The organism is Polynucleobacter sp. CS-Odin-A6 (assembly GCF_018882095.1).
Lineage (GTDB): Bacteria > Pseudomonadota > Gammaproteobacteria > Burkholderiales > Burkholderiaceae > Polynucleobacter.
On the sequence record NZ_JACVPD010000001.1, the window covers coordinates 397,236 to 454,906 of the forward strand.

Below are 57,671 nucleotides of genomic sequence, written 5' to 3' on the forward strand. Positions count from 1 at the left end.
CTCCAGTGAGTTATGGATCTACAGGTAATGGTGCAACAAGCAATCTAGTGATGTCGGTCTTGGCTAAGCGTGCTGGTGTCGACATGACCCAAATACCATACAAGGGGAGTAGTCAAGCTCAAGCCGATGTTATCGGCGGACAATTGCCAGTAACCTTTGATACTCTCTCTTCTAGTATTGCTATGGTCAGGGCTGGTAAGTTAAAGCCCTTGGCGGTATCCACTCTGAAGAGAACAGAGCTTGCGCCAGAAATACCAACGGTAGCTGAGCAAGGTTTTGCTGGTTTTGAGATTGGTGCATGGTTGGGTCTCTTTGGCCCACTAGGTTTGCCTCCTGCAATTCAAAAAACCTTATTGAACGAAATCAACTCAATCTTGCAGGAGCCTGAAACACGTGCAAAATTAGCAAAGAGCGGAGCAGAGGTGCGCATGTCTACCAATGCTGGTGAATTTGCTCTGTTTATTAAAAATGATAACGAAAATACGGGTAAGCTGATTCGTGAGTTCAATATCAAACCGATGGAGTAATGGGGTAATGTCTAGGAGTAACTATGTTGTCACGGCTGAAGAACGACAGGCTCGAATTGATTTAGCTGCTTGTTACAGGCTTGTGGCTCATTTTGGCATGAGTGATCTAATCTATAACCATATCACTGCCAGAATTCCCGATAGTAAAGATGACTTGATTTTAATTAATCCATATGGATTGATGTACAACGAAGTGACCGCCTCTAATTTAGTTACCATTAATTTGGAAGGTGAAATAATCTATAACCCGAATCCTGATTTTGGTATTAATCAGGCTGGCTATGTGATTCATAGTGCGGTGCACCGTGCAAGAGGGGATGTCAGCTGCGTCATCCATACTCATACCCGAGCTGGAATGGCAGTCTCTGCAATGGAGTGTGGCCTTTTACCAATGACTCAGACTTCAATGCGTTTCTATGGCATTCCTTATCATGACTACGAAAGCGTTGCGATTGATCTAGATGAGCAATCTCGTTTAGTAGCGGACTTAGGCGATCAAACGGCGATGATCTTACGAAATCATGGCTTACTAGCGGTTGGACCTAGCATAGCTCAAGCATTCAACACCCTATATTGGTTAGAGATGGCTTGCAAAGCCCAGGTTGATGCACTCTCTGCTGGGGTAAAACTCACTATGCCACCAATAGAAGTCATTGAGAAAACTCACCATCTTTATCAGCCTCATGTCAGAAGACCTTTTGGTGAAATGGAGTGGCCGGCAATGCTACGTATTGTCGAAAAACTGGATCCTAGCTATAAGGTGTAGGTCAATACCTCAATCATTCTAAAACCGCTAGTAAACAATTTCTAATAGCGGTTTTTTATTGATAAAGTTTTGGATATTTTTTGTGAGCGATTCGATCCGTCTTCTATCGAGATCATCCGTCCAGCTGGCAGTATGAGGTGTCATGATGACGTTATCGAGCTCATGAAATGGCAAGACAGATGGCTGCATCTCAAGATTGTCAGTACTAGCGTATTGGTACCAGACATCCAAAACCGCTCCACCGATCTGATGGTTTTTCAGGGCTTGATAAATCGCCTCTTCATTGATGATCGGACCCCGGGCTACATTAATAATGACACCAGTTGATTTCATTTTTCTGAGTGTGCGTGCATTAATCATGTCTCTAGTACTATCGCTTAGAGGGGAGGTTATTAATATGTAGTCACTCTCAGAAAGCAATTGATCAAGATGTGAGCTGTCTTTCCACCACTCCAACCTGGGATCTTCTTTGGGAGTGCGACTAATGGCTAGAAATTTCATGCCAAAAGGGGTTGCTAATTCGGTGACACGCTTTGCTATGTGACCGAAGCCTATAAAGCCAATGGTTTTATTTTGAATTTCACTATGTTTTTTGCCTCGCACAATTGATCCGCCGAAAGTCCAGCGGCCTTGGCGCAACTCACGATCCATAAGGCGCATGTGAATTGCAAACTCTAGAATACCAAGCATGACGTATTCAGCGATAGGCTCAGAGTGTTGATTGGTATTGCATACCCTGCAACCATCTGTAAGCCAGTCTTTATCCAGCCATTCCATTCCCGAAAACGGCACCTGAATCAATTGAAGCTGTCTACCAGCTTTAATAAGGCTCTCAATCAGTTGGGTATCTTTGAGATAGACTAGCTCAGCTGTTACGACCAGAATCCTCGCTTTTGATGCTAAGTCTAGTAGATTTGACTTAGATTGCCCAATCGTCCAGTGTTGAACAGTCCAGCTATCCCCGAGCGCTTTGCTTAATGGATCTAGGAAGATCTTTCCATAATCTCCAACAATCAGAATATTTTGATTCATGGTTTAGGCAGGCCCAAGTCTTGCAATGTGTTTAAGCGTGTTCCCGTTTTTTCTGCAGCCCCAGTTACTAGCTTTACCTGAGTAATTTTCTGGCCCATGTTTTTCCTTCTGAAGTCTGCCTCAAACAAATTTATTTTTTTACTTGATTTATTTCAAGTTAATGTTAAATCATCTAAAGTCTTTCATGGTTAATCCTTACACATTGATGAATTTTTTGTAGAAGAGATCCAACCTTGATTTTACCCAAAGAATAAATCATTAGATTTCTAGTTCACAGTCAGTTAACTACATCAGAATTAAGGCGCTCACTTTCGAGTCGATGCATTTTTTTCGCTCTACTTTTAGTAATATTCAATTGTTGATATATATTACAAATAACTGGTTTAAGTAAGTGCATGAATCACAATTTAATCTCTGGGGGTTAGTCATGGATCATAAAAGAAGAAAATTACTGCAATACTCCATTGGAGTGGCATCACTTCCCATTATTGGTGCTGTAGGTCCCAGTCTTGCGCAACAAGGATTATCAGCCCCGGGTGGGTATGATTTATTGGTGACTGGCGCCCGGGTAATAGATCCATCCCAAAATCTAGATTCCATTATGGATATTGGCATCCGTAATGGACGTATTGTTGATATCCAAAAAGATTTGCCTAGAGATAAGGCAGCTCAGCAAATTAATGCCAGTGGAAAAATTATTACTCCAGGTCTAGTTGATTTGCATGCGCACACCTATCCTCAGGGTTCCGCAATTGGTTTGCCTGCAGATGAGTTAGCGCCTTTTACTGCTACCACTACTTACGTTAGCGCTGGCGATGCTGGTGGCAATAACTTTTCTGCCTTTAAGCACTTCATTCAGGCTCAGGCCAGAAGTCGTATGTTCGCGTTTGTACATATTTCTTCTATTGGATTGGCTGGATATCCAATAGGTGAAATGAAAAATATTGATTATGCCAATATTGATCTTGCTGCAAGAGTGGTGAATGAGAACCCAGATATTGTACTTGGAGTGAAGGTGAGGGAAACGCTTGATGTGGTGGGTGAGAATGGTATCGAGCCTCTCCGGAGGGCGAGGATGGCTGCCGAGCGCTCAGGCGTAAAGGGTGCGCGTGTGATGTGTCATATCGGAAATGCCCCAGGAGATCTTGGCGCTTTATTAGATCTTCTGAGGCCAGGTGACATCCTTACGCATGCGTACAGTGGTGCAGGAAATAATACCGTTCAAAATGGAAAGTTAATCTTAGCGGCTCTAGAGGCTAAAAAGCGTGGGGTCATTATTGATGTTGGTCACGGCGGGGGTAGTTTTGATTTCACGATCGCTGAGCCTGCTATTCAGCAGGGTTTAATACCGGATACGATTTCTAGTGACATACATGCGTTTAGTGGTAATTCTCCTAGCGTTCCCTACCTTCCTAACGTGATGAGTAAGTTTTTAACTTTAGGATTTAGCTTAAATGAAGTCATTGCCATGACAACAAATAGGCCTGGAGTCATTATCAATCGCGATCCTTTGTTGGGCACATTGAAGAAAAATGCCGCCGCCGATATTTCAATTTTAGATTTGGTAGAAAAGCCAGTTGAATGGTTAGATACCCGAGGTAATAAACGACCAGGTATGTACAGCCTCGTGCCTGTCCAAACTATTCGTGCTGGTCGACCATTTGGGCGCCCTTATGTATCGCCATTTGGTTATTAGCCAAAATGGATAAATTCAAGTCCGCAGCGCCCTACTGATAACTGGCGATCACTCAAAAGCCAATTCGCATCAGAAATGCCGGGAATTTGTCATTTGAGGGTCGCTAGTTACTTTAAGTAATGCTCCAAGTTACCTAAACTGGAGCTGGAAAGGGGCTAGGGAGTTAGGGCAAAAGAGCCTTTTTTGAGCATTAATTTGGTGTCAAAGAGAGCGGCTTGAAAACGCAATTCATCGAATCCCCATTTAAAGCTAAAAATAAGCATCTTTATTAAAAATGCTGCACAGCAAAAAAATCGTTATCCCTATTTAACCCTTATACTGCTTACGCCTACCAGGCCCATCTTTACTTTCTCAGTGACCTGAAGTCACCAAAAAGTATGTGGCAGTTTGTTGATCATGGCTTGCTCCAAAAGAGTTGCTAAGCGCCTTCAAGCAGAAACCACTAAATGAATTGATTGCGTATGCTTGATTAAGCTTGCGTTGAAAATGCGTATTACAGAATGAAGCATTAAAAGTTTATTAAAAAGTAAAAATCTATATTAAAAAAATATTAAGGAGATAGTAATGGCTGGTCGTAATTTTGTATTTGTTCCTGGTCCAACTAATGTGCCAGATCGTGTTTTGCGTTCAATGATGGTTCCGATGGAAGATCATCGTTCGCCAAAATTTCCACAACTCTTAAAAGAAATCATGCCTGGCCTCAAAAAGCTCTATCGCACTGAGCATGGCACACCATTTATTTTCCCTTCTTCTGGGACAGGTTGTTGGGAAGCAGCGATTACTAATACCTTAAGCCCGGGCGATAAAGTACTGGCTTCTACTTTTGGTCAATTTAGCTACTTGTGGATCGATATGTGCCAGCGTTTTGGTTTAAACGTTCAGGCAGTGGATGTTGAATGGGGAACAGGTGTGCCCGTTGAGCAATATGCTGAGATCTTGCGCAAAGATACTGGCCATGAAATTAAGGCTGTATTAGTTTGTCAGAATGAGACTGCGACTGGTGTTGCTTCTGATGTAGCGGCAGTGCGCAAAGCTTTAGATGATGCAAAGCACCCTGCTTTGTTATTTGTCGACTGCGTTTCATCATTGGGCTCACTCGATTTCCGTTTTGATGACTGGAAAGTAGATATGGCTGTTTCTGGCTCACAAAAAGGCCTCATGTTACCTCCTGGTTTAGGTCTTCTGTGCGCTAGCCCTAAGGCATTGGCAATGCAAAGTTCTGCAAAGCTACCAAGATGCTATTTTGATTTAAAAGATATGTTGGCTACCAATCCAAGTGGCTATTTCCCATATACACCTGCTATTCCATTGATGTACGGAGCGATAGAGGCACTCAAGTTGATTGAAGAAGAAGGCTTGGATAACATCATTGCACGCCACCACTATTTGGCTGAGGGTGTTCGTGCAGCGGTTCACCAAGGCTGGGAGCTCAAGCTTTGCGCTAAGGAGCCAAAATGGTATTCCGATACCGTTTCTGCGGTGTTAGTGCCTGAAGGCTTTAATGGTGCTGAAGTGATTGCTCAAGCTTATAAGCGCTACAACTTGTCATTGGGCGCCGGCTTATCAAAAGTAGCAGGTAAGTTATTCCGTATTGGTCATCTCGGAGATATGAATGAACTCCACTTGATGGCTGCTATCAATGGCGCAGAAATGGCGATGTTAGATTGCGGAATCAAGGTCAAGCCTGGTAGTGGTGCGGCTGCAGCTAGTGAATACTGGCGCAAGAACACCCCTCCATCTGGTTTGTTGATTCGCTAATCTAGGATTACGTTGCTAACCAGTTAATAAGTCAATTTCTAATTTAATCAAAATAGGAGATGAATGATGCAAAGTGATATCGAGATTGCTCAGCTTGCAAAAATGCAAAGAATTTCTGAGATAGCAAAGAATACCTTGGGCATTCCAGAGGAGGAGCTTGAGCCATTTGGTCATTACAAGGCAAAGGTATCTCTGGCCTATCTAGATAAATTAAAGGGCAAAAAAGACGGTAAGTTAATTTTGGTTACGGCTATTAGCCCAACACCTGCTGGTGAAGGTAAAACGACGACGACTGTAGGTTTGGGTGATGGCTTAAATCATATTGGCAAGAAAGCCATGATCTGCTTGCGTGAGCCTTCGCTTGGCCCTGTCTTTGGTGTTAAGGGTGGAGCGGCTGGTGGTGGTTGGGCCCAAATCGTACCGATGGAAGATATTAATCTGCATTTCACGGGTGACTTCTCGGCCATTGCTTTAGCCAATAACTTATTGGCAGCGATGATTGATAACCATGTTCACCACGGTAATGCCTTGAACATCGATGTACGTCGAATTCAGTGGAAGCGTGTTGTGGACATGAATGATCGTGCCCTGCGTGATGTCACTGTTGGTCTGGGAGGCACTCCAAATGGCTTCCCGCGTCAAGATGGTTTCGACATTGTGGTGGCATCTGAGGTGATGGCGATTTTCTGCCTTGCAACTTCCATTGAAGATCTCAAAAAGCGTCTCGGTGAGATCGTGGTTGCATATACCTATGACCAAAAGCCAGTTCTCGCAAAAGATCTGAAGGCACATGGTGCCATGACTGTCCTGCTCAAGGATGCCTTGGCTCCCAATTTGGTTCAGACTCTAGAAAACAATCCAGCGTTTGTTCATGGCGGACCTTTTGCCAATATTGCGCATGGCTGTAATTCAGTGATTGCAACCCAAGCAGCATTAAAGTTGGCTGACTATGTCGTTACTGAAGCTGGCTTTGGTGCGGATTTAGGCGCGGAGAAGTTTATTGACATCAAATGCCGCAAGTCTGGATTAAGACCATCAGCGGTGGTCATTGTTGTTACTGTCCGTGCGATGAAATACCATGGCGGCGCAGATTTAACCAGTCTGACAACAGAAGATTTGGCAGCCCTTGATAAAGGCCTAGTTAATTTAGAGCGTCACGTTGAGAACATCACTAAGGTCTACAACATGCCTTGTGTCGTCTCGATTAATAAATTTACTAGCGACACTCCTGCTGAAATTGAGATGGTCGAGCAAAGAATGAAAAAGCTGGGTGTCAACATCGTTCTAGCCTCTCATTGGGGTGAAGGCGGTAAAGGCGCTGCAGAATTAGCTCATATGGTGGTTGATTTATGTGAATCCGACACTCAGAAGATGCAGTATGTCTATGAAGATGAGGATACTCTCTGGGAAAAGATCAACAAGATTGCCAAGAAAGTCTATCGCGCCAGTGAAGTGACTGCAGATGCCAAGGTCAAAGCGCAGATTGAGAATCTGCAAAAGAGTGGCTATGGTCATTACCCAGTATGTGTAGCTAAGACCCAAAGCTCATTCTCTACCGATGCAAAATTGCGTGGCGCTCCAGAAAATCATACGATTGCCATTCGTGAAGTGCGTTTAGCAGCAGGTGCAGAGTTTGTTGTGATGGTCTGTGGCGACATCATGACGATGCCTGGCTTGCCAAAGGTGCCGTCAGCTGAAAAAATCGATTACATCGACGGTAAAGTAGTCGGCTTGTTTTAAATAAGCTGCTAGAAAAAACCTTAAGTAAGTAAATGCCAACTAAAGTGAGTTAATCATTGAGGTTGGCATTTTTTTAACCCACTTACCTTAAGGCTTTACCAGATCTCCGGCCTATTTATCGGCTTTTGGGTTAGGTAACTTATTAGAAGCTGTGTGTAAAGAAAGAATTACAGAATATAATTATTCACTTAGTTTAAAAACTAAGCGTCTATTTATCTTATATGTGATTTTTTATGACAACTATCAAACAATTCATTAGCCAAAAATCTAGCACCATTTTTTCCGTACGATCATCCGACTCTGTTGAAAAAGCCTTGATCATCATGCGCGATCATCGGGTGAGGGCTGTTTTAGTAATCGATGATGATAGATTGACGGGAATCGTCTCGCAGGGAGATTGCGCTATTAAAGTGCTATTGCCACATCACGATCCAAAGCAAGTTGTCGTTTCAAAAATCATGACGGCGAACCCGCTTAGTGTGACACTTTCCAACTCTTTAGAAGAGTGTATGGCAATTATGGTGCACAAGCATATTAGGCACTTACCGGTAGTCGAAAATAATAAAGTAGTTGGCGTGATTTCTATTGGAGATATGGTAAAAAATGTGATTGAGCTTCAGGGTAATCAGATCAAGTTTCTTGAAACTTATATCAATGGTCATGGCGCTTAACTTTTCTTAAAAGAGGGCGCTCAACTCTTGAGGACTTTTATTTTCACCGCTAGTAATTACTAGCCCCTTTGCCAGAGGCAAAAACCCAATGTCAAATCTGGGAATGGTAAGCCCTGCTGTTTTTCTAAATTGTCATTTCTGTGCCGCAGGCCATCCTCCAATGGATGCTGGTGAGCGCGATGAACCTGTTGCTCCCGTTCTGATTTCAGCCCTATCCATCAAGAGATTGTGCTTGTGCTGTCTTTTTAAGCGATCGTCAAATAAATAACCACAGGGGATGTAGGTATTGGGGTTATCCCTTGGTCTGATGGGACGCAAAAAGCACTATAGTTGCAAGATTACAAATTTATTAAATATGTAAAAAATCGGAATGTTTAAGGAGACAAAATGTTTCATTTATTAGATAAAGAAAGAACGATTGCAGGCCCGGGCTTTAATCGTTGGCTAGTACCACCGGCGGCATTGGCAATCCATTTATGTATTGGTATGGCTTATGGCTTCTCTGTTTTCTGGTTGCCATTATCCAAATCCTTGGGTGTATCTCAAGGTTTAACTGAGGCAATTAAATGCCCGCCAGATGTTGGATTCTTCGGTCAATTGTTCACAACTACTTGTGACTGGCAAATTTCAACCTTGGGTTGGATGTACACATTATTTTTCGTCTTCCTTGGCGGCGCTGCTGCTATTTGGGGTGGTTGGTTAGAGCGTGCTGGTCCACGTAAAGCGGGTGTGGTTTCCGCTTTCTGCTGGTGCGGCGGTATACTCTTTTCAGCTCTGGGTATTTACCTTCACCAGTTCTGGATGATGATTTTAGGTTCAGGTGTGATCGGTGGTATTGGTCTGGGTCTGGGCTATATCTCTCCAGTTTCCACATTGATTAAGTGGTTCCCAGATCGCCGTGGTATGGCTACGGGTATGGCCATTATGGGCTTTGGTGGTGGCGCGATGATTGGTTCGCCATTGGCAGCAATGCTCATGAAAAATTTCGCAGACTCTACTAGCGTTGGTGTAGCGCAAACTTTCGTTGTGATGGCCTTAGGTTATTTTGTTTATATGATGGCGGGTGCATTTGGCTATCGCATTCCTGCGAGTGATTGGAAGCCTGCTGGCTGGACTCCACCGGTTGCACAAACAAACAACGTCATGATTACTAAGCGTAGCGTGAATGTGAAAAAAGTTTGGGGCATTCCACAGTTCTGGTTAGTGTGGATGGTTCTTTGTATGAACGTTTCTGCTGGTATTGGCGTGATTGGTATGGCCTCACCAATGCTGCAAGAAGTGTTTGCTGGTAGCTTGATTGGTGTCCAACAAACGTTCACAGAATTAGATAAAGCACAGCTGACCGCCATTGCAGGTGTAGCTGCAGGCTTTACTGCTCTATTAAGCCTCTTCAACATTGGTGGCCGTTTCTTCTGGGCTAGTCTGTCGGATAAGTTAGGACGTAAGGTGACTTATGCGGTGTTCTTCATTCTTGGCGCCTTAATGTATTACAGCGTTCCAAGTAGTGCGCAATCAGGTAGCCTGGCTTTGTTCGTAGGCGCTTTCTGCATCATCTTGAGTATGTATGGTGGTGGTTTCGCCACTATTCCAGCTTACCTCGCCGATTTATTTGGCACGCAGATGGTTGGTGCGATCCATGGTCGCTTATTAACTGCATGGGCTACCGCAGGTATTTTGGGCCCAGTCGTGGTGAACTATATGCGTGACTATCAATTAAGTCTTGGCTTGCCAAGAGCTCAGGTTTACAACCAAACCATGTATATCTTGACCGGTATGTTGGTGGTTGGATTAATTTGTAACTTATTGATTCGTCCGCTAGCAGACAAGTGGTTTATGACTGATGCTGAACTGGCTGAAGAGAAGAAGTTGGCTCATGAGAAGGCGCTGAGTTCTGTTGTTACAGGCCCTGGCGGTAATGAACACACTTCTAGCTTTACGGTCTTCTTAGCTTGGGCCTTAGTGGGAATACCTCTAGCTTGGGGTGTTTACAAAACTGCTTTAAGTGCAACTAAGTTATTTTGATAACAATGCTTTGGTAATTTAAACCACCCTCCGGGGTGGTTTTTTATTGCCTCAATATTCACCCAAAGTCATATTTGAGTCATTTTGGAGGAGTATCTTCCGATTTTAGAAAATTGCGTTATGCTCAATTGCTTAAACTAATTTGAGAAAAACAATGAATACATTCGACGCCATTCGTGAGCGCAGAGCGATTAAGCATTTTGATCCTCATCACCAATTTACCGCGCAAGAAACCGAGCAATTGCTTGATCTTGCTATGCAGGCCCCATCCTCTTTTAATATTCAGCATTGCCGTTTGGTCAATGTGACCGATAAGGCTTTAAGAGTGAAGTTACGTGAAGCGGCCCATGATCAAGCTCAGGTTACCGAGGGATCCTTATTGTTTGTGGTGACGGTAGATATCAAGGCTTGGGAAAAAGATCCTGCAAGATATTGGGTAAACGCCCCAAAAGAAGCTCAAGATATTCTCGTTCCCTGGATTAATCCTTTTTATTCTGGAAAAGAGCAGCTTCAGCGTGATGAAGCGATGCGCTCTGCTGGCATCATGCTGCAAACCCTGATGCTTGCTGCAAAAGGAATGGGTTACGATTCCTGCCCAATGGTAGGTTTTGATTTTGATAAGGTGGCTGAGTTGATTCATCTGCCGAAAGACTATGCGATTGCAGCCATGCTAGTTATAGGTAAGGGTATTCAACCGGCTTGGCCAAAACCAGGGTTTATTCCTAAATCAGAAATGATGATTGAAAATCATTTCTAAAATAGTTTTTAATAAGATCTACACCGCATTACATTCTCAGTTTGAAGGGGCCTGCTTATGAACATAAAAAATATCATTGGTGCAATCGAAAAAATCTTTCTGATGATTATTGCGATCTTTACCATTATCGCGATGGGTCAAGAAGTTTTATCGCTTATTAAAAATCCCCGTGTACAACTGCAAGACCTCTTACTCATGTTCATTTATGCAGAGGTACTGGGGATGCTTGGGGCTTTCTACTCTAGCCGTCGGATTCCGATTACGATCCCGTTATTTATTGCAATGACGGCATTGAGTCGATTAATTATCCTTCAGGGTAAAGAGGGGGATCCCTCGATCTTGCTCTATGAGAGTGGGGCTATTATCTTGATTGCAGGAGCTTGCTGGATCATTAATAGCGTCAGCACAGATAAAAGTCGTCCCAACGTAGATAAAGAGACGCATTAGATGCTAGCAATAGATTGGAATAGCCAGCTGAGGTGTTTAGCTACACTTTTATATCGCTAGACATCCCGAAGTAATACATGAATATCAATGCTGATTTCACTCAGAAAGTCGTGCTGAATCATCATGATTTGCCCTGGGTTTCAAGCCCTCAAATGGGGGTAGACAGGCGAATGCTTGAGCGGCAGGGTGATGAACTAGCAAAGGCGACCTCTATTGTTCGCTATCAAGCAGGATCTAGCTTTCCTGCCCATACCCATGAATTTGGTGAAGAGATATTGGTGTTGGATGGTGTGTTTAGTGATGAGCTTGGGGATTATCCCGAGGGTAGCTACATCATGAATCCCCCCGGTTCCTCTCATGCCCCTTATAGTAAAACGGGCTGCACTCTTTTCGTGAAATTGCGACATCTTGGCTCGGATCAAGTGGAGCGAGAGGTCATCGATACCAAAACAGCTCCCTGGTTTCAGGGCATGGTGCCAGGACTCAATGTCATGCCTTTGATGCGTCAAGGTATGGGATCGACGCTAGTGCGGTGGGCGCCTCAGACTTACTTTAGTCCCCATAAACATTATGGTGGCGAAGAAATCTTTGTAGTCGAGGGAGTATTTGAAGATGAGCATGGCCGTTTTCCTGCTGGATCATGGATCAGAAGTCCCCATCTAAGCTTGCATCAGCCCTTCAGTAAAGAAGGCTGTACCATCTTTGTAAAGACAGGGCACCTGCTTGCCTAAATAAGTGGGCGGTATTCAGTAGATCAATAAACCAGTGCGAGGGACATTAGTGAAATTTTTTTTGGTGGCAATAACCCTTTTGATTTCATCAAATACTGTCTTAGCCGCTTATCCTGAAAAATCCATTCGACTGGTTGTTCCATTTGCTACTGGCGGCACCTCTGAAATCATTGCGCGGTCTATTGCAGGTAGCCTTACCAATAGCCTAGGTCAATTAGTGTATGTTGAAAACAAGCCTGGTGGCGCCGGAAATATTGCCATGGAAGAAGTTAAGCGTGCCAATCCAGATGGCTATACCTTGATCTTGGGACATGTTGGAACCTTGGCGGTCAATCCGGCCTTATTTGGTAAAAAGTTGCCCTACAACCCCAGCAAGGATTTTGCACCTGTGACGCTGATCGCAAAAGTGCCTAATGTCATCGCTGTGAGTGAGAAGAGTCCCTACAAGACACTGAATAATTTGGTTGTAGATGCCAAGAAAAATCCTGGCAAGATTAATTACGGCTCAGCAGGCAATGGTAGTGCTGGACACTTAGCAATGGAATACTTTTCATCGGAAGCGGGTATTGATTTAGTGCATGTCCCCTATAAGGGATCTGGCCCGATGTTGACCGATCTGATTGGTGGGCAGATCCAAGTCACCTTTAATGGCCTCCCTTCTTTAATGGGGCAGATTCAGGGGGGTGCTTTGCGACCCTTGGCCATTGGTTCTGCCCAGAGATCAACAGTGTTACCGAATGTCCCCACTCTTGCGGAGTCAGGATACAAAGGATTTGAGACGTCTCAGTGGTATGGAATTATGGTGCCAGCTGGCACCCCTCAAGCAGTGATTGATCGCCTACAAAAAGCGATTGTTAAGTCCTTACAGTCTAAAGAGGACTCTAAAAAAATGCTGGAAGATGGGGCGGTGCTGGTAGGAGATACTCCCGCTCAATTTGCTGCCTTTATTAAATCAGAGCAGAGTCGCTGGTCTAAGGTTGTTGAAAAATCAGGAATCACGATCGATTAAGCATTCATCCATGCCGGAGTTTTTATAGGGAGCTCTTAAGGGGAATCACCTAAATACACCGAGATGTGTCTGAAGTAGACTGAGTCGATAATTAAGGGGTCAGTCAATGAATCGCTCTACTATCAACCAGGTTTTACTCGCATGTTTTGTCAGTCTAATGGGCTGCTCTAGCGGCCTAATGGCCCAAGTGGGATTTCCACCACCACCGCCAAAAGTGAGTCCTGCCGCTGGGGTGATTGATATGCATGTACACCCCGATCCTGACGTCTTTGGTAGGTCACTGACGGATATTGAGCTTGCGATGATCGCTAAGCGTAAGGGGATGCGTGGATTTGTAATTAAGAATCACGTGGTTACTACTGCTGATAGAGCTGCTTTGGTTATGCAGCAAGTACCCGGTATTGAAGTTTGGGGCGGAATTGTCCTGAATAAATCAGTTGGGGGTGTAAATCCATCTGCAGTTGAGTGGATGCACCGCATGTCTGGCGGACGCGGAAAAGTAGTTTGGCTGCCTACCTTTGATTCTGATAAGCACATCAAAACTTTGGTTGATAAAAATAAATCGGGTCTGGTTGTGGCTGCGAATGGAAGCGTCACACCAGAGATGGATGAAGTCTTAAAGATTATTGCAAGAGAGAATTTAATTTTGGCAACCGGTCACGTTTCCGCCGATGAAATCATGACAGTGGTTAAGCGTGCGAAAGAGTTGGGAGTAAATAATATTTTAATTACCCATGGCTTAACCAATATTCCTGGTCTAAGTATGGAACAGGCGAGACAAGTAGCGGCAATGGGTGCAAAAATCGAGATCTGTTATTTGCAATTTATGACTGGTCCAGACGCCCAATATAAATGGATGACGCATTGGGAAAAAGTGGATGCAAATGCTGTGGCAAAAGCAGTGAAAGAGATTGGCGCAGAGCACTTAGTATTATCGACTGACCTAGGTCAGCAAGGGATGATGACTCCGCCTGATGGCATTGAAAATGAGATTGCTGCTGTTAAGGCTGCAGGTGTTTCTCAGTCGGATATCGATACCATGATGAAAAAGAACCCTGCCAAACTATTGGGATTATAAGACTAGTCCTGATGCTTATTTGAAGACATTAGCGGGAGGCTTAGGGCCTTCTGTAGCACGAAATTCTTTTTTGTCTTAAGATAGCTAATTATTAAAAACATCATTCTTAGGAATCATCATGTTTGCTAAAACACTACTCAGCGTTCTTTCCCTTGGCATAACGATAGTGGGACTACTAATTTTTTTCAATACCGGTGAATATTTGACTTTTGCTATCGGTTTTGCGCTCTATTTTATCGCTGCTGTTTCAAACTCTTTTTGCAAAAAGATGAGCGATTAATTTTCTGCTTTAACTTTGGCCGGAGACTACACTGGGTTATTGGTCAGTAAATTGTAGTTTCGCTAAGCGGGCATAAAGACCACTGTGTTGAATTAAGTCAGCATGGGTGCCGGTCTCAATAATCCGACCATTTTCTAGCACAATAATCTTATCGGCTTGTTTCACTGTGGACAGTCGATGGGCAATCACAATAGTCGTCCGGTGATCCATTGCCGCCTCCAAGGCGCGCTGAACGAGTAATTCAGACTCGGCATCTAAAGCGCTGGTGGCTTCATCTAGGAGTAATAAGGCCGGATTTTTCAACAGTACTCTGGCAATCGCAATTCGCTGTTTTTGTCCTCCAGATAAGCGGATACCCCGATCACCTAAGAAGGTTTGATAACCCTCTGGTAGCTTAGCAATGAATTCATCAGCAATTGCGAGACGGGCGGCAGCCAAGACCTCCTCATCAGTTGCATCCATTCTGCCAAAACGAATATTTTCCATTGCATTGTCAGAAAAAATCACAATATCTTGGGGAACAACCCCAATTAATTTTCTAAGTGCTTCCAGTTCAAGGGTGCGAATGTTAATTCCATTAAACAGAATTTCCCCACTGGTGGGGTCATAGAAGCGTTGTAAGAGTTGAAAGAGTGTAGTCTTACCGGCGCCTGAGGGCCCAACAATCGCAATTCTCTCACCCGGTTTAATCTCTAGAGAGACATCGGATAAAACAGGATTATGATTTGATGGATAGTGAAAGTTGAGATGATCTATTTTGACTTCAATACCCGCTGCATTGACTTGCGGGATTGCCTTCACATTGGCCAGAGCTTGGACAGAGGATTGAACGCTTAAGAGCTCAAGCAAGCGATCACTTGCGCCAATGGCCCTTTGGGTATCGCCTATCACTTCGGAGATGCCGGCAATCGCACCTGCAACAATGACGGCATACAAAATAAACTGTGACAATTCTCCTGCGGTAATTTGCTTGTCCATGACCGCATAAGCACCAAGCCAAAGTACCAAAATAATGCTGGTAAAACCAAATAAGATAGCCACAAATGTCAGTAGTGCTCTTGCTCGTGTCCGAGTAATCGCTGCATCAAGAGCCGTATGAATCGCTTGATTAAACCGATTAATCTCAATTTTTTCATTGGTAAATGATTGAATCGTCGGGATTGCATTTAATTTTTCTCCCGCTAAAGCAGAAGCATTCGCGATCTTATCTTGTGAATTTCGAGAGAGTTTTCTCACTCTTCTACCCATGATCACGGTTGGAATGATTGTGAGTAAGAGCGTAGCAAAAATCAATACTGATAATTTGGGGCTAGTGATAAACATCATCACTAAACCTCCGGCCAGTAGAAGAATATTTCTGATGGCCATTGAGACGCTAGTTCCAATGAGCGTCTGTATCAGCACGGTATCGGTGTTGAGGCGCGACAGAATTTCACCGCTGTGCGTGGATTCAAAAAACTCGGGACTTTGTTTAATGACATGGCTGTAGACTGCCGACCGAATATCCGTAGTAATTTTTTCACCCAGCCAAGACACCATGTAAAAACGGAGTGATGTTCCTAATGCGACTAAGCCAGCAACAACAAATAAGGTTAAAAAAGTGGTATTGATTTGGCTGCCACTATTTGTGTTAAATCCTAAATCGATGATTTGCCTGAAGGAGAATGGAACAGCTAAGGTTGCGCTGGCAGCGAGCACTAAACTAAAGATGGCCAATATGAATTGCTTCTGATATGGCTTTAAAAAAGGAAGTAGCGCTGCTAAGGTGCGAAAGCCGCTGGGATTGGTCTTATTGCTCTGCTTGGTCATTGAATAATCCCTAATAATTATCTATGATAGTTTACTTAGATTGGACGTGTTTATTTAGTGATATCAAGAAGATGACAGGCGATAGCTCCACAAGTAATAAAGAACCCCTCTATACAAGAAGTCCCTGGCTACCCCGAGGTCAAGTGCGCAGGCTCATTTTTCTGGGGCTAATCCTATTGAGTGGCTATGGGTCTACTAGACATTGGTCTTTTTTCATCTTACTACTCCTAACGATAATCACGCTGTCACCCAAGGTCCTGTTAGCCACTGCTTATTACTATGGTCGATCTGCCTTATTTCTTGGCCAGCTGTTTAGTAAATGAAAATCTTTTTGACTGGCGCGAGCGGTTTTGTAGGCAGTCATTTGGCCAAGTCTTTGATTGCAGCAGGGCATGAGATCGTGTGTCACTTTCGTACACCGCAAGCTGTCAATATTGAACCCAACCCCAATCTGGCGATTTGGTCGGGAAATCTGAATGATGTGGAAGGTTTATCAAAGAGACTGCAGGACTTAGACACCGTGATTCATTGTGCGGCAGAGATGAAGCTCTGGAATTCAGAAAACGCGCTACTAGAGACTAATGTGCTGATGACGAAAAATATTCTAGAGTCAGCAAAGCAAGCTGGGATTAAGCAATTCATTTTCATGAGCGATGCTTCGATAGCTAAAAATCCATTAGATCAAAATCTGAATGTTTCGGAATCTCGATCGCTACCCATGCTACAAAATTTTCCCTACAGTCATAGCAAGTCCCAGGCAGAACAGTTAGTCCTTCAGGCTGGCAATGAAAGATTCCGAACCATTAGCCTGAGGCCCGCCTCCATCTGGGGTAAGGGGGATGTCGTTGATCAGATGCTGGGAAGAGCTGCTGATTTGAACAAGTTTGGCTGGTTTGACCAAGGTAACTACCCGTTTTCAACTTGCTATATTCAAAATCTGTGTGAGGCGGTTAAAAAAGCGCTGTTGTCAGATGCAAACCAAGAAAGCTTTTTTATTAGTGATGGGCCAGTAATGCAATTTAGGGAGTGGATGGGCATGAGACTAAAGGCAGGCCATTACAAGGTGCCAACCCTATCCATTCCACGTTTCTTTGCTCTGCCTTTAGCCCGCTTTACAGAAAATGGCTGGAAATACCTGCCACTGCGTGGCGAGCCCCCCTTAATTAGAGAAATGGTCCATTTAATAGCGCACCCATTTTCTGTTTCTATTCAGAAAGCTAGAGAGCAATTGGCTTATGAACCCCTCTTTACAATTGATGCGGGCATGATTGAAATAGAGAAAACAGCTGGTTGATAAGGGGTTTACCCTAGCTAACTTGACTCTGACAAAGACGAGGTTTACATTTCCGAAGTAAGCAATCATTCGTTAATGTCTTTATCAGAATTAGATGTAAACCTTGAAAGGATGCAGAGCATGTTTAAATTTCATAATGTGAGAGACCAGATTTCTAAAATAGCCGGATTTTGCGGCATGGTGATCAGCATTACCGTTGCCTTCTATCTGATCTTCCCCGTGGGCCAGGCCCAATCTAAATTTGCCATGTTTTTAGTCTCACTTGGAATTGGCATTGCTCTGAGTGTTCTGACCTTCAAGGCATTATTGAAGTCACAGAGATAGAGGGTCACTCTTCAGTAGTAAAAAGACCCAAATGCTAGAGTATTTGGGTCTTTTTACCTTAGCCCTTAAATAGGGCACTTCTTGATCTAGATGGATTGATGGGTATAAACACTAATATCTGATAGCCCCTGAGAGGCCTTTACTGCTAGATAATAATAAATAGTCTAAATGAATAACCATTTTTTGCCGTTCTATCTCTTGTGAAATTGATTTAATGATTCAACAATTCCATCTCCAATTTACTTCGTGCGTCAAAGTTAGGGGTCAGAATTGAATTCAGCAGTTCAAGAAGTCAAGATGGAGTTCCAGCCTCTAAAAGAGCGCGGTCAAAGAGAGGTCTTCTGTGGCCTCACTGGAATCATCTGGCTGCATCGAAAAATTCAAGATGCATTTTTTCTAGTCGTGGGTTCTCGGACCTGTGCGCACTTAATTCAGTCTGCCGCAGGAGTGATGATTTTTGCGGAGCCACGCTTTGCAACTGCCATTATTGATGACCGCGATTTAGCGGGCCTCGCAGATGCGAATGATGAGCTAGATAAAGTCGTCAAGCAATTGCTAGAACGCCGTCCTGATATCAAATTACTCTTTTTAGTGGGCTCTTGCCCTTCAGAGGTCATTAAGTTGGATTTATCAAGGGCAGCACAGCGCTTGAGTAAAACATTTACGCCGAATGTGCGCATTCTGAATTACTCTGGCAGCGGAATTGAAACGACATTTACCCAGGGCGAAGATGCGTGCCTCGCTGCTCTAGCCCAAGATCTACCCCAATCTAAAGAATCTGATGCAGTAGAGCTATTAGTAGTGGGTTGTTTGGCTGATGTTGTCGAAGACCAATTTAGTCGCATCTTTAAAGAGCTGGGGTTGAAGTCAGTTGCTTTCTTCCCACCACGTGAATCGACTCAAAGAACCGTCGTCGGTCCGAAGACTCAATACTTGTTGGCTCAGCCCTTTCTAACGGATACTGCCCGGTTCTTAGACGATATAGGCGCTCGCAGAATTACTGCGCCTTTTCCACTGGGAGTGGATGGGACTGAAAAATGGTTCTTAGCCGCAGCTAATGCCTTAAATGTATCTCCCGACGTATTTGAAAAAGTAATTGCCCCACAAAGAGATCGCGCCAATCAATCGCTTGAGCCTCATCGAGAGGTGTTGCAAGGTAAATCGATTTTCTTCTTCCCCGACTCTCAGCTAGAAATCCCGTTAGCGCGTTTCTTAAATCGAGAGCTGGGAATGCGTCTGATGGAGGTTGGTGTTCCTTATTTGCATCGCCAGCATATGGCAGAAGAATTGGCGATGTTAGATCCGAAGACGCAATTGTCTGAAGGGCAGAATGTAGAGAATCAATTAGATCGCTGTCGTGCTCAACAACCAGACATGGTGGTGTGCGGCCTGGGTTTAGCTAATCCATTAGAGGCAGAGGGATTTACTACAAAGTGGTCTATCGAGTTGGTCTTCACGCCTATCCAAGGATTTAATCAGGCAGCTGATCTTGCAGAATTATTTGCTCGCCCCTTAACGAGAAAACAAAAGCTCATGATGCTGGAGACGGTATGAAGTTAACGCTCTGGACTTATGAGGGGCCACCCCATGTGGGCGCAATGCGGATTGCTACGGCAATGGAGAAGGTCCATTACGTGCTCCATGCACCGCAAGGCGATACCTATGCTGATCTCCTGTTCACCATGATTGAGCGGATGAAAAAGCGGCCGCCGGTAACCTACACCACTTTTCAGGCGCGTGATTTAGGTAGCGATACAGCAGAGTTATTTAAAGATGCTGCGAGAACCGCTTATGAGCGTTTTAAACCTGATTTATTAATGGTGGGTGCTTCCTGTACTGCAGAGCTGATTCAGGATGATCCTGGAGGATTAGCGGCAGCCTTAGATCTGCCAGTTCCAGTGTTACCTTTGGAGCTACCGGCTTATCAAAAAAAGGAAAATTGGGGCGCGGCTGAAACTTTTTATCAGATGGTTCGGCTTCTAGGGCAGTCGTTTATTTTGGCTCCAGGCCAACAACGTCCAGCCCGAGCAGCAGGTGTAAAACCCAGTTGTAATATTTTGGGGCCAACAGCGCTCGGTTTTCGTCATCGTGATGATGTTGAAGAAATTTCCCGCTTGTTGAGTGACTTGGGTATTGAAGTCAGGGTAGTTGCGCCACTCGGTGCTAATCCAGCCGATATTGCCCGTTTGCATGAAGCAGACTTTAATGTGAATTTATATCCAGAGACTGCCAATACGGCAGCTACTTGGATGACTCGCAGCTTTGGTCAGCCCTCTACTAAAGCAATTCCGATTGGCTTTAAAGGAACGCAAGCGTTTATTACTGAAGTATGTCAGCTGGCTGGTATTGAATGTGATGTCCAGAAACTCAGTCAATCCTCTAAAGCGCGTTGGTATGCCTTGTCAGTGGATTCCACTTACCTCACTAACAAAAGAGTATTTATCTTTGGCGATGCGACCCACGCCATCGCCGCAGCAAAAGTGGCCGCCCATGAGATGGGTTTCAAAGTCGTTGGCTTAGGAACTTACAGCCGTGAACTAGCCCGCGAAGTACGTGAGGCTGCCGCAGAGCTCGGTCTTGAGGCCATCATTACAGATGACTACTTGGAAGTGGAGTCAAAGATTGCTGAACTTCAACCAGAGCTCATTCTGGGGACGCAAATGGAACGCCATATTGCCAAACGCTTGAGAGTACCTTGCGCAGTGATTTCATCTCCAGTTCACGTTCAAGATTTTCCATCACGGTATTCCCCTCAAATGGGTTTTGAGGGTGCCTGCGTATTATTTGATTCTTGGGTTCACCCACTCATGATGGGCCTAGAAGAGCATTTAATTGGGATGTTCAAAGGGGACTTTGAATTTCATGATGGCGCAATGCCATCCCATCTAGGGCATGCTTCTGCACCAAACCATGAGCCCCAAGAGATGCCACCGTCGATGGTAGCAGCTGCCAATGGAGCGCCTGCTTGGGAAAGCGAAGCACAGAAAGAGCTCAACAAAATTCCATTTTTTGTTCGCGGTAAGGCAAAAAAGAATACAGAGCGTTATGCGGTAGAGCAGGGGCTTATTAGTATTACATTGGAAACTTTGTATGACGCAAAGGCACATTTTAGAAGTTAAATATCGACCCTGTGTCGAGAAGAGTGAAGGTTAGAAAGCATGAAAGCAATCAACATACCCGTTTCAGATTTTCGTAGCGCTCCACCGGATGGTGAGGGCAGTCTTCAGGTTCAACTCGATCCCAATTTAAAAATTGGTAAGGCGAAGGTATTTGCGATTTACGGAAAAGGCGGTATTGGTAAGAGTACAACCTCATCCAACTTATCAGTCGCTTTTTCTAAATTAGGAAAACGCGTCATCCAGATCGGCTGCGATCCTAAGCATGACTCGACATTCACTCTCACCAAAAAATTGATGCCCACCGTAATCGACGTACTGGAGAAGGTGGACTTTCATTCTGAAGAGTTGCGCGTTGAAGACTTTGTGTATGAGGGTTATAACGGCGTAATGTGTGTTGAGGCAGGCGGCCCACCAGCTGGTACTGGTTGTGGTGGTTACGTTGTCGGTCAGACCGTAAAACTCCTTAAGGAGCATCATTTGCTGGACGACACCGATGTCGTGATTTTTGACGTTTTAGGTGACGTGGTGTGTGGTGGTTTTGCTGCGCCACTTCAACATGCGGATCGTGCGCTTATTGTTACTGCTAATGACTTCGACTCTATTTTTGCAATGAATCGTATCATTCAAGCCATTGGTGCGAAGGCCAAAAACTATAACGTGCGATTAGGTGGTGTGATTGCCAATCGCAGTAAAGATACCGATCAAATTGATAAATTTAATTCACAAGTTGGATTAAAGACGATGGCTCACTTTCCAGACTTGGACGTGATTCGCCGTAGTCGTTTGAAGAAATCCACTTTATTTGAAATGGAATACTCCCCTGAGCTTGAACTCGTTCAGCAAGAGTACATGCGTTTAGCGGCAGCACTCTGGTTAGGAACAGATCCGCTGCCTTCAGTGCCAATGAAGGACAGGGATATCTTTGATCTACTGGGCTTTGATTAAGTAGCTTACTTAATTGCTTAGTTAACTGCTACTTAATCAGTCGGCATGCCCACTAACTTAGCAGTTACTTCCCACAGATCTTTACTGAGTTTTTCACTCTTAGCCTTCATGGAGAGCTCTTGGGCAAAGGGCTCCCTAATGGCGGAGTTGCGATTGCCCCAACTCCAATGAACGCCGGATTGAGTAAAGCGTGAATCAGCTACGACCTGAGCAACCCGTTCACCAGCAAGCTCTTGGGTGACATAACCTTTGGTAATATTTTTCTGAAACCAGGGAAATATTTTTTGGAAGAGTGGGGGCGTATCTCTGAAGAGCGCAGTCTCAGCTACGCATCCAGGATAGAGGGTATTAAAGATCACACCAGTACTAGCGTGATATCTTTTTTGCAGCTCTCGATTCATGACCATATTGCATAACTTACTGTCTTTGTAGGCTTTGCCTGGTTTAAAGGATTTCCCATTAATCATCGCAATAGGTGCTTTAAAGCCGGCCATAAGACCCTCGAGAGCACCAATATCTGCAGGAGCCGGAATCGGAACTTTGCCTCCGAATTCTTCTGAGTTTGCGGTTACTGTACCCAAGGTAATCAGACGCGCATGCTCATGTTGTGCAGCCGTTTGTTTGAGATTTTCAAGCAGCATTCTGCTTAAGACATAGTGTCCAAAGTAATTCGTGGCAACGCTGATCTCAAATCCCTGAGGCGAGCGCGCTGGTTCTTTTAATAAAGGTAAGTAAGTTGCTGCGTTACAGAGCAAGGCATTGAGTTTTTGACCGCTGTCATTGAAGCGCTGTACAAAGGCTTTCACGCTATCCAAATCACCCAGGTCTAATGGCCAGATTTCATATTGGCTCGAATCAAATTGATGCGCTTTGGCAGCTAACTCCATTTTTTGGGGGTCGCGGACCGCAAGTATCAGCCGCCAATTTCGGGCTAATAGGGCCTTGGCCGCATTTAAACCAACACCAGATGAGGATCCAGTAATAATTGCAAGTGCTTGAGTGGTAATGGAGGTCATTTTTCTATTACAGTCTTAGTTTGGTAAAAATTAATCATCGTCATTTTAAGGCTAGTCTCGATGTTCCTAAAAGCGCTAAAGATCATTGCTATTCTACTAACGGCATTTTTATTGCTTGCCGCCCTCTATCTATGGACTCCCGATAAGTCCAAAGTAGAGTTAGAGAAAATCTACGGAACCCCTCAAACTGCTTATGTCAGTGCATTGGGTGTCAAAATTCATTACCAAGATACGGGAGCTTCTAAAAATCCCATTCCCATTCTATTTTTACATGGCTTTGGATCCAGTCTGCAGACTTGGGATAACTGGTCAGAGGCTTTAAGTAAAGAATACCGCGTGATCTCGGTGGACTTGCCCGGATTTGGTCTCACTGGAGCAGACCCCAGTGGTATCTATACTGATGCGAGAAGTGTGGAAGTGCTTGAAGCCTTCTTAAAAGAGTTACAAATTCCAAAGGTAGTACTGGTTGGTAACTCGATGGGCGGAAAGTTTGCCTGGCAATTTGCCGCGCGTTATCCGAATGAGGTTGCCAAGTTGGTACTCATTTCACCAGATGGATATGCCAGCCCTGGTATCGAGTACGGTAAAAAACCAGATGTTCCCGCCATTGCTGAGCTCTATCGCTATTTCTTCTCTAAAACTTTTTTAGCGATGAACCTGGAGCCGGCTTACGCTAATCCCAAGACCTTAAATGACAGCTTGGTAAATCGTTACTATGATCTGATGCTAGCGCCTGGCGTTAGAGGCGCTATTTTGGCCCGCATGCAACAAACAGTGTTGCAAGATCCAGTGCCGTCTTTAGAGTCCATCAAGGTGCCCACATTGTTGCTCTGGGGTGAAAAAGATGCTTTTATTCCCATTGCAAATTCAGATGATTACTTAAAAGTAATGCCGAATGCGAAGAGAGTATCCTTGCCTAACATTGGTCACTTACCGCAAGAAGAGCAACCAGAAATTGGTCTTCAGGCACTCAAAGAGTTCTTAAAGTAATGAAACGAATTCCCTTAGACTGGCCTAATCGACAACATAGCAGGATTGTTGCTGTTGGAGATTTGGATTGGCATGTGCAGCTCACTGGTAAAGGCCCTGTGGTTTTGCTATTGCACGGCACTGGCAGTTCAACCCACTCTTGGTCAGATCTGATTCCTTTGCTAGAACCGAATGCACAAGTCCTAATACCGGATTTGCCAGGCCATGCTTTTACCTTAGGCGCAAAATTAGAAGATCTCAAACTCGATGTCATCGCACGCTCATTAAAACTGCTCATTGATCAATTAGGGATCGAAGCGCCTTCGATCGTAGTGGGACATTCTGCTGGCGCCCCCTTAGCACTGCGTTTCGCGGTGGCTGCATCTAAGCAACCTAAGTTAGTGATCGCCTTAAATCCGTCTTTTATACCGCCACCCGCTTTCTATACCAGCTTCTTTGGGCCACTCTTAGGTCCCCTGACTCGATCCTCAACACTGTCTAGCCTACTGGCTTCGTTCTCACCCAACTTAGGAATGGTAGATAAGTTACTGGACTCGACTAATACAATTTTGCCGGAGGCTCGCAGAGTGTATTACAGAAAACTCTTTGAGCGTTCAGACCATGTACGCGGTTCGATGAATTTTATGGCAGCAGCAGATATTCAAAAAGTGTTGGTTGAAGCTGATTTGTACCGAGGTAAATTAATTTGCGTATTGGGTAATCAGGATGCGTGGATTCCGGTAAAGCCTTTAGAAAAGATTATTCAGGACTATTTTCCCGCTGCAGAGATTGTGAAGTGGGAGGGTGGCCACATCATGCATGAGCTTGAACCAAACAAAGTGGCCGAACTGATTCTTACAGGGTTAAAGACTTAAGCCAATAACTAAGGTCGTTTGAGTCCTTGCATGATTGCTTGAGAAACCTCATTGGCTCCTGCATTCGGTAGGGGTAAGTACATTGATCCAAGAAGCGCGGCAATAGCTTTGCCTTCATCCCTAGCTTGGGGTGAAGTATCAATCCACAATGACTTAAAAGAATAATAAGAAGCTGCACGGGCGGACTTCTGCGCATCTTCCATTGCCTTAGGTCTACCTGGAGAACCATCTTTAGCAATATTGGCTCGGCCATCAGTTAAGAAGACGAGAGCAGGGGTAAGTCCTTTTCTCATCGATGCACTGGCAACCTCAAAAGACTCTTCAATAGCGCGGGATAAGGGAGTTCCACCACCACCAGGCAGGCCACTCAGGGCCCGTTTTGCCTTTACCAAGGAGCGCGTTGGAGCGAGAATGAGTTCTGCAACGCTACCCCTAAATGACATCACTGCTACTTGATCCCGTCTCACATAGCATTCTGCTAACAGGAGTTCTACCGCACCCTTTGCTTCCGCAAGGCGATGCATTGCAGAGGAGCCAGAAGCATCCACGATAAACATCGTTAAGGTTTGCGTCCGTTCTTGATAACGCTTGATCCTAAAATCTTCTTTGCGGATAAGAATCTTGCCTACAGGAATGGATTTACCTGCGGCGATCATTTCTGCTCTGCGCACGCCTTGCCAAGGAACGGCGGCTCGCAAGGTATCAATGATGCTTAAGGTTTTGCCACCTTCAGGCATACCTGGCATATTGCCTAGGGGGCGACCACGCATGCGACCTACTTTGACGGCACCTGTTTTACCCCCCATCCCTTTTGGCGTTTTCAGATCAGCCAAATCAGCCAAGCGAGCCAAGAGATCTGCAGGGATGGCTGCTTGAGCAGCTTCTACAATTTCATCTTCGAGGGCTTGAGGATTTTCTGAGTTTGTTTTGTCAGTGTCATCTTCATCCTTATCTTCCTCATCATTTTTTTCTTGGTCCTGATCTTCATTGGGATCTGGCGGAGGCACCTCTGGTGGAGGTGGGGGATCTTGATCTATGCTTTCTTCTGGCTGATCATCAGTTTGATCTTCTTCAGATGGCGCTTCGTTTTCATCTTCAGGTGGAGGTGCGCTTTGTGGCAAGCGGGTCGCTCGGGGTGATAACACTAAAGCAATTGCACGTTGAAGATGAATGCTGCTGACTTCCGATTCCATATCAAAGGCAGCCATGCATTTTGCAGTATTGAGTGCTAAGTTCAATGCCCGAATTGATGCAATCCCGAGTTGCTCGGCAACGCCTACGAGTGCATTGAGACTGTCTTCGCTGATGATGACATCCGAAAAATTGTCGCTAGCATATTGCAGCGACTGCGCATCTGGCAAAAAGTCATCATCCGTCTCGGGTAAATCTCTCCATCCGATGACATCTAGATTGAGAAGATAGGCAACTCTTTGCTTGATTTTTTCATTTGGCTGCTCATCATCTTCGATGCCTTCATCTAAGGCAACCACACCAAAGCGACTATCAATTTTTTGACTTTGCCCATCGCGCTCAATGGCAATGAAAGCATTGTCTAGTGCACTAACTACTTTTGCTACCGCACTCACTTCAACCCGCTCTGCCATTGGCATCAGTAACAATTGACCATCACATTGAGCTAGCAAGCCTTGTCGTAAGACTGCCTTACCAGTGCGTAAGGTTTGATCAAGATCGATTCCACCAATGAGATTTTCATCAGAAATTCCGAGTGGCATTCTTCTTAGCGGGAGCCTCATGCCTGCCAACTGGGCTACCGAGTTTAGGTAAGCTAGCCAACGATCTCTTACAGGCCCTGAGCGGGCGCGCAGAATCACGCCACCTAAACCATGCGGGTTAATGGCTAAGAGTTGGGCAACCTGTAAAGCGCGTAACCAAGTTTCTAATTTGGCGCTTTTACTGATTTCTTGCGTTTGTTCTTGATTTTCCAAAAGACGGTAGTTGCTTACTTGCTTGGCTCAGGAAACAATTCTTCTAAGGCTCTTCTGACTCTGACAGCAGAGCTAGAATCATCTAGTGGATTGCGTCTGAGACGATGTTGCAAAGCAGGTACTGCAATCTTTTTCAGATGATCAATCGTGACATGATTTTTTCCACACAAGGCCGCATAAGCACGGGTTGCCCTGAGAAGCGTTAACTCACCACGCAAACCATCGGTTCCAAGGTGACTACAAAGTTGAGTCACTTTTTCTAGCATGTCATCATCGATCTTTACATTTGGCAATTTCTTTTTTCCTGCCTGAATTTGTTGCCGAATGATGTCATCTTCTTTTTCCCAGATCTCCATGAACTTAGCTTGATTACGCTCAAACTCATCACGTCGTTTAATAATTTCTACTCGGGCTTTAGGTTCTTGCGGCGTCTTAACTTCAACTGCAAGACCAAAACGATCCAGTAACTGAGGGCGAAGTTCGCCTTCCTCAGGGTTGCCGCTACCTACTAAAACAAACTTAGCAGGGTGACGAATACTTAAACCCTCTCTTTCAACAACGTTTACTCCAGATGCAGCAACGTCAATTAACAAGTCGACTAGGTGATCTTCTAAAAGATTCACCTCATCGATGTACAGAAATCCGCGATGTGCTTTAGCAAGCAGACCAGGCTCATACGCCTTCTCCCCGGAGCTCAAGGCTTTTTCAATATCTAACGCACCAATCACGCGGTCTTCTGTGGCGCCTAATGGCAAGTCAACTACTGGCACTGGTTTCTTGATAGCCTTGAGTTTTCCGCCAACCTTCAGCTTGGCTCTCAGGTCATCACATACTGGACAGATTCCAGTCGAGGCATTTGGATCGCAGGCATAAACGCAATCTTGAACCGAGCTCATTTCAGGAAGTAATGCTGCAAGCGCACGCACTGCGGTGGATTTACCAGTACCGCGATCGCCCATCACCAGCACACCTCCCACGCTGGAATCGAGTGCCGCAATCAAAATTGCCAATTTCATATCCTCTTGCCCAACGATTGCGGAGAAAGGGTAATTACGCGCCATGAAAAATTCCTTCAATTTTTTTGAATAAAAACAGGGTAAATCAATTTATTGCACTGCATCAAAATCATTTATCAGTAGTCAAGCTCCTCAATATACTGGCATTGAATTTTTACTAGGACATACCCTTAAATGATACTTTTAAAGCGAAAAATGTGTCAATTTAGGTTGACAGTAATCTGAGATTCCGAAAAAATCATTCGGAGACTAAAAGTAAAAAGAGTAGGGAAAGTAAATTTTTCAAATTTAACCTTTTCAAATAAAACAGATTAAATGCTGACAAAAACAAAAAATTCTCATTTGCATGAGCCTATCAAATTAGTGCTTGTGACGATGGACACCCATTTAAATAGTGCCGCAAATCGCGCCTATGATGATTTAAAGAAAACCATTCCGGGAGCAACGCTCACTATCCATTCAGCTAGTGAGTTTGCTGGTAATCCAGAGCATTTACAAAAGTGTAAGGACGATATTGCCACTGGCGATATTGTGATCGCTACCATGCTATTCCTGGAAGATCACTATTTGCCAATCTTGGACGATCTTAAGGCTAGGCGTGAGCATTGCGATGCCATGGTTTGCGCTATGTCTGCAGGTGATGTAACTAAGTTAACAAAAATTGGCAAGTTAGACATGAGTCAGCCGGCCAGCGGCTTGATGGCGATGCTGAAAAAGCTTCGTCCAAGCGCTAAAGATAAAGATGGTAAGAGTAAGAGCAGTACAGCTGGTGCAAAGCAAATGAAAATGTTGCGAATCATCCCGCAGATGTTGCGCTTTGTACCTGGCACAGCCCAGGATTTAAGGGCCTATTTCTTATCCTTGCAGTATTGGTTGGGCGGCTCTCAAGAGAACATGTACAACATGATGACTAATCTCATCAATAGGTATGCCTCTGGATCGCGTGAGTCATTACGTAAAAATGCAAAAGCAGTGGATCCGGTTGAGTACCCCGATTCTGGTGTGTATCACCCGCGGATGAAAAGCAGACTTAGCAACAAGTTAAGCGATTTACCAAAAGTGATACCGGATGCAAAAGCGCGTGGCAGGGTGGGGCTGTTAGTTCTGCGTTCTTATTTAGTCTCCGGCAACAGTGGTCACTATGATCCGGTTATTGCTGCATTAGAAGCTCAAGGTTTGCAGGTAGTGCCTGCTTTTGCTGCGGGCTTAGACGCTCGTCCTGCAATCGATGATTACTTCAGTCAAGATGGTAAGCCAACCATCGATGCCATGATTTCTTTAACGGGCTTCTCTTTGGTGGGTGGACCTGCTTACAACGATGCTCATGCAGCTGAAGAAGTACTCGCTAAATTAGATATTCCGTATATTGCTGCTCACCCAGTGGAGTTCCAAAATCTGCAGCAATGGGGCAGTTCAGAGCGCGGGCTACTTCCCGTAGAGAGCACCATCATGGTGGCTATTCCTGAGTTGGATGGTTCTACCGTGCCGATGGTTTATGGTGGTCGCCCTGGGGCATCTGGCACAACTTGCAATGGCTGTCATCAGCATTGCTCTTTCACAGACGATCACAATCCGCAGGATATGTTTACCTGTGTTGAGCGCGTCGGCATGTTGGCTGCTCGCATTGGTAAGTTGGTGGATTTACGTCGTTCAGAGCGTGCCGAGAGAAAAGTGGGTGTGGTACTGTTTAATTTCCCACCCAATGCCGGCAATATTGGGAGTGCAGCCTACCTTAGCGTATTCCAGTCATTGCAAAATTTATTGATTGGCATGAAAGAGCGTGGCTATACGGTTGATGTTCCAGAGTCAGTTGATGAGTTACGCGATTCGATTCTCAAGGGCAATGCTCGTCAGTACGGTGCAGATGCCAACGTTCATACTTTAATTCCGGTGGATGACCATGTTCGTCGTGAACCTTGGTTAAAGGAGATCGAGGCTCAATGGGGTCCAGCACCAGGCAAGCAGCTTTCGAACGGCAGCTCCATTTTTGTTCTTGGCAAGCAGTTTGGCAATGTACTGATTTCTGTTCAACCTTCCTTTGGTTATGAAGGCGATCCAATGCGCTTGTTGTTTGAGCGTGGCTTTGCCCCAACCCATGCATTTTCGGCTTACTACCGTTACTTGCGCGAAGACTTTGCTGCTACAGCCGTGATTCACTTTGGAACACATGGTGCACTTGAGTTTATGCCGGGTAAACAAACTGGTATGAGTGGTGCCTGCTGGCCAGATCGTTTGATTCATGATCTTCCGAACATTTACTTGTACGCATCCAATAATCCCTCAGAGGGCGCGATTGCAAAACGCCGTTCTGGTGCCACATTGATTAGTTACCTCACACCTCCAGTCACTCAAGCAGGTTTATATGCTGGTCTAGCCGATTTGAAGGCGTCGATCGAACGCTTTAGATCTTTGGATGTCGATGCTGATCAAGAGCGCATTGATTTAGGGGAGTTGATTCAGGCACAAGCTGCTGAAATTGATCTGTGTAAAGCTGAGCCTGCATGGGATAAGACTGATTTGAATGGGTTGCAAAATACAGTAAGCAGTCTCTTTAACGAATTGCTTGAGCTCGAATACACCTTGATACCCCATGGCTTGCATGTGGTCGGTGCCGTGCCCCCTTTGGCTGAGCGCTTTGGTTTGTTGAAGGCGATGGCTGATGTGGCATTGGATCACCCCATCGAGGATCGCGTTGTCGAGGCTCTCATGAGTGGCGAGAAGTTTGAAAAAGTAATTGATGCTAATCCCGAGTTGCTTGAATTGGGAACTCGCGAAACTCTAGTCGATTTATTTGGAAAGATGGTCAAGTCCAACGAGCTGATGTCTGCTGAGACTGAAGTGACTGGCATGTTGGATGCATTAGACGGTCGCTTCATTCGACCAGCCGCAGGGGGCGATGTGATGCGTAACCCTGAAGTGCTGCCTACAGGCCGTAATTTGCACGGCTTTGATCCTTTCAGAATTCCGAGTGTTTTTGCTGTCAAAGATGGCGCTAAACAAGCTCAACGCATTCTGGATAAATACCAAGAAGATAGCCATGAACTTCCAGAATCCATTGCAATGGTTTTATGGGGCAGTGATAACTTGAAATCTGAGGGCGGTCAAATTGGTCAAGCCCTCGCATTGATGGGGGCTAAACCCCGCTTTGATAGTTATGGCCGTTTAGCTGGTGCAGAATTGATTTCATTAAGCGAATTAGGTCGCCCCAGAATCGACGTAGTCATTACTCTGTCTGGTATCTTCCGCGATCTCTTACCTTTGCAAATTAAATTGTTGGCTGAAGCTGCATTTATGGCTGCCTCTGCAGAAGATGAGCCACTTGAGCAAAACTTCATTCGTAAACATTCCTTGGCATACCAAAAAGAACATGGTTGTGATTTAGAGACCGCCTCATTGCGGGTTTATGGAAATGCAGATGGAGCTTATGGATCGAACGTGAGCAATATGGTTGAAAACAGCGTGTGGGAAGAGGAAGATGAATTAGCTGAAACCTATACCCGCAGAAAAGGCTTTGCTTTTGGACGTGCTGGTGTGCCGATTCAGAACAATGCTTTGTTGAAGAGCGTTTTGTCTGATGTGCAGATGACTTATCAAAATCTGGACTCGATGGAATTAGGCGTTACTACGATTGACAATTACTTTGATACCTTAGGAGGTATTACGAGAGCAGTGAAGCGTGCCAAGGGCGGAGCGGATGTGCCGGTATTCATTGGCGATCAAACCAAGGGTGAGGGCGCGGTAAGAACGCTCTCTGAGCAAGTTTCTTTAGAGACGCGTACTCGTATGCTCAATCCAAAATGGTATGAAGGCATGCTCGAGAGTGGCTATGAAGGTGTCCGCCAAATTGAGGTTCACATTACCAATACGATGGGTTGGTCAGCTACTACAGGTCAAGTTCAACCCTGGGTTTACAAGCAGTTGACTGAGACTTTCATGCTGAACCCAGAAATGCGCGAACGTTTGGCAAAACTCAATCCGACTGCCGCAGCACGTTTAGCGAATCGCTTGACCGAAGCATCACAAAGAAATTATTGGCAGCCTGACCCAGAGATGCTCAAGCAGATGCAAGAGGCTAATGATGAGCTGGAAGATCGTCTCGAGGGGATTTACGACGACGTACCCATCGCTGCTTAATTACGTATTCACAGACTAATCTTTACAACGCACTATTTACACAATATTGACTATGAGCATGTTAGAACGAATCAACCAAAGTCTTGAAGAAGCAATGCATTTAGCCCGCTCGCAACAGGGGCCTCAACTATTACAAGAGGCCATGCATTACTCAGTGTTCCCGGGTGGCGCAAGAATTCGCCCTCAACTCTGTTTAGCAGTGGCATCTGCTTGTGGTGATGATGATCCTGCTTTATCCAATGCAGCTGCTAGTGCTATCGAGTTATTACACTGTGCGTCTTTAGTTCACGATGACTTACCTTGTTTTGACGATGCAGAGTCACGCCGAGGCAGACCTTCTGTTCATACGGCTTATGGTGAGCGGATTGCTGTGCTTGCAGGTGATGCTTTAATTGTTTTGGCTTTTCAGTGTTTAGCAAGTTCAGGTACGCGTTCGATTTTCCGCTTAGCGCCCTTGATCAACACGATTGCCATGAGCGTGGGTTCACCCCATGGCATCGTTGCTGGTCAAGCTTGGGAGTGCGAACCTAGAGTCAATTTGAGCGACTATCAACGCGCTAAAACCGGATCTTTATTTGAGGCGGCAACCGCTGCGGGCGCACAAGCTGCTGGAGCTGATGCGGCAACCTGGAGACCCTTGGGTGAGTGGCTTGGTGAGGCATATCAAGTGGCGGATGATATTCGCGATGTAGTCGCAGACCAAAGCGTTCTAGGCAAGCCTTCTGGACAGGACGTAGCTCATAACCGCCCTAGCTCTGCAAAAGATTTAGGTTTAACTGGTGCAGTGCAACGGTTTGATGAGTTGGTGCAAAAGGCAATTGCTTCTATACCGCATTGCAAGGGTGAGAAAATGTTGCGTGGTCTAGTCAGCCAAGAGTCTGAGCGGCTAGTGCCTTCAGATTGGTTCAAGGATAAAGAGAGAAAGATTCTATTCCGCCAAACCAGTAATTCTTAATTTTCATCTTGTTTTTTTCTAATTTATAAATTGCCATTCATGGAATCATTTCTCGATTGGCGAAATCGTCTGATTGCATCGCACAGCTTTCAGCGTTGGGCCACCCGCTTTCCTCTCACGCGCTGGATAGTCAGAAAGCAAGCCTCCGATATATTTGATTTGATGGCGGGCTTTGTTTATACCCAAGTCCTACTTGCCTGTACCCAAGTCAATGTATTTGATATCTTAGCTAATGGCGCCCTCAGTTTTGATGACCTTCAAAAACAAGTTCCTTTAAAACCAGCTGGCTTGCGGCGTTTATTGGATGCAGCAGTGGCGATCAAGTTGTTGGTCAAACGTGATGAAGACCGTTATGCCCTCAGCATGATGGGAGCCCCCTTGGTTGGGAATATCGCGATTCTGGATATGGTGAAGCACCATGCTGATTTTTATCGTGATCTCTCTGATCCCATTGCGCTACTACAAGGCGATACCAGCTCTGCAGCCCTCAATGAGTACTGGCCCTACATCACGCCAGAGCAGGGCGCTGCGCCAGAAAATTTATCCGCTGAAAAGGTTGCTGACTACTCTCGATTGATGGCACATACCCAATCACTGGTGACGGATGAGATTTTGGATGCCTATCCAATGGATAAGCATCAGATGGTGCTCGATATCGGTGGTGGGCAAGGTGCTTTTATTAAAAGATTAGCCAATCGTTATCCCCACCTCACTTTCAAATTATTTGATATTCCTGGGGTAGCAGAGCTCTCCAATAAGCACTTCAGTGACATTGGCTTATCCACCAGGGCGCAAGCCGTAGGTGGCAACTTTTTTCAAGATCCCTTACCTAAGGGCTGTGATCTGGCAACACTGGTCCGCGTGATTTTTGATCATGATGATGTTCGGGTGAGGCAGTTGCTTACGAATGTGTTCAATGCCCTCAATCCCGGTGGGACTTTATTGCTGGCAGAACCGATGGCTGAGACCAAAGGTTTTGAGGCCATGGGCCATGCCTATTTTGGTTTTTATCTCCTGGCCATGGGCAGGGGAAGGCCCAGAACGGAAGCTGAAATTAGAGGCTTATTAAGCGAAGCGGGCTTCACGGGTATTCAGCTTTTAAATTCGTATATGCCACTCAATGCTCAAGTGTTGCAGTGCAGTAAACCGACTATTTCTGGTGCATAGAGGGGCTTTAAAAGCAGTTTTTGAAGAAAATTCAAAAATAATTTCATTTAGTAGAGAAAACCCCTAGTGGCATTTTTGCAAATAAGGATTAAAAAGTAACTGTAAATATTTTTTTACACTTTTTAATAAAAAAAGACCACATAGTTCGAAATGACCAATCAGTATCAAACAAGGGCAATCGTTCTGGAAAAGCCAGAAAGTGTCATTCTTAGCGACCTAGAATTAACACCCATGACCCCTATAGATGTCTTGGTGGATATGGAGTGGAGCGGGATTAGTACGGGCACAGAAAAATTATTGTGGACTGGAAAAATGCCAAATTTCCCTGGAATGGGTTATCCCTTAGTACCTGGTTACGAATCTGTCGGCAGAGTTATCAAGTCGGGCGCAGATTCAACCCTGAAAGTTGGTCAAAGAGTGTTTGTTCCTGGAGCTAAGTGCTACGGAGAGATTAAGGGCTTGTTTGGCGGTGCAGCCTCACGGGTCGTAGTGGATAGCAATCGTGTGATTGCCATCCAAGATCATTTGGGCGAAGAGGCGATTCTCTTTGCCTTAGCCGCAACGGGCTATCACGTTACTTCTGGTCCTGGTCAAGAGCAGCCAGATTTGATAGTCGGACACGGTGTATTAGGCCGCTTGATCGCGCGCATTGCAGTCGCTAAGGGCAAGCGTCCAGTGGTCTGGGAGACTAATCCAGGGCGCCGTGAAGGTGCCGTTGGATATGACGTCATTGATCCGAAAGATGATCAACTGAAAAAGTACAAAACAATTGTGGATGTGAGTGGCGATGCCCGCTTAGTTGACACACTGATCAGCTGCCTGGCACCTGGCGGTGAAATTGTTTTGGCAGGTTTTTATGACACGATTTCTTTTTCCTTCCCGCCGGCATTTATGCGTGAAGCACGTATTCGGATTGCAGCCCAGTGGGCCCCTGGAGATTTAGTTGCTATCAAAGATTTAGTGGAATCGGGGAAATTAAAGCTAGATGGCTTGATTACACACCGCTCATCACCTAAAGATGCAAACGAGGCTTATCACACGGCTTTCAACAATATCGATTGTTTAAAAATGGTTCTAGATTGGAGAAATCTGCAATGAGTTCATCAAGCATCCCAGCAACAGCAACAATTCAATTTATGGATCTAAAAAAAGAGGCTGCTATTGAGCCGGATCCAGTCTCTACCGGTCCAGTGACTAAAGAAACTCAAATCATTGCCATTTATGGCAAGGGCGGAATTGGTAAGAGCTTCACACTTGCAAACCTGTCTTACATGATGGCTCAGCAGGGTAAGAAAGTATTGTTGATCGGTTGCGATCCAAAAAGCGACACCACATCACTCTTATTCGGCGGCAAAGCTTGTCCAACCATTATCGAAACTTCATCAAAGAAGAAATTAGCTGGTGAGTCCGTATCGATTGGCGATGTTTGCTTTATTCGTGATGGCGTATTCGCGATGGAGCTTGGCGGACCTGAAGTCGGTAGAGGTTGCGGCGGGCGCGGCATTATTCACGGCTTTGAAACCTTAGAAAAGCTCGGCTTCCATGATTGGGGCTTTGACTATGTGCTACTCGACTTCTTGGGAGACGTTGTCTGCGGCGGTTTTGGTTTACCAATCGCTCGAGATATGTGCCAAAAAGTGATCGTAGTTGCCAGTAACGATTTGCAATCCCTTTATGTTGCTAACAACGTGTGTTCAGCCGTTGAGTACTTCCGTAAATTAGGCGGCAACGTTGGAGTAGCAGGCATGGTAATTAATAAAGATGACCTGACTGGCGAAGCACAGGCTTTTGCTGAAAAGGCCGGCATCCCTGTACTGGCAGCGATTCCTGCGAACGAAGATATTCGCCGTAAGAGTGCTAGCTATGAAATTATTGGTCAGCCTGGTACACAGTGGGCTCCACTCTTTGAAGAGTTGGCTACCAATGTTTCAGAAGCTCCACCAGTGCGTCCTAAGCCTTTAACTCAAGATGAGTTGCTTGGCTTGTTCTCCTCAGAAATTACTGGCCGCGATGTGGTCCTGAAGCCTGCGACCGTTAAAGACATGATGGGTAAAGACGAAGTCATCAAGAAGACACTTGAAGTTATTTACGATCAAGCCTAAAAAGATAGATAGCAATACGCCGTTATGAATAAAACAATTATTCCCATTACCCCAGAGGAAAAGTTAAAAACTGATCCTACTTTAGGAGATGGTTTAGGTTGTCATTCTGGTGAAGCAGAAATGCTTGCTGCTGCAAAGGCTGCTGGTAAGTCAGAAACCTTGCAGCAGTATGCAAAAGACTATCCTAAGGGACCGCATGATCAACCACAAAGCATGTGCCCTGCATTTGGTGCACTACGAGTTGGTTTGCGGATGCGTAGAACGGCCACAATTCTTTCTGGCTCTGCTTGTTGTGTTTATGGCTTAACTTTTACCTCCCATTTTTATGGTGCCCGTCGTAGTGTTGGGTATGTGCCTTTTAATTCTGAGACATTAGTGACTGGTAAGTTGTTCGAAGACATTCGTGATGCCGTCTATCAAGAGGCGGATCCAGAAAAATATGATGCGATCGTCATCATTAACTTATGCGTACCAACAGCCAGTGGCGTACCACTCCAGTTGTTGCCAAAAGAAATTAATGGTGTGCGCATTATCGGTATTGACGTACCTGGATTTGGCGTACCAACCCATGCTGAAGCAAAAGATGTGTTAGCAGGGGCAATGCTGAATTACGCTCGCAATGAAGCGATGTCTGGCCCAGTTCAAGCCCCACGCGCTGGCCGTTCAAGCAAGCCAACGATTACTTTGTTGGGTGAAATTTTCCCAGCTGATCCGGTTGGTATCGGCATGATGATTGAGCCGATGGGTTTAGCGGTAGGTGCTTCAGTACCGACTCGCGAATGGCGTGAAATGTATCAGGCGCTAGATTGCGCAACTGTTGCCGCATTACATCCTTTTTACACATCATGTATTCGTGAATTTGAAGCAGCAGGCCGCTCCATTGTGGGCTCAGCTCCTGTAGGTTACGAAGGTACAGCCCGTTGGTTAGAAGCCATTGGCAAATCAACCAATACTCCCCAAGATTTAATTGCGGCTGCGCAAAATAAGATTCTTCCTGCAATTAAGGGCGTACTGGCTGCTGCACCGATCAAAGGTCGCATTACTTTAAGCGGCTATGAGGGTTCAGAGCTCATCGTTGCCCGTTTGCTGATTGAGAGCGGTGCGGATGTCCGTTACGTAGGCTCTGCATGCCCACGTACCCCTTGGAGTGATGAAGATCGAGAATGGCTGGAGTCAAAAGGCGTTCATGTACAATTCCGCGCCTCCTTAGAGCAAGATTTAGCTGCGATGAAAGAGTTCAAGCCAGACTTAGCGATTGGAACAACTCCAGTGGTGCAGGCGGCTAAGCAAGCTTCGATCCCATCCCTTTATTTTACAAATCTAATTTCAGCTCGACCATTGATGGGTCCTGCAGGTGCTGGTTCACTCGCGCAAGTGATTAATGCTGCGATTGGTAATCAAGCGCGCTTTGACGAGATGAAGGCCTTCTTTGGTGATACTGGATCTGGATTTAAGTCCGGTATTTGGGAAGATGTTCCCCAAGACTTCCCAGAATTCAAAGCTGAAGTACGTCGTAAGATGGAAAAAAAGTTGAAGAAGCGCAAAGCTGAGGAGATGATGTAATGTTTGTCATTGATCATGATCGCGCTGGTGGATATTGGGGTGCAGTGTATGTGTTTACTGCCATCAAGGGCTTGCAAGTAGTGATTGATGGACCTGTTGGTTGTGAAAATTTACCGGTTACTTCAGTCTTGCATTACACCGATGCATTACCTCCTCACGAGTTGCCGATTGTAGTCACCGGTTTAGAGGAAGAACAGTTAGGTCGCGAAGGTACTGAGGGCGCAATGAAGCGTGCTCACGCAACCCTAGACCCTGATTTACCAGCAGTAGTGGTGACTGGTTCTATTGCAGAAATGATTGGCGGCGGTGTTACTCCTGAGGGCATGAATATTGCCCGCTTCTTGCCAAGAACGATTGATGAAGATCAGTGGCAATGTGCTAACCGCGCGATGTATTGGTTATGGAGCGAATACGGTACTCGTAAGATTCCAGAGCGTAAACCTAGAGCAGAAGGTGAAAAGCCCCGTGTCAATATTATTGGCCCATGCTATGGCACCTTCAATATGCCTAGCGACTTGGCAGAAATTCGCCGACTGGCTGAAGGCATCGGCGCTGAAATTAACATGGTCTTCCCACTGGGATCCCATTTGTCAGAAGTGGAGAATTTAGTCAACGCTGATGTCAATATTTGTATGTATCGCGAGTTTGGTCGTATGCTTTGCGAAGCCTTAGAGCGCCCTTATTTGCAAGCACCTTTGGGTTTGCATAGCACGACTCAATTCTTGCGCAAACTCGGTGAATTGCTGGGCTTAGATCCAGAGCCATTTATTGAGCGTGAAAAGCACACCACCATTAAGCCAATTTGGGACTTATGGCGTTCAGTGACTCAAGATTTTTTCAGTACAGCAAGTTATGCAGTCGTTGCGAACGAAACTTACACTCGCGGCATTCGTCATTTCTTATCCGATGAGATGGGCTTACCTTGTAGCTTTGCTGTCCCCAGAAAGCCTGGCGAGAAAACGAATAATCAAGATGTCCGCAAGCTCACCAAAGAGAAGCCTCCATTGGTTATGTTTGGAAGCTATAACGAAAGAATGTATTTGGCTGAAAACGGTAGCAAAGCCTCTTACATCCCATCATCCTTCCCCGGCGCAATTATTCGTCGCCATACCGGCACCCCATTCATGGGTTATGCAGGTGCGACATACATCATTCAAGAGTTTTGTAATGGTTTATTTGATGCGCTCTTTTATATCCTGCCGTTAGGTACCGATATGGATAAAGTCGACGCCTCATTAACACGCACCTATCGTTCCAATGCATTACCTTGGGATCAAGATGCGCAAAAACTAGTTGCTGATTACATTAAAACCAGACCAGTTCTGATCCAGATTTCTGCTGCTAAAGAAATGCGTGATCGTGTTGAGCAAGATGCAGAAAAGGCTAGCGAAGAAAGAATCACCGCTGCCAGGGTGAAGGCTTCTTGCAAAGAGATTATTGAAGAGGTTGAAGCGTAATGGCCTCATTGAAAAAGAATCAGTACAACAAGTCACTTGATTTGTTGGAAACGGAATGTGGCATGCCGTACGCTACAGCCCATGTCGCGCGGGTTAAGCGCGGTAACGGCCGAAAGGCTATTTTTGAAGGAGGTAATTGGTTATGAGCGATCACAGAACAGGTTCAATATCTGGCCTTACTGATGACGAAGCCAAGGAGTTTCACCAGTTGTATATCCAAGGTTTAGTTGGTTTTACTTCTATTGCTGTAGTTGCCCATATTTTGGTTTGGGCATGGCGTCCTTGGTTCCATTAAAACCGGAATAAATCTTAGGGGAATGATATGAAAATGGATCACGTTATTGGCAAAGAACAAAATATGATTAGAGAGGACTCGATCACTTTTAATCTTATTTTTATTTTGTGTTTTGTAGTGTGTTTTGTTATTTCTTTATTCACCCAGATTTTGCCAACGAAGTGGAGTTCTTGGCTTCCAGGAGCTGAAGAAAAATCACTTATCGATGGTACGAGGTCAGCAGTCTATAGCTTTATGTCTTACTTAAATTAGGAGAAGATTATGTGGAGAATTTGGAAACTTTATGATCCGTTGCGATCAATGGTTGTTCAAGGTATCTTTTTGTTTGGTCTTGCAGCGATGATTCACTTGATTTTGCTGAGCAGTGTTCGTTTTAACTGGTTGGATGGTTTAAGCCAAGCCCAGTTTAAGGCGATGGATGCAAAAACAGGATCTGCAATGCCACCATCAGTTCCGGCGGCAAAGTAATTTGTATAAAAAATGGTGAATAGGGTTAGGTTAATTAGCTGCTTAGCTCAACCCTATTTATCCATTCATTGGAGAGCATAAAAAATGGCCATGCTTAGTTTTGAAAGAAAGTATCGCGTCAGAGGCGGTACATTAGTCGGCGGAGACTTATTCGATTTTTGGGTGGGGCCGTTTTACGTTGGATTTTTCGGTATCACTACCGTTTTCTTTGCTTTTTTAGGTACCGCACTGATTTTGTGGGGTGCTTCACAGGGTCCTACGTGGAATCCCTGGCAGATTAATATTGCGCCACCGGATATTAGTTACGGATTAGGTTTTGCCCCCTTATTGCAAGGCGGGCTCTGGCAGCTCATTACGGTCTGTGCATTAGGTGCATTCCTCTCTTGGGCCTTACGTGAAATCGAAATTTGCCGAAAACTAGGCATGGGACTGCATGTTCCTTTCGGATATTTAATGGCCGTGTTTGCGTACTTCACTCTGGTTGTGATTAGGCCTGTACTGATGGGTGCATGGGGACATGGTTTCCCATACGGCATCTTGAGTCACTTGGATTGGGTATCCAATACCGGCTATCAGTACCTCCATTTTCACTACAACCCAGCGCATATGATTGCGGTGTCTCTGTTCTTTGCAACTACCTTTGCTTTAGTTCTGCATGGTGGCTTGGTCTTGTCATCAACCAATCCGCAAAAAGGCCAGTTTGTTAAAACGCCTGAGCATGAAGATACGTTTTTTAGAGATGCGATTGGTTATTCAATTGGTACTTTAGGAATCCATCGCCTTGGATTATTTTTAGCTTTAGCAGCGGTTTTCTGGAGTGCTGTTTGTATCGTGATCAGCGGACCATTCTGGACACGTGGTTGGCCTGAGTGGTGGGGCTGGTGGTTGAACTTGCCAATCTGGCGTTAAGAGGAAAAATATATTATGGAATATCAAAACCTATTTACTCAAGTTCAAGTAGTCGCGCCGCCACATCATGGGGTAGCTATCGATCCTCGTGATGAACGAGAGCGCTTTGGCACACCGGTCTTAATTCATTTATTTGGTCGTCTCGGTAATGCGCAGCTCGGACCCATTTACTTGGGCGGCTTAGGCATCGCTTCTTTATTTTTTGGCCTTATTGGATTTCAGATTATTGGCTGGAATATGTTGGCCTCAGTCAATTGGGATCCAATTCAATTTGTACGTCAATTATTTTGGCTATCTTTAGATCCACCCTTACCTAAGCATGGCTTGTCTTTATTCATGCCTCTCAATGAGGGCGGTTGGTGGATGATGGCTGGCTTCTTCTTGACTGTCTCTATTTTGTTGTGGTGGGGAAGAATGTATCGCCGCGCGATTGCCTTAGGTATGGGTACGCATATTGCTTGGGGCTTCTTGGCAGCAATCTGGCTATATCTCGTATTAGGATTTATTCGCCCCTTGTTGATGGGTAGCTGGAGTGAGGCAGTTCCTTTTGGAATCTTCTCGCACTTAGATTGGACGGCTGCTTTCTCACTACGCTACGGAAATTTATTCTATAACCCATTCCATATGTTGTCTATTGTTTTCCTTTATGGCTCTGCCCTCTTGTTTGCAATGCATGGTGGAACTATTTTGGCAGTCAGTCGCTTTGGTGGCGAACGAGAGATTGAGCAAATCGTTGATCGTGGTACAGCCTCAGAAAGAGCAGCTTTATTCTGGAGATGGACCATGGGCTTTAATGCCACCATGGAATCGATTCACCGTTGGGCTTGGTGGTTTGCTGTTCTAACTCCTTTGATTGGCGGTATTGGTATTTTGTTAACTGGTACCGTAGTGGATAACTGGTATTTGTGGGCAGTGAAGCACAATGTTGCGCCTTCCTATCCATATGTTTTTGGAACTCCATTACCTGACCCAGCAACCACTGGATTTGTGCCACCAGCTCCACCAGTTATCCCAGGAAGATAAGCCATGAAGCAATTAAGAAAATTTCTGATGTTGCCGGTGTTACTGGCAGGTATTTTGCTACTAACTGGCTGTGAGAGACCGCCTATAGAAGCAGTTCAGCATGGCTTCCGTGGTACGGCAATGGATTTGATTTATAACCCCCGGATATTAGCTGAGCAAGCTGAGAAAAATACTATTCCAGCTTCCGCTGGACTGGTGCCAGCGGAAGGACCAAAGGCGGGTCAGGTATATAAAAACGTCAAGATCTTGAATAATTTGAGTGTTGCTCAATTCACTTCATTCATGGTCACGATGACAAGTTGGGTCGCCCCAGAGCAGGGCTGCACTTATTGCCATAACGCGGCAAATTTTGCAGATGACTCCTTGTATACCAAGAATGTTGCTCGCAATATGATTTTGATGACGCAACGCGTCAATACCCAATGGCAAGACCACGTTGCTCAGACTGGGGTCACTTGCTACACCTGTCACCGTGGAAATAATATTCCGCAAAATGTGTGGTTTAAAGATCCCGCAGTACAGGTTGGTAATGGCATGTTGGGCAATAAAAATGGTCAAAATACGCCTGTTGAGGGTTCTGGCTACTCATCCTTGCCGAAGAATACCTATGCAGCGTATTTGCTGAATGATGAGAAGATTAATGTCAATGGTCCTACTGCATTACCCACGGGGAATAAGAGCAGCATTAATGAAACCGAGGCTACCTATGGGTTAATGATCCATTTCTCAAAGTCATTAGGTGTGAATTGCACTTATTGTCATAACACTCGAGCCGTAGCATCTTGGGAAGAAAGCCCTCCACAGAGAACGAAAGCTTGGTACGCTATTCGAATGGCGCGTGATATCAACAATAACTATATGGAACCTATCCAAGGATTATTTCCTCCACATCGTTTAGGCCCTACTGGTGATGTTGCTAAAGCCAATTGCGCTACTTGCCACCAAGGTGCTTATAAGCCACTTTATGGTGTATCGATGTTAGCGGATTATCCTTTCTTGACTGGTCCTGCTAAGACAACACAGAAAGCACCCGACGCTGTACCTCCAGCAAAATCGGTGGCAATGAAGTAATCTATAAGCTGATTAACCAATAGCGTCATACGGTGAATATGACGCTATTTTTTTGTAGAAAAGTTGGTTTGAGGAAATGTTAAAAAAAGCTGACTTTAAGGAAGATAAAGTTTCTACCGCCATTGTGATTGGAAGTGGATTTGGCGGATTGGCCTCTGCAATTCGTTTGTCTTGCAAGGGTTACAAGGTCATTGTGATAGAAAAGCTCGATGCACCTGGTGGTAGGGCATACGTTCATCATCGTGACGGCTTTACATTTGATGCAGGACCCACCATTATTACTGCGCCATTCCTACTCGAAGAATTATGGGAGTTGTGTGGCAAGAAGATGTCAGATGATGTCGATCTGCGCCCAATGGATCCTTTTTATCGGATCCGTTTTGATGATGGTACTCATTTTGATTACACAGGCGATCCAGCCAGAATGCGCGCTGAAGTTGCTAAGTTTGCACCTGAAGATTTACCAGGCTATGAACGATTTCTGGCGGAAGCAGAAAAATGCTACAAGCTTGGTTTTCAGGAGCTCAGCTCAACTGCATTTGACTCAATCGGGGATTTAATTCGTGCCATTCCATCAATGGTGAAGATGAAGGCTTGGGAGAGCATCTACAAATTAGTTGCACGCCATTTAAAGAATGACAAGATACGTCAAGTGATGAGCTTTCATCCACTCTTAATCGGCGGCAATCCTTTCTCTGTCACTGCAGTCTATGCGCTCATCAATTCTTTGGAGCGACGCCATGGAGTCCATTCTGCGATGGGTGGAACCGGCTCTTTAATTAAAGGCATGGCTGGCTTATTGGCAGGTAGAGGGGTGGAAATTCGCCTGAACTCTGAAGTGAAGCGTATTGAAGTAGTCGATGGCAAGACTCAAGGCGTAACCCTAGCTAATGGTGAATTTATTCCCTCCGATATTGTGGTCTCCAACGCGGATGCTGCCTGGACTTATAAAAAACTCATCGCACCAGAACATCGAAAAGTGTGGACCGATGCTAAGGTCGATAAGAGTAAATACTCGATGAGTCTTTTTGTTTGGTACTTTGGCACAGATAATCAATACCCTGACGTACCACACCATATGATCTTATTGGGTAAGCGGTATAAAGAGTTATTGACGGACATCTTTAAGAGACATGTGCTGGCAGATGACTTTAGCCTTTATTTACATAGGCCCACTGCTACTGATCCATCCTTAGCCCCTGCTGGCGGAGACGCCTTTTATGTATTGGCTCCAGTGCCCAATTTAGCAAGCGGCACGGACTGGGCTATAGAGGCTGAACCCTATCGTCAAGCGATTGCCAAGTATCTAGACGAAAGCGTTTTGCCTGGCTTTGAAAAACATCTTAAAACATCGTTCGTGATGACCCCTCAGGATTTCCAAGATCGGCTCTTGTCAGTCAAGGGTGCGGCCTTTGGTTTTGAACCACTCTTACTGCAAAGTGCTTGGTTTAGACCGCATAACCGTAGTGAAGATATTCAGGGGCTTTATATGGTTGGTGCCGGTACTCATCCGGGTGCGGGTATCCCCGGTGTTTTATCTTCAGCAAAAGCATTAATGTCTGTAGTAGCAGAACCTAAAACAGTCACTGCATAAAGATTGAATAGGTTTAAATAGGTTTATTCAGTTCCTTATAGTAAAGAGTGAAGCATGAATCAAAATATCAGTGACCTTCAAGAATGTGTCGCAACCATGCGGGATGGCTCAAAGTCCTTCTTCGCCGCTTCAAGAATTTTGCCTCAAAGGGTCAGAGATCCCGCAACAGCTCTCTACGCGTTTTGTCGGATTACTGATGATGTAGCGGATGCGGTAGACGCAGAGCCGGATGCGATTCCTAAACTGCGTGAACGCCTGGATCGAATCTATCAAGGTTGCCCTGACGATATTCCTGCTGATCGCGCCTTATCGATTGTGGTTAAAGAATATGATTTGCCGATTAGCCTTCCCCTGGCCTTAATTGAGGGTTATGAATGGGATACGCAGTTCAAAACCTATAACTCCTTAGAGGATTTATTGGACTACTGCGCTAGGGTTGCCGGTACAGTTGGAGCGATGATGTGCGTCATCATGGACCGCAGGGAACCAGAAACTTTGGCGAGAGCTTGCGAGCTTGGCCTTGCAATGCAGCTCACAAATATTGCCCGTGATGTAGGTGAGGATGCTGCTAATGGACGAATCTATTTACCGTTGGATTGGCTCAGAGAAGCGGGATTAGATCCACAAGTTTGGCTAAGTAAGCCTGAGTTTAATGACCAAATTGCGAGCGTCATTGCCCGCCTCTTAAAGCATGCGGACGTCTTGTACTCTCGTTCAGAGGCTGGGATTTGTGATTTACCCTGGGATTGTCGTCCAGCGATTCAGGCAGCTCGCTTGATTTATGCAGAGATTGGGCGACAAGTAGAAAAGCTCAATTTAGATTCAGTTTCGACTAGAGCTTATGTACCCTCTAAAAGAAAGTTGATTCTTTTAGCAGAAGCCTTTACAGCGATTTCTAAAATATTCTCTAGAAAACTGAAAGTAGATGCAGATAAAGCAATTCAGTATTTAGTGGATGCGGTCATTGAAGTACCGCATGACAAGCGTTTTGATGGAACAACTCATGATCACTTATTGTGGTTTGTTGATCTCATGGAGCGTCAAGAGCGTCGCCGCAATACTCGCACGCACGGTAGAGCCCTTCACTAGCTATTAGCGCTAGTTACCACGTAATCCGCGGCATTCTCCAAGGTAGCATCAATTGAGTTGAAGTTAACGTGAGTTTGGGTACGCTTAAAGTTTCATGAAATGAGAGTACCTTCTCGCCCAATAGTTCAGAATTCAAAACAGAGCGGGTATAGAAAGGCGTGTTTTCCAATACCTTGTGCACTGCCAAGGTCTCAGAGTTTGGATTACGCATGTGCCCCCGAATACCCCAAACAGTTTTTGGCAATGCTTGCCTCGGCGGGGCTTCAAAGTGATCAATCGTTCCATTGGGATTGAAGGTCAATGCCAAGACATTTTCTTGGGCATTCTTTTCGCGCACATCATAAATTACTGAAGTTCTACCACCACTCATTTCTGCCCTTGACCAATCCCATTCATGAAAAGCTTGGCTGATTGGCTCATCCCCTTCATTAGAATCTAAATAGGCATTCCCTTCCCAATGTAAGTCAGGGGAGTTCAATTTGACCTTCACACGTGCTGAGGGAGCAAGCGGGCCCCAGCGGTGTTTGCCTGCGGCATCTAAGGGTGTACTAAAGTTGAAGAGGGTGTTGGGATAAAGCTCAACAGTGCCAGAAATCTTTTGCCCAAACGGTACTGCGCGCTCTTGAATACGGACAGTTAATTTATTGCCATCCCAATCAATACTGCTGGGGCCAATGACAAACTCATTGGAGCTACGGGAAACTTGTTTTTCTCCCCGCTCAGTCATCGCCCAACGATTTTTCCCCGGACTATAAATTGCTACATTTAGTGAGCAATGATTTTCAGGATTTACTGCCGAATTATTTCTTCTTGCCCAGGCATAGTAGGGAGAGAAAACACTGCCAACAAAGGCAATCAGTACGATGCCGTGCTTGCCATCATCACTTAGAGCGTCGATGTACCACCAGAGATAAGCGTTCTCCCCGACAGCTTGATCAAACCGAGGTGATCCATCAGGGTTGCGGCCGCCATGCGCCCCGATAGGGCTGCCATTGGCACTCCCGGGCCGGGATGCACGCTCCCCCCCGCTAGATACAGGCCCGGAATCGGGCTTTGCGTTGAAGCTCGCTGAAAGGTTTCCATCCAGCCGTGATTCGCTTGACCGTAAAGGGCTCCACCCGTTGCCGGAAAGAGCTGATTGAAAAGAGAGGGCGTTGTGCGTTGACATATTGCGCTATCCAAGTCGATGTTTAGACCACATTGTTGCAGAAGACTAAAAGTTTCGCGTTCGCAGGCGTCGATTTGCTGCGCACTGAATTCCGATTGATCGCCGATTGCTGGTGCATTAACTAAGCAGAGTAATTTTTGTGGATGTGAACTGGCTTCATAAGCATCGCCTTGATCTTGAGCGCAAACGTATACCGTTGGCTTTTGGGGGAGACGCTTTCTAAGAAAAATATCATCAAATTCAGCACGATAATCTTGATTAAAGAATACATTATGTCGGACCAAGGGAAAGCCATCGGCTTTGGCATTAATCGACCAAGTAACAGCAGAAAGTGATCTTTTAGCAGCGCTTGGTGGCGTCATTTTGGCATTCATTGCTTGCTTGCCAGATGGCTTGAGTAAGCCAGTTTGTAGTGCGGCTAAATCACCATTAAAAATCACGGCTTGTGCTCGAATAATTGTTCCATCAGCCAATCGCACTCCGCTAGCACGACCCTGCTCCATGAGGATTTCTTCACAAGCTTGGCCTGTCAGGATTTGTACGCCTTTAGCTTGCGCTAATTGCTGAATCGCTTTGACCAGGCTGTACATGCCACCTTCCACAGCCCATACTCCTTGTGCCTCTACATCCGCTATCAACATTAAGGTGGCAGGGGCTTGATAGGGGGAGGAGCCGCAATAGGTAGCGTATCTTCCAAACAGTTGGCGCAATCTGGGGTCATGGAAATAGTCACCCAGTGATTTCCAGAGAGAATTAAATAAACCAATGTCGTATAAGACTTTAGATCCCGATATGCCAAGATCATTGATCATTCCCCCAAAGCTGGGCTTTTCAGAGAGCATGTAAGGCTTCTCAAGCGCCTGATAGAGTTTGCGGCATTGTTTTGAGAATTGAAGAAAGCGGTCTGCTTCAGCTGCGGAAGAAAATGCTTTTATTGCTTCCCCTGATTGATCTGCGTTAGCAAATAAATCCAGGCGCTCATCTTTGCTCCAGGCATGACGGGCTAAGATGTCTAACTTAGTAATAGTTAACTCAGACTCTAAGGAAGTTCCCGCTTTTTGGAAGAGGCCATCAAAAACCCAGCGCATGGTAAAAACGGTGGGACCAGAGTCTATAAGTGCGGGAACCGAGGGATCGCTTGCGCAGTTAAGTTGTCTAATTTTGCCGCCCAGCTGAGCTTCTTTTTCAACCACAATGACTTCGACTCCAGACGATGCCAGATCGAGTGCACAACTTAAGCCACCAATACCTCCACCAACAATGACTACTGGTAATTTAGACAAGGGTGCGACCCTTCCAGCTACCGTTTGCATCAAAGGGGATGTAGCGAGAGAACATCGACTCAGAAAAATAATGACCGCTTAAGGAGGCGCGAATCGCATTTTGGTGAGCACCCTGCCGGGCGTATTGATCCATTGCTGCTTGGGATTCCCAAATAGTAAAGGTAGCCTGCCGAAAGAAAGGCGCTTCGCCAACACCCGCGGCAATGATGCAACCAGCGGATTGTTGTAATGAGACTTCTGCAGCAGGTTGCTTCTGCCAAAAAGGAATGCAATACCTTGGCTTGATTGATGCTCTAGTAATGGAGACGATCGGACCAGAAATGGGGGCTTCCGCAGTAATGTAGGGGGCGAAGCCTGACCACTGACCCTTGATGGAGTAAGCCTTCAGCTTGACGGAAAAAAAATCCTGAGCGTGCTCTCGATACCAGCGAATTAATCTAGACGATTGGTAAAAATGCTCTAGGCTGGCCATATCTTGAAAAACACAAAATAGGGCTTGGTGGGTTCCGCTCGGATGAATTGAGAAACCCCCATTTTTGCCAGAACCCATGTGTTTGTAGAATTTCAGTCCTGGAGTTGTCCAGAGCCCAAGGCGGGCAAACATGAGTCTTAAAATGCCACTGATTTTTGCTGATAATTGGATGTCCACAAGAACCATTAATGCAACTTGGTCGTTCATTACTGGCTTTCTAATCCATATCCTTAATGTCGTAATCTACTAAACCATATTTTCTAAGTTTGATGTACAGGCTTTGACGAGACAGACCTAAAATTTCAGAGGCAGAAACGCGATTGTCTTTAGTTAAGTCTAAGGCAGCTTTGATACAGAGCTGCTCAATTAAGTCAGTTGTCTCAGCTAGGATCTCTTTCAAAGGTACTTTGCCAACCAGCATCGATAATTCTTCAGAGCTACGCACGAGTTTTTTATCAATGCGCTTATCTTTATTTTGTCTCGAATCAATTTGTCGAAAGATCATGCCAATGCAGGCACGTGGTTGAGATACGGATACTGCTGAAATATCCACCAACTTAATACCACCATTTTTATTGCTGATCGAAGAAACGCAGGCTTGAGCGCTGGCTTTACCTTTTAAGGATTGCATCATCCGTTCAAAATCTGCCGTCTCTGAGCCTAGATAGTTTTGTATAGAGGTGCCAATTAATTCTTGTTCGCCCTTGGTGTTGCTGAGTTTGATAAAGGCTTTATTGGCTTTGAGAATCAGACCCTCTGGAGTACAAACAATAAAACCATAGGCGTTATCTTCAATGGCCTTAACCGCTAAAGAATCAGATTCCAATAAGCTGGCTGAATTGGTTGGATCAAGTGACTTCAGATTTAGTAGTAAATAGGGTTTCCCGCTATTGATAAAGGAGGTTGCACTGATCCGAAGTTCTTTGTCGCCGACAATGAATGTGTCCAATACTCTTAAGCCACTGGTTTCCAGTACCTCCTGAAGAAATACTTTTACTTTATTAATCTCATCAGCGGGTAGGAGCGATAGAAACGATTTACCAACGCAATGATTTTTAGCGAGCAGCAGTTGCTTAATAGCGTTACCGTTCATCTCGACTATTGGGTAACCATCGTTGACTTCAACAATAATGATCGATTCGACGCCAATTTCAAAGATAGACCGAAAACGTTCTTCTAGCTGATTTATTTGTAGCTGGTTCTGACTGATCTCTTTTTGAGCGGCAACTAAATTTTGTTGGAGCTGAGCAGTTGGCGTCAGATCCCGACCAATCACAACAATCTTTTGATTCGATAAAGTCTTGATTGAAGCGCACATGATTGGTAACGCGATATTTTTCTCATTAGTAGACAAATTGATTTGTCTAAATTTTGAGATGTTGTCTGGATTAGCATCATCAAGTAAGTACTGTACTTTTTTTCTACTGTCGGGCTCTACTACCTCCAGCCATTTTTTCCCAATCAGATCATCTGGAATGTGTTTGACTAGACTTTCATTGTGAGAGTAGACATCCTGTATTGAACCGAAGTCATCCAAAACAAAGGATATGTCCGCCGATGCTTGTGCAATGTGGCTGAGCTCTTTACCACTTAAATCTTGGAAGAGCTTATTAGGATGTTGTGAGATAGGCATCTTAATTTAAGCGGGCTCTTTGCGATAGGAGGTCAGAAACAGTCTTAATCGCCTCTTCAGCTCTGAGGGCGCAAACGTCTGCAGAGCAGTCCTGGAGCAGCTCGGGATTGAAGTCGAATAAAGGACCACCCGCCATTGTCAATATCCCTGGATTTTTTGAAACGATTTTTATCTCTTTCAGCAACGATTCCATTGTATCCCACTGAGCTTCACAAGAAATAGAAATCGCCACTAAATCATAGGGTTGTAATTGAATGCGCTCTTTAAGCTCTTCGCTAGAAATTTCAATTTCAACTGCGGTATTCCAACCTGCTTGCTTAAAAAATTCACCCAACATCAAGATGCCTAGAGTGTGTTGTGACCCTGGCACATTGATGAGCAAGGCATTGCCCTGGAAGTCACTGAAATTACCTTGATTTACAAAGATAGGACTGAGCTGGTGAATTAGATTCTGAGCGCGGCCTAAGGCAAGCGTGACTTCGGTGAAACTGTTTTCATCATTTTCCCAGAGCTCTTGCAGGCGCCTAGTCGAGGCGGGGATGAGATTCATATAGAGCGAGATCAGGGAATGACCCGATTTTTGCATCCGATCTATATAGGAGAAGCACTCTTCAACGGGGCCATCTAATAATGTTTGGCAAAAGTCGACAATTTCAGTCTGTTTTACTTGCAACTCACTCGATTGGTCTATAGATTGATTGTTGCCCGAGTCGAGTTTGTGCCCCATCAGCAAGCGGGGGATGATTTCAGATTCGATGGTTTTGTTCAGCCATTGCATCATTTCTGCATTATCTAATTCGCCTAAATTAGATTGAAATGTTTTTTTCAGCGATTCCGACACAGCCCATCTCCCAAAACTGCAATAAGTAAGACAAAATAAAGGGGCGCTAAATACTCACCGAAAAAAATGCTGCACTGCAAAAAATAGACAGCCTAATTTAGCTATAAAAGTGATTTTTTGCACTCGTACCATTTAGCCCTCTTTTTTTGGAACTTGCCATAGGGAAAGTACTAGCAATAGGGTTATCCCGAGGACTTTCTTTTTCCAAATATCGTAAACTTTGATTGACACTTTTCGACTACAAAAAGTGTATTTACGATCGTCTTAAAGTTGTTTTAGAAAAATAGCAGACTGTGCATGGAAAAAACATATAAGCCACTCTACACCCCAGAGGAAAGGGTAAAAAGAGACGCGACTAAATGGACTTTGGTTCAGGGAATTTTAGCGCCCGTCCAATTCTTGGTTTTCTTAGTCAGCTTGTATCTAGTGTTGCGTTTTTTGTGGACCGGAGAGGGTGAGTACGCCGCTAATGTTTCGGTGGTGGTGAAAACCTTAACGCTCTACACCATCATGATTACCGGATGCATTTGGGAAAAAGTCGTTTTCAATTGCTATCTATTTGCACCGGCATTCTTCTGGGAAGATGTCTTCAGTATGCTGGTGTTGCTCTTGCACACTTTATATCTAGTAGCCCTAGCAACAGGTTATTTAGATCAATACCAATTAATGATTTTGGCATTAGCTGCCTATGCAACTTATGTCGTCAATGCAGGCCAATTTATTTGGAAGTTGCGAATGGCACGCTTGGATATGGAAAAGAAGCAGCGCGAGTCTAAGCTTGGCGCTGAAGCTATTCGCCTCGAAGCCGTCCAAGCGGCAAGCCTTTACAGTTCGCCCGCAACCTTAACCGGCTTGAGCATAGAAGAGGCAGAAGAGTTGCATCGCAATCTGGTACAGGGAACGCAATTTTTTGGGTTGATTGCTGCTATTGCCCATTTGCTTGCTTACATCTATTCCCCTTGGTTGAAATAATTTTTAAGACTTCATTTACTCATGCAAAAAAACTCTTACACCCAAAAACGTAGCCAGTTAGAGGAATACTTTGACCGGACGGCGGTTGATGCTTGGGCGAAGCTCACTTCGACTGCAAAAGTGAGCGGTATTCGCGCTAAGGTTAGAGCTGGGCGTGAAGAAATGCGTCACCTATTGCTCAGTTATTTGCCGAGCGATTTGACTGGCCAACGCGTTTTAGATGCGGGCTGTGGAACAGGAATCTTAGCGGCGGATTTGGCAAAGCGGGGAGCCCATGTGGTTGCGATTGATTTGTCGCCAACCTTAGTTGATTTGGCTCGCGAGAGAATTGGTAATGATTTTGGAGCCGGCTCTATTGAGTTTCGTTCTGGTGATATGTTAGATCCCGCCTTAGGTGACTTTGATCATGTGGTTTGTATGGATTCGATGATTCACTATCACCATTTGGATATTGCGGATGCGATGGCCAGGCTGGCTGATCGCACCAGCGCCAATATCGCTTTTACTTTTGCGCCTAATAATGCAGCACTGAGTACCTTGTTGACCCTGGGCAGCTTGTTTCCAAGAAGTGATCGTTCTCCGTTTATTCAGCCTATTTCGATTGACTCCCTCACGAGAACGTTTAGCAAGCATGATGGTCTTGCAGACTGGGCTCCAGTAAGCACTCAAAAAGTACAACGGGCATTTTATTTTTCACAGGCTATGCGCTTAAGTAAGAAGCAGGCTGATCAAGGTACCGTGCAATAACAATGAAAATGTTTACTCTGACCTGGCGCGGCAAAGAACTCTTTGAAAATTGGAAGAGAGTGAGTCCAAGGTTCTTGCCTTTTGCCGATGTCGCCACTAAAGAGTTGCCACTAAGCCGTCTCTTAAGGCTGTCGCTATTTCAGGTCTCGGTAGGCATGGCGATGGTGATGTTGATTGGCACCCTTAACCGAGTCATGATTGTTGAATTACAAGTAAGCGCTGCTTTAGTTTCTATTATGGTTGCCTTGCCTCTCCTGTTCGCACCTTTTAGAGCACTGGTTGGCTTTAAGAGTGATAGTCATAAGTCTTTTCTTGGCTGGCGCAGAGTGCCTTATATCTGGATTGGCTCTTGGTTGCAATTTGGTGGTTTTGCCATCATGCCTTTCGCACTCATTTTGTTATCTGGTGACACCACGTGGCCTGCTTGGTTTGCACAAGCAGCAACAGGACTGGCTTTTTTATTGGTAGGCGCTGGTATGCAGACCACTCAAACTGCTGGCCTTGCTTTAGCTTCGGACTTGGCTGAACCTCAGGCGAGACCCAGAGTAGTTGCACTCATGTACATGATGCTGTTAGTGGGTATGGCAGTGAGTAGTGCCATCTTTGGCTATTTGCTCATTGACATTACTCCTCTGCTGTTAATTCGTGTGGTGCAGGGAGTTGCTGCCACTTCCTTAATACTTAATGTCATCGCAGTCTGGAAGCAAGAACCTCGTCAACCGCATTTAACAGCCTACTCAACTCCAACCCCCAGCTTTAAAGAAACTTGGGCAACCTTTGCGAAACAAGGCAAAGTGATGCGCTTCTTGGTAGCCTTAGGCTTGGGTACCGCAGCCTTTAGCATGCAAGACATTATTTTGGAACCATATGGTGCCGAAGTATTGGGTCTATCCGTTAGTGCTACTACTGTATTAACTAGTTTGACTTCCTTAGGCGCTTTAGCAGCCTTTGGTTTTGCAGCCCGTTATTTAAATCGTTCGATTGATCCCTATCGCCTTGCTGCCATAGGAGCCTTGTTTGGGATTTTGGCGTTTAGCTGTGTCATTTTTTCCGAACCATTACTCTCACCGACGCTATTTCGTTGCGGTGCATTCTTGATTGGCTTTGGGGGCGGTTTATTTTCTGTGAGCACTTTGACTGCCGCGATGAGTTTTGAATCTGGTGGCATGAATGGTTTAGTTCTCGGCGCTTGGGGCGCGGTGCACGCTACCGCATCGGGTATTGCCATTGCCGCTGGCGGTGTTATTCGTGATGTGATTTCTAGTTTAGCAACTAGTGGTCTCTTGGGTGATGGCCTGCTTTCAGCTGCCACAGGTTATAGCTTTGTGTATCACATTGAATTTTATTTGTTGTTTATTACATTGATTGCAATTGGGCCTTTAGTGGTGATGAATAAGCAACCGATGATGAAGGTTTCTCAGAAGTTTGGTTTAGATGAATTACCTAGTTAACCAGCAGTAAAGTATTTTTTTCACAATAAGCATTGTTGTTAAAAGGGAGAGCAAGATGGCAACCGGAGCAATTACAGAATATATAGATGTTGCGCAATTGGTTCTATACGCATTTTGGGTATTTTTTGCAGGTCTCGTGTATTACCTGACTATTGAAAGCAAGCGCGAAGGTTTTCCGCTCGAGTATGACGTTCGCGGCGAGACGCGACGAGCGGATGGAATCGCTGGCATGCCGGCGCCAAAGACTTTTCATACGGAGTATTTTGGTGATGTGACCGTGCCAAAGAATGAGCCTCTCGAAAAAGTGGCCGCACGACCTTCAAGTTACTTAAACGGCGCACCTTTAGTGCCAACCGGCAATCCTATGTTGGACGGGGTCGGGCCTGGTGCATTTACGATGCGTGCAGATATTCCTGATATGACATCAGAAGGTCAAAAACGCATTCTGCCAGGGCGTTTACTCGGTCAATTTAGTGTTGCCAAGCAAGATCGAGATCCGATTGGCATGGAAGTCATGGGTGATGATGGTGTGATCGCCGGTACCGTGAAAGAGCTCTGGATTGATCAGGCTGAAGTGGTCATTCGCTATTTCGAAATTGAAACCTTGCCTGAGTTTGGCGGTAGAAGAGTCTTGCTACCAATGAACTTTTCTCGAGTCCGTCGCGATTACATTAAGGTCGAATCGATTCTAGGTAATCAATTTGCCTTGGTACCAGGCTTAAAGAGTCAGGATCAAATCACCTTGTTAGAAGAAGAGAAGATCATGGCTTACTTTGGCGGTGGCACTCTGTATGCAACCCCTGAGCGTCAAGAACCTCTTATTTAAATTGTTTTAATGTGAAAGTATTTTGTGGATCAAAAACCTTATCAATCAGCAGAATATGAGTTCGAGGCAGCCTTAGGGTTGCCCGAACCATTACCTCCTGGCGAAACGATTCTTTGGCAAGGTGCTCCTGATTGGACTGCTATGGCTAAGCATGTATTTCGCCTGCAATGGCTCACACTCTATTTTGCAGTGATTGTAGTTATGCAAGTGTTTTCAGTAGCAGGAAGCGAAGGTGGATTAGCAGAGGGTTGGAGTAGCATTGCTCTCGCCTTCTTCTTAGCCGCTATGGGTCTGCTGCTGGTAGGTCTTTTAGCCTACTGGTCAGCAACTACCACCATGTACACCTTGACTAACCGTCGAATTGTGATGAGGGTGGGTATTGTTCTGACGGTTACCTTCAATCTTCCATATAAATCACTCAAAAGTGCAGATCTGAAGTTGTATAAAGATGGCACTGGTGATATTCCGATGCAAATTGCTACTGAAGATAAGATTGCCTACTTTCATTTATGGCCTCATGCACGTCCATGGCGTATGGCAAAACCAGAGCCGATGATGCGCTGCGTTCCAGAAGCGGAGCAAGTAGCCAAATTGCTCACAGAAGCCTGGCTGGCTTCAACTAATCGAGGCAGGATGGAAACTCAAGAGATTCAAGTTGAGCAAGCGGGAGTACAAACGGCATGAGCATTCCACAAAGCAAGGATTTTCTGTCGCCTGTGGCCAAGATACTGGCGGCCACCGGCATTGTCATTGTGGTGCTATTGGTATTTATTAATAGTCGTGACTTGACTCAAGTAAGAGAGCCAGATGCAGCCCCTACTAAAGTATTGCAATTGCGCTTTGAGGATCGCCCTGACGGTTCGATTGCGGTAATTGATTACAAAACTGGACGAGAAATTGATGCTATTCAGGGTGAGGCAGGATTTGTGAGGGGGACCTTACGGGGTCTTGCGCAAGAGAGAAAGCGCAGGGGATTAGATAGCGGGCCACCATTTGAATTAATTTACCGAGCAGATGGCCGATTGACTCTGGCGGATACCGCTACTGGCCGTATGGTGGATTTAGAGTCTTTTGGTCCTACCAATGCATCAACCTTTTTTAAGTTATTTAATGCGTCACAAGTAGTAGCAACAAGTAAATCATAAATATTTTTTTGGAGTAGGAAATGAATTTAGATAGCGCAGAAAGCATGTTGCAAAGTCAGATCCCTGCAAAGGGATCAATTAATGAATCCACCAAGATGGCCTTAGAAGATGCGGTATTGAGCCCGCGCTTTTATACGACTAACTTCAAAGAAATGGATCGCATCAGTATTGATGCCTTGCGTCCTGAGTGGGATGCATTGATGGCCGAGTATGAAGGCGACAATAATGCGGATCACTTCCAACGTCCTGCCGATATGGATAAGGATTACTCCAATCTTCATCCCGCTTTGTATGATGAGTTTGTTGATTTTTTAATCAGCTCTATCACCTCTGAGTTCTCTGGGTGCATTTTGTATGCAGAGATTAAGCGTAAAGTGAGCAACCCAGATATGCGCCAGTTGTTTGGTTACATGGCAAGAGATGAAAGCCGACATGCTGGCTTTATTAACCAGTGGCTTAAGGACTTTAATATTGGTATTGATTTAGGTTTTTTAGCAAAAGCCAAGAAATACACTTACTTCAAGCCGAAGTTTATTTTTTACGCTACCTATCTCTCAGAGAAGATTGGTTATGCCCGTTACATCACTATTTTCCGGGAACTGGAGAATCGCCCTGAAACACGCTTTCATCCGATCTTCTTATGGTTTGAGCGCTGGTGCAATGACGAGTTTCGCCATGGTGAATCCTTCGCACTCATCATGCGCGCTAATCCAAAGTTACTCCAAGGGGCGAATAAGTTGTGGATTCGCTTCTTTATTCTTGCGGTATATGCCACGATGTATGTTCGTGACCACACCCGTATTGAGCTCTATAAAGCGATGAAGATCTCTCCTACAGATTACGACAAGAAGGTGTTGTTTATCACGAACGAAATTATTAAGCAGGTATTCCCAATCTCAGTGAATTTAGATGACCCCCGTTTCTATCAGTATCTTGAAGAAATGAGAGCGTTGTTTGAAACGATGGATGCGTATAAAAAAGAGGGCGGCCTGATTAATAAAGTGAAGACTGCTGTTTTAGGCGCTCGTGCTGGCATTGTCTTTTTGAAGTTGTATTTCATGCCAGTTCAAGACAATGCCTTGCCGGCCGATGTTCGTATGGTTCCTTCTTGGTAATTCGATGAGTATTGTTTGGCCTATCCTCTATTCCATATTTATATGGTGGTTTAGCACGGGAATTATTCTCTTGCTAAACCAGCGGGATCCTTCGACCTATAAAAATACCTTCTTTGTCAGTGGGATGGTTTTGGCTTTGGCTTTAGTCGGACTAAAAACCAGCGCCAACGTCAGTACAGTAGCGGGTGCGTATTGTGGATTCACCTGTGCCATTTTGGTTTGGGGTTGGCAAGAAATTGGTTTCTTATTTGGTTATGTCACCGGCCCTCGTCGAGAGCCCTGTCCAGAAGGCTGTCGGGGTTGGCAAAAGATGTACTTTGCATTTAAGACGATCCAGCATCATGAGATCGCTTTAGTTATCTTG

At 45.2% G+C, this 57,671-nt stretch carries 52 protein-coding genes (2 of these 52 cut by a window edge); 42 read left to right on the forward strand and 10 right to left on the reverse strand.

The features are described from left to right. Positions 1 to 527: the 3' portion of a tripartite tricarboxylate transporter substrate binding protein gene (locus ICN15_RS01980; RefSeq protein WP_216200897.1), read on the forward strand. The gene continues 394 nt to the left of window position 1, outside the view; the window shows 527 of its 921 coding nt (coding positions 395-921); the start codon falls outside the window, past its left edge; its stop codon occupies positions 525 to 527. 7 nt (positions 528 to 534) lie between these two features. Further along, on the forward strand, positions 535 to 1,293 hold the full coding sequence (locus tag ICN15_RS01985) for a class II aldolase/adducin family protein (RefSeq protein ID WP_216200899.1): 759 nt from the start codon (positions 535 to 537) through the stop codon (positions 1,291 to 1,293). 27 nt (positions 1,294 to 1,320) lie between these two features. On the opposite strand, the gene ICN15_RS01990 is transcribed toward ICN15_RS01985, so the two are convergent. Beyond that, positions 1,321 to 2,325 carry a 2-hydroxyacid dehydrogenase gene (locus ICN15_RS01990; RefSeq protein ID WP_216200901.1) on the reverse strand — a complete coding sequence of 335 codons (1,005 nt, stop codon included), beginning with the start codon at positions 2,323 to 2,325 and terminating at the stop codon, positions 1,321 to 1,323. A gap of 427 nt (positions 2,326 to 2,752) precedes the next feature. On the opposite strand from ICN15_RS01990, the gene ICN15_RS01995 reads away from it, so the two are divergent. From ICN15_RS01995 to ICN15_RS02045, 11 genes are all read left to right on the forward strand, one after another. Next, positions 2,753 to 4,021, forward strand: coding sequence for an amidohydrolase family protein (locus tag ICN15_RS01995; protein ID WP_216200903.1), 1,269 nt, complete (start codon positions 2,753 to 2,755; stop codon positions 4,019 to 4,021). Positions 4,022 to 4,585: 564 nt separating this feature from the next. Then, a complete protein-coding gene (locus ICN15_RS02000; protein ID WP_216200905.1) occupies positions 4,586 to 5,779 on the forward strand; it encodes an aminotransferase class V-fold PLP-dependent enzyme in 1,194 nt (397 codons plus the stop codon). 66 nt (positions 5,780 to 5,845) lie between these two features. Next, positions 5,846 to 7,519: a formate--tetrahydrofolate ligase gene (locus ICN15_RS02005; protein WP_216201501.1), complete on the forward strand. Its 1,674-nt coding sequence runs from the start codon at positions 5,846 to 5,848 to the stop codon at positions 7,517 to 7,519. A 233-nt stretch (positions 7,520 to 7,752) separates the two neighbouring features. After that, positions 7,753 to 8,190: a CBS domain-containing protein gene (locus tag ICN15_RS02010; RefSeq protein ID WP_216200906.1), complete on the forward strand. Its 438-nt coding sequence runs from the start codon at positions 7,753 to 7,755 to the stop codon at positions 8,188 to 8,190. Between the two features lie 387 nt (positions 8,191 to 8,577). After that, on the forward strand, positions 8,578 to 10,212 hold the full coding sequence (locus ICN15_RS02015; RefSeq protein ID WP_216200907.1) for an OFA family MFS transporter: 1,635 nt from the start codon (positions 8,578 to 8,580) through the stop codon (positions 10,210 to 10,212). Between the two features lie 154 nt (positions 10,213 to 10,366). Beyond that, positions 10,367 to 10,969, forward strand: a complete 603-nt coding sequence (locus tag ICN15_RS02020) for a nitroreductase family protein (RefSeq protein WP_216200908.1) — start codon at positions 10,367 to 10,369, stop codon at positions 10,967 to 10,969. 57 nt (positions 10,970 to 11,026) lie between these two features. Continuing rightward, positions 11,027 to 11,416, forward strand: coding sequence for a phosphate-starvation-inducible protein PsiE (locus ICN15_RS02025; protein WP_216200909.1), 390 nt, complete (start codon positions 11,027 to 11,029; stop codon positions 11,414 to 11,416). A gap of 77 nt (positions 11,417 to 11,493) precedes the next feature. After that, positions 11,494 to 12,147: a cupin domain-containing protein gene (locus tag ICN15_RS02030; protein WP_216200910.1), complete on the forward strand. Its 654-nt coding sequence runs from the start codon at positions 11,494 to 11,496 to the stop codon at positions 12,145 to 12,147. Positions 12,148 to 12,211: 64 nt separating this feature from the next. Next, complete coding sequence (locus ICN15_RS02035) at positions 12,212 to 13,156, forward strand: Bug family tripartite tricarboxylate transporter substrate binding protein (RefSeq protein WP_370625382.1); 945 nt, start codon at positions 12,212 to 12,214, stop codon at positions 13,154 to 13,156. 106 nt (positions 13,157 to 13,262) lie between these two features. Continuing rightward, a complete protein-coding gene (locus tag ICN15_RS02040; RefSeq protein WP_216200911.1) occupies positions 13,263 to 14,234 on the forward strand; it encodes a DUF6282 family protein in 972 nt (323 codons plus the stop codon). 118 nt (positions 14,235 to 14,352) lie between these two features. Next, on the forward strand, positions 14,353 to 14,514 hold the full coding sequence (locus ICN15_RS02045; RefSeq protein WP_216200913.1) for a hypothetical protein: 162 nt from the start codon (positions 14,353 to 14,355) through the stop codon (positions 14,512 to 14,514). Positions 14,515 to 14,550: 36 nt separating this feature from the next. Here ICN15_RS02045 and ICN15_RS02050 read toward each other — a convergent pair whose 3' ends face one another. Then, complete coding sequence (locus ICN15_RS02050) at positions 14,551 to 16,323, reverse strand: ABC transporter transmembrane domain-containing protein (protein WP_216200915.1); 1,773 nt, start codon at positions 16,321 to 16,323, stop codon at positions 14,551 to 14,553. Positions 16,324 to 16,642: 319 nt separating this feature from the next. On the opposite strand from ICN15_RS02050, the gene ICN15_RS02055 reads away from it, so the two are divergent. The 5 genes from ICN15_RS02055 to bchL all read left to right on the forward strand — a co-directional run bounded on the left by ICN15_RS02055 (position 16,643) and on the right by bchL (position 22,005). Further along, complete coding sequence (locus tag ICN15_RS02055; RefSeq protein WP_216200917.1) at positions 16,643 to 17,617, forward strand: NAD(P)-dependent oxidoreductase; 975 nt, start codon at positions 16,643 to 16,645, stop codon at positions 17,615 to 17,617. 120 nt (positions 17,618 to 17,737) lie between these two features. Beyond that, positions 17,738 to 17,941 (forward strand): hypothetical protein, encoded by a 204-nt coding sequence (locus ICN15_RS02060; RefSeq protein WP_216200919.1) that lies wholly within the window; start codon positions 17,738 to 17,740, stop codon positions 17,939 to 17,941. A 270-nt stretch (positions 17,942 to 18,211) separates the two neighbouring features. Then, a complete protein-coding gene (locus tag ICN15_RS02065) occupies positions 18,212 to 19,495 on the forward strand; it encodes a ferredoxin:protochlorophyllide reductase (ATP-dependent) subunit N (protein WP_255532830.1) in 1,284 nt (427 codons plus the stop codon). Further along, positions 19,492 to 21,060: a ferredoxin:protochlorophyllide reductase (ATP-dependent) subunit B gene (bchB, locus tag ICN15_RS02070; protein WP_216200920.1), complete on the forward strand. Its 1,569-nt coding sequence runs from the start codon at positions 19,492 to 19,494 to the stop codon at positions 21,058 to 21,060. The genes ICN15_RS02065 and bchB overlap by 4 nt, the downstream gene beginning before the upstream one ends. Positions 21,061 to 21,099: 39 nt before the next feature. Further along, entirely contained in the window at positions 21,100 to 22,005 is a 906-nt protein-coding gene (bchL, locus tag ICN15_RS02075; RefSeq protein ID WP_216200922.1) for a ferredoxin:protochlorophyllide reductase (ATP-dependent) iron-sulfur ATP-binding protein, read from the forward strand. A gap of 32 nt (positions 22,006 to 22,037) precedes the next feature. On the opposite strand, the gene ICN15_RS02080 is transcribed toward bchL, so the two are convergent. Next, positions 22,038 to 23,021, reverse strand: coding sequence for a protochlorophyllide reductase (locus ICN15_RS02080; protein ID WP_216200924.1), 984 nt, complete (start codon positions 23,019 to 23,021; stop codon positions 22,038 to 22,040). 60 nt (positions 23,022 to 23,081) lie between these two features. On the opposite strand from ICN15_RS02080, the gene ICN15_RS02085 reads away from it, so the two are divergent. Next, positions 23,082 to 24,011, forward strand: coding sequence for an alpha/beta fold hydrolase (locus ICN15_RS02085; RefSeq protein WP_216200926.1), 930 nt, complete (start codon positions 23,082 to 23,084; stop codon positions 24,009 to 24,011). Further along, positions 24,011 to 24,865: an alpha/beta fold hydrolase BchO gene (gene bchO / locus ICN15_RS02090; protein WP_216200928.1), complete on the forward strand. Its 855-nt coding sequence runs from the start codon at positions 24,011 to 24,013 to the stop codon at positions 24,863 to 24,865. Before ICN15_RS02085 ends, bchO begins: the two co-directional genes overlap by 1 nt. An 8-nt stretch (positions 24,866 to 24,873) precedes the next feature. On the opposite strand, the gene ICN15_RS02095 is transcribed toward bchO, so the two are convergent. Next, positions 24,874 to 26,811 carry a VWA domain-containing protein gene (locus tag ICN15_RS02095; RefSeq protein ID WP_216200929.1) on the reverse strand — a complete coding sequence of 646 codons (1,938 nt, stop codon included), beginning with the start codon at positions 26,809 to 26,811 and terminating at the stop codon, positions 24,874 to 24,876. Between the two features lie 14 nt (positions 26,812 to 26,825). After that, on the reverse strand, positions 26,826 to 27,872 hold the full coding sequence (gene bchI, locus ICN15_RS02100) for a magnesium chelatase ATPase subunit I (RefSeq protein WP_216200931.1): 1,047 nt from the start codon (positions 27,870 to 27,872) through the stop codon (positions 26,826 to 26,828). A 270-nt stretch (positions 27,873 to 28,142) separates the two neighbouring features. On the opposite strand from bchI, the gene ICN15_RS02105 reads away from it, so the two are divergent. From ICN15_RS02105 to ICN15_RS02170, 14 genes are all read left to right on the forward strand, one after another. Continuing rightward, positions 28,143 to 31,961 (forward strand): magnesium chelatase subunit H, encoded by a 3,819-nt coding sequence (locus ICN15_RS02105; RefSeq protein WP_216200933.1) that lies wholly within the window; start codon positions 28,143 to 28,145, stop codon positions 31,959 to 31,961. A 52-nt stretch (positions 31,962 to 32,013) separates the two neighbouring features. Then, on the forward strand, positions 32,014 to 32,916 hold the full coding sequence (locus tag ICN15_RS02110; protein WP_216200935.1) for a polyprenyl synthetase family protein: 903 nt from the start codon (positions 32,014 to 32,016) through the stop codon (positions 32,914 to 32,916). Between the two features lie 39 nt (positions 32,917 to 32,955). Then, on the forward strand, positions 32,956 to 34,083 hold the full coding sequence (locus tag ICN15_RS02115; RefSeq protein WP_216200936.1) for a methyltransferase: 1,128 nt from the start codon (positions 32,956 to 32,958) through the stop codon (positions 34,081 to 34,083). Between the two features lie 150 nt (positions 34,084 to 34,233). Continuing rightward, positions 34,234 to 35,181 (forward strand): chlorophyll synthesis pathway protein BchC, encoded by a 948-nt coding sequence (gene bchC / locus ICN15_RS02120; RefSeq protein ID WP_216200938.1) that lies wholly within the window; start codon positions 34,234 to 34,236, stop codon positions 35,179 to 35,181. Further along, the gene (locus ICN15_RS02125; protein WP_216200940.1) at positions 35,178 to 36,185 is read left to right on the forward strand and encodes a chlorophyllide a reductase iron protein subunit X; all 1,008 of its coding nucleotides are present in this window, start codon (positions 35,178 to 35,180) and stop codon (positions 36,183 to 36,185) included. Before bchC ends, ICN15_RS02125 begins: the two co-directional genes overlap by 4 nt. A gap of 24 nt (positions 36,186 to 36,209) precedes the next feature. Then, a complete protein-coding gene (gene bchY, locus ICN15_RS02130; RefSeq protein ID WP_255532831.1) occupies positions 36,210 to 37,748 on the forward strand; it encodes a chlorophyllide a reductase subunit Y in 1,539 nt (512 codons plus the stop codon). Further along, positions 37,748 to 39,205: a chlorophyllide a reductase subunit Z gene (gene bchZ / locus ICN15_RS02135; protein WP_216200942.1), complete on the forward strand. Its 1,458-nt coding sequence runs from the start codon at positions 37,748 to 37,750 to the stop codon at positions 39,203 to 39,205. Before bchY ends, bchZ begins: the two co-directional genes overlap by 1 nt. A 142-nt stretch (positions 39,206 to 39,347) precedes the next feature. After that, positions 39,348 to 39,500 (forward strand): light-harvesting antenna LH1, beta subunit, encoded by a 153-nt coding sequence (pufB, locus tag ICN15_RS02140; protein ID WP_112294336.1) that lies wholly within the window; start codon positions 39,348 to 39,350, stop codon positions 39,498 to 39,500. Between the two features lie 261 nt (positions 39,501 to 39,761). Continuing rightward, the gene (pufA, locus tag ICN15_RS02145) at positions 39,762 to 39,968 is read left to right on the forward strand and encodes a light-harvesting antenna LH1, alpha subunit (RefSeq protein ID WP_216200944.1); all 207 of its coding nucleotides are present in this window, start codon (positions 39,762 to 39,764) and stop codon (positions 39,966 to 39,968) included. A gap of 90 nt (positions 39,969 to 40,058) precedes the next feature. Then, positions 40,059 to 40,877, forward strand: coding sequence for a photosynthetic reaction center subunit L (pufL, locus tag ICN15_RS02150; RefSeq protein ID WP_255532832.1), 819 nt, complete (start codon positions 40,059 to 40,061; stop codon positions 40,875 to 40,877). A gap of 15 nt (positions 40,878 to 40,892) precedes the next feature. After that, complete coding sequence (gene pufM, locus ICN15_RS02155; protein ID WP_216862770.1) at positions 40,893 to 41,900, forward strand: photosynthetic reaction center subunit M; 1,008 nt, start codon at positions 40,893 to 40,895, stop codon at positions 41,898 to 41,900. Between the two features lie 3 nt (positions 41,901 to 41,903). Continuing rightward, entirely contained in the window at positions 41,904 to 42,971 is a 1,068-nt protein-coding gene (gene pufC / locus ICN15_RS02160) for a photosynthetic reaction center cytochrome PufC (protein WP_216200948.1), read from the forward strand. A gap of 76 nt (positions 42,972 to 43,047) precedes the next feature. Beyond that, positions 43,048 to 44,565 (forward strand): phytoene desaturase, encoded by a 1,518-nt coding sequence (locus ICN15_RS02165; protein WP_216200949.1) that lies wholly within the window; start codon positions 43,048 to 43,050, stop codon positions 44,563 to 44,565. Positions 44,566 to 44,619: 54 nt separating this feature from the next. After that, positions 44,620 to 45,654 (forward strand): phytoene/squalene synthase family protein, encoded by a 1,035-nt coding sequence (locus tag ICN15_RS02170; RefSeq protein WP_216200951.1) that lies wholly within the window; start codon positions 44,620 to 44,622, stop codon positions 45,652 to 45,654. 13 nt (positions 45,655 to 45,667) lie between these two features. On the opposite strand, the gene ICN15_RS02175 is transcribed toward ICN15_RS02170, so the two are convergent. The 5 genes from ICN15_RS02175 to ICN15_RS02195 all read right to left on the reverse strand — a co-directional run bounded on the left by ICN15_RS02175 (position 45,668) and on the right by ICN15_RS02195 (position 51,051). Next, positions 45,668 to 46,381: a carotenoid 1,2-hydratase gene (locus ICN15_RS02175; protein WP_255532833.1), complete on the reverse strand. Its 714-nt coding sequence runs from the start codon at positions 46,379 to 46,381 to the stop codon at positions 45,668 to 45,670. 158 nt (positions 46,382 to 46,539) lie between these two features. After that, positions 46,540 to 48,105, reverse strand: coding sequence for a 1-hydroxycarotenoid 3,4-desaturase CrtD (crtD, locus tag ICN15_RS02180; protein WP_255532834.1), 1,566 nt, complete (start codon positions 48,103 to 48,105; stop codon positions 46,540 to 46,542). Next, entirely contained in the window at positions 48,098 to 48,784 is a 687-nt protein-coding gene (locus tag ICN15_RS02185) for a spheroidene monooxygenase (protein WP_216200952.1), read from the reverse strand. Before ICN15_RS02185 ends, crtD begins: the two co-directional genes overlap by 8 nt. Positions 48,785 to 48,794: 10 nt before the next feature. Further along, complete coding sequence (gene ppsR / locus ICN15_RS02190; protein ID WP_216200954.1) at positions 48,795 to 50,210, reverse strand: transcriptional regulator PpsR; 1,416 nt, start codon at positions 50,208 to 50,210, stop codon at positions 48,795 to 48,797. A 1-nt stretch (position 50,211) separates the two neighbouring features. Continuing rightward, positions 50,212 to 51,051, reverse strand: a complete 840-nt coding sequence (locus tag ICN15_RS02195) for a cobalamin-dependent protein (protein WP_216200955.1) — start codon at positions 51,049 to 51,051, stop codon at positions 50,212 to 50,214. Between the two features lie 297 nt (positions 51,052 to 51,348). Here ICN15_RS02195 and bchF point away from each other — a divergent pair, with 297 nt between their 5' ends. The 8 genes in view from bchF to puhE are tightly spaced (at most 55 nt apart) and all read left to right on the forward strand, a layout consistent with a single transcriptional unit that may run on beyond the window. Further along, positions 51,349 to 52,023 (forward strand): 2-vinyl bacteriochlorophyllide hydratase, encoded by a 675-nt coding sequence (gene bchF / locus ICN15_RS02200; protein WP_255532835.1) that lies wholly within the window; start codon positions 51,349 to 51,351, stop codon positions 52,021 to 52,023. Between the two features lie 21 nt (positions 52,024 to 52,044). Then, complete coding sequence (gene bchM, locus ICN15_RS02210; protein ID WP_216200957.1) at positions 52,045 to 52,770, forward strand: magnesium protoporphyrin IX methyltransferase; 726 nt, start codon at positions 52,045 to 52,047, stop codon at positions 52,768 to 52,770. Between the two features lie 8 nt (positions 52,771 to 52,778). Further along, positions 52,779 to 54,221 carry a BCD family MFS transporter gene (locus ICN15_RS02215; RefSeq protein ID WP_216200959.1) on the forward strand — a complete coding sequence of 481 codons (1,443 nt, stop codon included), beginning with the start codon at positions 52,779 to 52,781 and terminating at the stop codon, positions 54,219 to 54,221. Positions 54,222 to 54,276: 55 nt separating this feature from the next. Further along, positions 54,277 to 55,047: a photosynthetic reaction center subunit H gene (puhA, locus tag ICN15_RS02220; RefSeq protein ID WP_216200961.1), complete on the forward strand. Its 771-nt coding sequence runs from the start codon at positions 54,277 to 54,279 to the stop codon at positions 55,045 to 55,047. A 24-nt stretch (positions 55,048 to 55,071) separates the two neighbouring features. Continuing rightward, on the forward strand, positions 55,072 to 55,731 hold the full coding sequence (puhB, locus tag ICN15_RS02225; RefSeq protein ID WP_216200962.1) for a photosynthetic complex putative assembly protein PuhB: 660 nt from the start codon (positions 55,072 to 55,074) through the stop codon (positions 55,729 to 55,731). Next, complete coding sequence (gene puhC / locus ICN15_RS02230; protein WP_216200964.1) at positions 55,728 to 56,192, forward strand: photosynthetic complex assembly protein PuhC; 465 nt, start codon at positions 55,728 to 55,730, stop codon at positions 56,190 to 56,192. The genes puhB and puhC overlap by 4 nt, the downstream gene beginning before the upstream one ends. Positions 56,193 to 56,212: 20 nt before the next feature. Next, on the forward strand, positions 56,213 to 57,307 hold the full coding sequence (gene acsF, locus ICN15_RS02235) for a magnesium-protoporphyrin IX monomethyl ester (oxidative) cyclase (protein ID WP_255532836.1): 1,095 nt from the start codon (positions 56,213 to 56,215) through the stop codon (positions 57,305 to 57,307). Between the two features lie 4 nt (positions 57,308 to 57,311). Continuing rightward, positions 57,312 to 57,671: the 5' portion of a putative photosynthetic complex assembly protein PuhE gene (gene puhE, locus ICN15_RS02240; protein WP_216200965.1), read on the forward strand. Its footprint extends 393 nt past the window's final position; the window shows 360 of its 753 coding nt (coding positions 1-360); the start codon lies at positions 57,312 to 57,314; its stop codon lies beyond the right edge, outside the window.

Coding starts and splice junctions, on each gene's coding strand:
- ICN15_RS01985 (WP_216200899.1), top strand. CDS start 535: ATGTCTAGGAGTAACTATGTTGTCACGGCTGAAGAACGACAGGCTCGA.
- ICN15_RS01990 (WP_216200901.1), bottom strand. CDS start 2,325: ATGAATCAAAATATTCTGATTGTTGGAGATTATGGAAAGATCTTCCTA.
- ICN15_RS01995 (WP_216200903.1), top strand. CDS start 2,753: ATGGATCATAAAAGAAGAAAATTACTGCAATACTCCATTGGAGTGGCA.
- ICN15_RS02000 (WP_216200905.1), top strand. CDS start 4,586: ATGGCTGGTCGTAATTTTGTATTTGTTCCTGGTCCAACTAATGTGCCA.
- ICN15_RS02005 (WP_216201501.1), top strand. CDS start 5,846: ATGCAAAGTGATATCGAGATTGCTCAGCTTGCAAAAATGCAAAGAATT.
- ICN15_RS02010 (WP_216200906.1), top strand. CDS start 7,753: ATGACAACTATCAAACAATTCATTAGCCAAAAATCTAGCACCATTTTT.
- ICN15_RS02015 (WP_216200907.1), top strand. CDS start 8,578: ATGTTTCATTTATTAGATAAAGAAAGAACGATTGCAGGCCCGGGCTTT.
- ICN15_RS02020 (WP_216200908.1), top strand. CDS start 10,367: ATGAATACATTCGACGCCATTCGTGAGCGCAGAGCGATTAAGCATTTT.
- ICN15_RS02025 (WP_216200909.1), top strand. CDS start 11,027: ATGAACATAAAAAATATCATTGGTGCAATCGAAAAAATCTTTCTGATG.
- ICN15_RS02030 (WP_216200910.1), top strand. CDS start 11,494: ATGAATATCAATGCTGATTTCACTCAGAAAGTCGTGCTGAATCATCAT.
- ICN15_RS02040 (WP_216200911.1), top strand. CDS start 13,263: ATGAATCGCTCTACTATCAACCAGGTTTTACTCGCATGTTTTGTCAGT.
- ICN15_RS02045 (WP_216200913.1), top strand. CDS start 14,353: ATGTTTGCTAAAACACTACTCAGCGTTCTTTCCCTTGGCATAACGATA.
- ICN15_RS02050 (WP_216200915.1), bottom strand. CDS start 16,323: ATGACCAAGCAGAGCAATAAGACCAATCCCAGCGGCTTTCGCACCTTA.
- ICN15_RS02055 (WP_216200917.1), top strand. CDS start 16,643: ATGAAAATCTTTTTGACTGGCGCGAGCGGTTTTGTAGGCAGTCATTTG.
- ICN15_RS02060 (WP_216200919.1), top strand. CDS start 17,738: ATGTTTAAATTTCATAATGTGAGAGACCAGATTTCTAAAATAGCCGGA.
- bchB (WP_216200920.1), top strand. CDS start 19,492: ATGAAGTTAACGCTCTGGACTTATGAGGGGCCACCCCATGTGGGCGCA.
- bchL (WP_216200922.1), top strand. CDS start 21,100: ATGAAAGCAATCAACATACCCGTTTCAGATTTTCGTAGCGCTCCACCG.
- ICN15_RS02080 (WP_216200924.1), bottom strand. CDS start 23,021: ATGACCTCCATTACCACTCAAGCACTTGCAATTATTACTGGATCCTCA.
- ICN15_RS02085 (WP_216200926.1), top strand. CDS start 23,082: ATGTTCCTAAAAGCGCTAAAGATCATTGCTATTCTACTAACGGCATTT.
- bchO (WP_216200928.1), top strand. CDS start 24,011: ATGAAACGAATTCCCTTAGACTGGCCTAATCGACAACATAGCAGGATT.
- bchI (WP_216200931.1), bottom strand. CDS start 27,872: ATGGCGCGTAATTACCCTTTCTCCGCAATCGTTGGGCAAGAGGATATG.
- ICN15_RS02105 (WP_216200933.1), top strand. CDS start 28,143: ATGCTGACAAAAACAAAAAATTCTCATTTGCATGAGCCTATCAAATTA.
- ICN15_RS02110 (WP_216200935.1), top strand. CDS start 32,014: ATGAGCATGTTAGAACGAATCAACCAAAGTCTTGAAGAAGCAATGCAT.
- ICN15_RS02115 (WP_216200936.1), top strand. CDS start 32,956: ATGGAATCATTTCTCGATTGGCGAAATCGTCTGATTGCATCGCACAGC.
- bchC (WP_216200938.1), top strand. CDS start 34,234: ATGACCAATCAGTATCAAACAAGGGCAATCGTTCTGGAAAAGCCAGAA.
- ICN15_RS02125 (WP_216200940.1), top strand. CDS start 35,178: ATGAGTTCATCAAGCATCCCAGCAACAGCAACAATTCAATTTATGGAT.
- bchY (WP_255532831.1), top strand. CDS start 36,210: ATGAATAAAACAATTATTCCCATTACCCCAGAGGAAAAGTTAAAAACT.
- bchZ (WP_216200942.1), top strand. CDS start 37,748: ATGTTTGTCATTGATCATGATCGCGCTGGTGGATATTGGGGTGCAGTG.
- pufB (WP_112294336.1), top strand. CDS start 39,348: ATGAGCGATCACAGAACAGGTTCAATATCTGGCCTTACTGATGACGAA.
- pufA (WP_216200944.1), top strand. CDS start 39,762: ATGTGGAGAATTTGGAAACTTTATGATCCGTTGCGATCAATGGTTGTT.
- pufL (WP_255532832.1), top strand. CDS start 40,059: ATGCTTAGTTTTGAAAGAAAGTATCGCGTCAGAGGCGGTACATTAGTC.
- pufM (WP_216862770.1), top strand. CDS start 40,893: ATGGAATATCAAAACCTATTTACTCAAGTTCAAGTAGTCGCGCCGCCA.
- pufC (WP_216200948.1), top strand. CDS start 41,904: ATGAAGCAATTAAGAAAATTTCTGATGTTGCCGGTGTTACTGGCAGGT.
- ICN15_RS02165 (WP_216200949.1), top strand. CDS start 43,048: ATGTTAAAAAAAGCTGACTTTAAGGAAGATAAAGTTTCTACCGCCATT.
- ICN15_RS02170 (WP_216200951.1), top strand. CDS start 44,620: ATGAATCAAAATATCAGTGACCTTCAAGAATGTGTCGCAACCATGCGG.
- ICN15_RS02175 (WP_255532833.1), bottom strand. CDS start 46,381: ATGACTGAGCGGGGAGAAAAACAAGTTTCCCGTAGCTCCAATGAGTTT.
- ICN15_RS02185 (WP_216200952.1), bottom strand. CDS start 48,784: ATGAACGACCAAGTTGCATTAATGGTTCTTGTGGACATCCAATTATCA.
- ppsR (WP_216200954.1), bottom strand. CDS start 50,210: ATGCCTATCTCACAACATCCTAATAAGCTCTTCCAAGATTTAAGTGGT.
- bchF (WP_255532835.1), top strand. CDS start 51,349: ATGGAAAAAACATATAAGCCACTCTACACCCCAGAGGAAAGGGTAAAA.
- bchM (WP_216200957.1), top strand. CDS start 52,045: ATGCAAAAAAACTCTTACACCCAAAAACGTAGCCAGTTAGAGGAATAC.
- ICN15_RS02215 (WP_216200959.1), top strand. CDS start 52,779: ATGTTTACTCTGACCTGGCGCGGCAAAGAACTCTTTGAAAATTGGAAG.
- puhA (WP_216200961.1), top strand. CDS start 54,277: ATGGCAACCGGAGCAATTACAGAATATATAGATGTTGCGCAATTGGTT.
- puhC (WP_216200964.1), top strand. CDS start 55,728: ATGAGCATTCCACAAAGCAAGGATTTTCTGTCGCCTGTGGCCAAGATA.
- acsF (WP_255532836.1), top strand. CDS start 56,213: ATGAATTTAGATAGCGCAGAAAGCATGTTGCAAAGTCAGATCCCTGCA.